Raw genomic sequence first — 47,379 nt, forward strand, 5'->3', positions numbered from 1 at the left:
TGGCGGCCGCGAAGGGCGAACTGGACAAGGCGGAGGAGTTGCGCTGGGCGAAGGAAACCGCCGTCGCCGTCGTCGTGGCCTCGGAACACTATCCGCATGGTTCGGGTGCGGCTTCCGGCCGTCCGTGCCGGGACTTCCCGGCGTGCCAAGGGTTGTCATGACTCCATCAAAGGCCACCCGCCCCGGCCTTGCCTAGATCAGTAGTCCAGGTTGCTGGGGACCACAAGGCCCGTTTCATAGGCGTAGACCACGGCCTGGACCCGGTCCCGGAGGTGCAGCTTGGTGAGGATCCTCCGGACGTGCGTCTTTACGGTGGCCTCGGAGAGGAAGTAGCGGTGGGCAATCTCCGCGTTGGAGAGGCCCTCGGCCATCGCCCCGAGCATCTCCGTTTCCCGAGGAGTCAGCTCGGCCAGCAGGGGATCGGGCGCGGGGGCAGCAGGCGCCGGACGGCCGGCGCCGCGCACATACGTTTCAAGCAGCCGCTGCGTCACGCGGGGAGCCACAACGGCATCGCCGCTGGCCACCACCCGGACGGCGTGGATCAGGTCCTGCGGTGCCGCGTCCTTGAGGAGGAAGGCGGACGCTCCCGCCTGCAGCCCGGCAAATGCGTACTCATCCACGTCGAACGTGGTGAGGATGATGACCCGTGTGCTGGAACCGGCCGCGGTCATCGCCCGGGTCGCCTCGATGCCGTCCAGGACGGGCATCCGCACATCCATGAGCACCACGTCGGGCTGCAGCTCCTTGGCCAGCTCCACGGCCTCCGCGCCATCGGACGCTTCACCGGCGATCCGAAGGTCCTCTTCGCCCTCAAGGATCAGGCGGAATCCCATCCGCAGCAGGGGCTGGTCATCCACCAGCAGGACGGTGATGGGCGCGGTCTCTGTCATGCCTTGCCTTGCAGTTCGTACGGATAGGTTCGTGTGTCGGTGTTGCCGTCCCCCGGCCAGGACAGGACTGCTTGGACCCGCCAGCCGCGTCCGGTCCGGCCGGCCTCCACGGTTCCGGCGTAGATGCGGGCGCGCTCCGCCATGCCCGCCAGGCCCTGGCCGGTGCCGTAGGAGCCGCCGTGCAGGCCGCCGCCCCCGTCATCGGCCGCCTGCCCCGGAACTCCCGCGCCGTCGTCGAGCACCTCGATGGTGACGGTGCCGCCGGATACGGCGATGCTGACATCCACCCGGGCCAGGGACCGTCCGTAGCGGAGCACATTCGTGAGCGATTCCTGCACGATCCGGTACACGGTGAGCTGGAAGGCGGCGTCATCGGGCAATGCAGGGCCGCTGTGCGAATAGTGCAGCGGCAGTCCGGCCGTCCGGAACCCTTCCAGCAGCTTGGCCAGGCTGTCGCCGGCGGCCAGCGGCAGGAGGGGTGCCGCCGCCCCGGCGTCATCGCGGAGGACGCCCAGGACGCGCCGCATGTCCGCCAGGGCGGTCCGGCCCGTCCGGGACAGTTCGCCCAGCACCTCCCCGGCACGCTCGGGGCTTTTCCGGACCACGACGGCGGCACCGTCGGAGAGGCTGACCATGACGGTGAGCGAGTGGGCAACGACGTCGTGCATTTCCCGGGCGATCCGGTTGCGTTCGTTCACGGAGGCCAGCTGCGCCGTGCGGGCGGCCCACGCCGCCACCTCCTGTTCGTGTTCCCGCCGCTGCTTGACGCCGATGCCGATGCCGGTGGCGATGACGTTCGACAGCGCGATGGTGGCTCCGGTGGCAATGCTGGTCAGGAGGTGGAAATCCCCCGGGTTGACCCCGTGGTCCTGGACGAACGAGTTCTCCATGGGCCCGACGGCGGCCAGCAGGTACAGGAGGGCCAGCGGCGCCGTGGCCGCTGCCATGGTGATCAGGGCGAAGCGGCGGGTGTGCACCACAGCCACGGCATAGAGCGAAAACCACAGCCCCGCGGACGCATTGGAGCCCCACGGGTGCAGCAGCGTGACCGCAACCTCCACCACAGCCACGAACGCCACCAGCCCCACCGGATGGGAGCGCCGCAGGAACATGGCCGCCGCCACCGCCACCAGCAGGGCTGCCGCGAGCCATGTGCCGGAGACGATGGCGTCAACCACGGTAGGCGCCACCAGCAGTGCATAGCTGGAAGCCACCACGGCATCCATGATCCTCGGGTGCTGGTGGAGGTAGCGCCGGATGAGCCCCCGGCGCCGGGCCGTGAGCTCGGCGAAGGACGCGTCAGCCTGTCCGGCTGCCGCGTCCTTCGCCGGTCCTTCCTGCTGCATGTTTCCGGGCAGGTCAGACGTCGCGTTTCTTAAGCACGATCAGCGCCGGCACCAGGAACACCAGCACGTAGCCCAGGAAGATCAGGCCGCCCTGCCACGGATCAATGACACCGTCCGTGTGGCCGATGGAGAGGAAGCGGCCGCCGGCCTCACTGGGAATGTACTGCGGAACGTACTTCCAGAACTCACCCGGAATGAGCGTCAGGAAACTGGCCGCGATGGACAGCACGAAGAAGATGCCCACCAGGACGGTGATCCCGCCGGCAGAGTTTCGGAGCAGCGTCCCAAGCGAAAGCCCGATCAGTGCCACCCCGGCAACATAAAGCCCGCCGGTGAAGACGCTGTACAGCACGCCGTCCGTGGACCAGTCGAGGTCGAACCCGATGCCCTGGAAGACCGGCATGGCGATCAGGAAGGTGGCCGCGCCCGCGATGGTGGTGATGACGTAGGAGATCACGGCCAGGATGATGGCCTTGGCCACGAATGCCGGCGTGCGGCGCGGAACAGCGTTCATGGTGGAACGGATCATCCCTGTGGCGTATTCGGAAGCCATGAACAGGACCGCCAGCGAGCCCAGGACCAGGATGCCGATTTGCAGGCCGGCGTTGGGCAGGTTGTAGAGGTCGAACCCGGATCCTGGCGGGAAGGTCTGTTCCATCATTTCCGGTGTCAGGGTCTGGCCCTGGTCCCTGGCGTTGCGGATCATCTCATCCAGGTACGTGTAGCGGATCAGGACGGCCAGTGCGCCCACGCCAACGATTGCCACCAGGGTGAGGAGCAGCAGGATGCGGGTGGACATCAGGGACCAGAGTTTGATCCATTCGGAGCGCAGGACGCCGCCAAAGGTGACCCCGCGGGTCCCCGCGGAGGAACGGGCCGGCCTGGCAGGGGTTGCTGTCTGGGTGCTCATCGTCCTTACTTTCCTGCCGTTGCCGGGGCTGCCACTGCGGGTCCGCCGGCCAGGTGCGAATGGTATTCCACTTCGTCCTTGGTGAGGTCGAAGTAGGCGTCCTCCAGGGAGGACAGTTGCGGGGTGAGCTCGTAGACCAGGACGCCGCTGCTCAACGCGACCTGGGCTATCTGGCGGGGTTCCAGCCCCGTCACCGTCAGGGTTTCCGGCTCGCTCTGGTCCACCGTGACGCCGTTGCCCGCCAGCAGGGACGCCAGCTGCGGAGCCGAGTCCGTGCGGACCAGGGTCCTGGCCTGGCGGGTGCCGGCGATGATCTCCTTGACCGGGGCGTCAGCAATGATGCGGCCGCGGCCGATGACGATCAGGTGGTCGGCGGTTTGCGCCATCTCGCTCATGAGGTGCGAGGAGAGGAAGACGGTCTTGCCCTGGTTGGCGAGGTAGCGCACCAGGTTGCGGACCCAGAGGACGCCCTCCGGGTCCAGGCCGTTGACCGGCTCGTCCAGGATAAGAGTCTGCGGGTCCCCCAGCAGGGCTGCGGCGATGCCGAGGCGCTGTCCCATGCCCAGGGAGAATCCGCCCGCCTTCTTGCGGGCCACAGCTTCCAGGCCCGTCATCTCGATGACTTCGTGGACCCGCTTCTTGGGGATGCTGTGGGTGGCGGCCATGGCCAGCAGGTGGTTGTAGGCGCTGCGTCCGGTGTGCACGGCCTTGGCGTCCAGCAGGGCCCCCACCTCGTGCAGCGGCGCCTTGTGCTCCGCGTACGGCAGGCCGTTGATGGTGACGGCTCCGGACGTCGGCCGGTCGAGTCCCATGATCATGCGCATGGTGGTGGACTTTCCGGCACCGTTCGGCCCCAGGAACCCCGTGACCTGCCCTGCCCTGACGGTAAAACTGACCCCGGCCACGGCGGTCTTCGCGCCATAGACCTTGGCCAGGTCGTGTGCCTCAATCATTCGATGTTCCTCCGGTCGGCAGCGCAGGGCTGCGGATGGGTTCGGTTCGGTGGTGTACCCCTTACGCTACTGAGGCCGCGGCCCCTTTTCGCCTTCCTCAGGGATGATTCAGGGGAGAACCAGGGTAGTCCCCCTGGATGACCGGCAGCGTGGGGATGCAGTGGGTCAGGAGCGGCGCGAGTAGTAGGCCAGTGCCCTGGGGAGCACCCTGTACTCCACGGCGCGCACTCCTGCCAGGGCCTCGCCGTCGACAGCCAGTGTTATGGGCGCCCCGCCCGCCTCGATGCGGACTTCCGTGGCTTCCCTCAGGTGGGTGATTTTGGAGCCGGCCACCGTCCCCGTCAAGACGGACCATAGCAGCCGCAACCTGGCAAACGGTTCATCAGCGGTTATTAGCCGGACGTCCAGCACGCCATCATCCATGACGGGCCGGAGCAACGGAGCATGGTCCCGGGGGTAATACCGGCCCCGGCCCACGTAGGCGATCCAGACCCGGTGCAGCACGCCGTCCACCGTAAGCGTGACGGGGGTTCCCGTGGCGAAGGTCCGGAACATGGCGATCACCCCGGCGAGGGGCTTGCCCAAAGCCGCCTGCAAATGCTCCCGCCGCCGCACAAAGTTGGGGTACAGGCCGACGCTGGATGTGTTCAGCATGAGCATTTCCGTCACCTCCGGCTGTCCCGGGAGCCCCCGTTCCGCCCGGACAATGCCGATGTCCGCCAGGGCAGCTTCGCCCTTCGAGGCGGCGGCAACTGCTTCCTTCAGGCTGCCGGTGCCTGCGTCGCGGGCAAAGTGGTTCAGGGTCCCGCCCGGCAGGACCAGGAGGGGCAGGGAGCGTTCGACGGCGGCCGTGGCTGCTGCTCCTACGGTACCGTCGCCGCCCCACACCCCGAGGGCGAGGGTACCGGGCCAGTCCGCGGCGGCGTTGAGGGACTTGAGAAGATCCTCCTCAGGAGGCACCGTGATGATATGCGCTTCAGGGAATACGTCGCGGAGTGCTGCAGCCGTTTCTTCACGAAAAGAGCCTCCCAGCGTGTTCACCACGATGCTGAGGCCTTTCCCGCCCGGCAGTTCAGGTGCCTCGGTCCAGGTCCTCGAAACCTCAGGAAAGGGCGGTCGCACCGGCCACCAGCGCCGGGTAACAAGGGCCGCCCCCGCGCCGAGGGCCGATCCGAAGAAGACATCGGACGGCCAGTGCGCACCTGTGTGCACGCGGGAATAGGCCACTCCAAGTGCCGCCGGTGCCAACGCGGCACCGATCGCTGGCCGCACCAGCCCGGCTCCCACGGCAAAGGCTATGGCCGATGCAGAATGCCCCGAGGGCATGGAGGAGCTGGTGGGCTGTGGATGCACAAAGCGGAAGACGGGCAGATGCTCCGGCAGGGGCCGGGTCCGGGGGAGCAGGGTCTTGAAGACTCCGTTGGTCACGGCTGACGCTACCGCCTGGGCCAGCAGGCCATGCAGTGCTGCCCGGCGGGTCTTGCCGGGGAAAGCGGCCATCACGGCTGCGGCTGCCATCCAGAGCTTCCCGTGGTTGGCCGAGGCAGAAAGCTTCCGGAAAAAGTCGTCGTGGTTTCCACCCGGCAGGTCGGACACATGCCGCACGAGATATCTATCGAACCGGCCGATGACCCGGTGGCTGTGACGCCATGTGCTCCCCATGCCCCCAGACTACCCCCAGCAGGCGGGCATCCTCCGGCACGCTCCGGCTAGTTGCCTTCCGCTTTGGCCGGCAGCGGTTTTGCAGCTCCCGCCAGCAGGAGTGCCAGCACGATGGGGGCCATGATGGCCAGTAGCGCCAGGTGGATCCCCGTGAGGTCGCCGAGGTAGCCCAGGAGGGGCGGGCCGGCAAGGAACGATATATAACCGAGAGTGGATACTACGGAGACGCGGGCTGCAGCGTGCTTCGGGTCGTCCGCGGCAGCGGACATCCCCATCGGGAAGGCCAGCGCGGCTCCCACGCCCCACAGTGCGGCGCCAACAGCCGCCAGCCACACACTCCCGGCGAGCACGAACAATCCGAGGCCGGCTGCCGCGGCCGCCATGCTGGCCCGCAGGACCACAACCCGCCCGTATTTATCGATCACCCGTCCGCCAAGGAACCGCATGGCCGTCATGGCCAGGACAAAGAGGGCGAACATGAGGGCGCCGGTGGACTCGGAGGTCCCCAGTCCGTCAACGGAGGCCTTGGCAATCCAGTCATTGCCGGCACCCTCCGTGAGGGTAGCCCCGAGGACCACCACGCCAATGAGCAGGGTGCGGCTGTCCCGCCACGCGGAAGGACCCTTCGCCTGCCTTCCGTCCCCCTCGGGAGCGGCCGCGGAGATATGGGGGAGGAAGTAGCGCGGGGCGATCATCGTCACCAGCACCACCACACCCACGATCACCAAGAGGTGTAGGGGCAGTTCGACTCCCAGGCTGGACAGTCCTGCCCCGATCAGCGCACCCACAAAAGCACCGCCGCTAAATGCGGCGTGGAACTGCGGCATGATGGTGCGCCGGAGCTTGTGCTCCACGTCGGCGCCTTCGATGTTCTGCGAAACGTCCCAGAGGCCAATCGCGATTCCGAAGAAGAAGAGCGCGATTGCCGTGCCGGGAATGGATTCAAGGGACAGGGACAGGGCAATCCCCGCTCCGGCCGCCGCTGCCAGCAAGCCGCCAAACCGAACGGTATTTGCCGTTCCAATCCGGCCCACCACCAGGCCGGCAGTGGGCAGGGCCAGCAGGGAACCGACGGCGGTGCACAGGAGCAGCGTGCCCATTTGCCCTGAGGTGATGTTCAGTGTTTCGGTCACCGCCGGGATCCGGGCAGCCCAGCTGGCAAAGACCAAGCCGTTGATGCCGAAGACCAGGAAGGTGGCTGTTGCGGCTGCATTGAGTCCAGCGTCCTGCTTCATGCCCGTATTTGTGCTCATACATTCACTACTTCCACAGAGTATTCATCAAGTTGGGCGCGCTCTCCGGCGCTGAAAACCTTGTCTGTCACCATCACATCCACCCGCTCAAGGCCGGCAACCAGCACCCGCGCGTTGCTGTGCCACTTAGCGGCGGCAGCGGCTAGGACGACCCGCGCGCCCGATTCCAGCCCCGCCCGCTTTACGGCTGAATCTTCGAGGTCATGGGCCAGCAGTCCGTCCCCGGTCCTCACGGCGCAGGGGGTGATGATGGCCGTATCGAACCGCAGGGACCGGATGTTTGCCTCAGCCAGGGGGCCGCGGAAGCACAATTCGCCGGGCACCACGTTTCCGCCGGGGAGCAGGAGCGCGGGCCGGACGCCCGCGGCGGTGTCTTCACCGGCTGCGGCGTTCAGTGCGCGCAAGGACATGGGCATCAACGTCAGGTTCCGGCCGGCCAGAGCACGGGCCACTTCCGTGGCGGTGCTCCCGCTGTCCAGCCAGACATGTTCCCGGTCCCGCAGCAGGCCTGCAACGGCAGCCGCGATACGCCGTTTGACGTCCTGGTCCTCCAGTTCGCGCTGACCGTAACCGGGGTTGTCGCCGGGGCCCAGCAGGCTGCGGGCCCCACCGTGCACCCGCCGGAGTACCCCGTTGGCTGCGAGCACCTCGAGGTCGCGGCGGATGGTTGCTCCTGACGCTTTGCAGGCCAAGATGAGCTCCTCGACGCTGACTTGGGCCCGCTCGCGCAGCAGGTCTGCGATAGCGCGGTGCCGGTCGTCTGTCTTCATGCTCACATGATAGCAACGCTTGACCAAGTGATCATCAGGGTGATCACCCGGGTGGATCAGCGGGCGCGTTCAACCCGCTTTTCGTCCCAGACGGGCTCCGCCGATTCGTACACTTTGCCGTCAGAGCCGAACACGAGGAAGCGGTCAAAGGTCCGGGCGAACCAGCGGTCGTGGGTCACCGCCAGGACGGTCCCTTCGAAGTGGTCGATAGCCCGTTCCAGTGCTTCGGCCGAGTGCAGGTCAAGGTTGTCCGTGGGCTCGTCGAGCAGCAGCAGGGTGGCACCGCTGAGCTGGAGCAGCAGGATCTGGAACCGTGCCTGCTGCCCGCCCGAGAGGGACTCGTACTTCTGCTCCGACTGTCCGGCCAGGCCGTAGCCGTCCAAAGCGCCGGCTGCGGCTTCACGGCCCAGCCCCGAGCGGTGTTCGTCCCCCCGGTGCAGGATGTCCAGCAGTGTCTTGCCCAGAAGGTCAGGCCGCACATGGGTCTGCGCGAAGAAGCCGGGGCGGATGCGGGCCCCCAGTTTGACGGTTCCATCGTGCGGCACCTCCGCGATCTCCACGTCGGATACGGGCAGGTGCTCCCGCTCCGGGTCGGTGCCGCCGGTGGCCAGCAGCCGCAGGAAGTGCGACTTGCCGGACCCGTTGGAGCCCAGGACGCCCACCCGGTCACCGAACCAGACCTCCGTGGAGAACGGCTTCATCAGGCCGGTCAGTTCCAGCCGCTCCGCAACAATGGCGCGCTTGGCCGTGCGGCCGCCCTTGAGCCGCATCTGCACGTTCTGCTCGATGGGCAGTGCCTCCGGCGGCCCGGCCTCGAGGAACTTGGCCAGCCGGGTCTGTGCTGCGTGGTAGCGGTTGGCCATGTCGGAGCGGAAGGCTGCCTTGTTTTTGTACATGTTGACGAGTTCCTTGAGCTTGATGTGCTCCTCGTCCCAGCGTTTGCGGAGTTCCTCGAACCGGGCGTTCCGGTCTGCCCGCGCTTCCACGTAGGAACCGAATCCACCGCCGTGGATCCACGCCGCAGCCCCGTTTATGCCGGGCTCCAGCGTTACGATGCGTCCCGCGGCATTGTTCAGCAGCTCACGGTCATGGCTGATGAAGAAGACAGTCTTTTTGGATTCGTTGAGCCTCTCCTCGAGCCAGCGTTTGCCGGGCACATCGAGGTAGTTGTCAGGTTCGTCCAGCAGCAGCAGCTCATCTGGACCGGCGAACAGCGCCTCGAGGACAAGCCGCTTTTGCTCACCGCCGGAAAGGCTCGACGCCGGGCGGTGCTGGGCACGGTCGTAGGGGAGTCCCAGCGCGGCCATGCAAACCTCATCCCAGACGGTCTCCACGTCATATCCGCCGGCGTCCCCCCAATCGACGATGGCCTGGGCGTACCGCATCTGGGTGGGCTCGTCGTCGTGCTCCATCATGGCCAGTTCCGCCTCGTCCACCTCGCGGGCGGCGGCAGCCAGCGCCGGCGGGGCAGCGGAAACCAGCAGGTCCCGCACGGTGGATTCGTCCCTGACCTGGCCCACGAACTGGCGCATGATGCCCATGCTTCCGGACCGACCGATGACGCCCTCATCCGCGGTGAGGTCTCCGGCGATGATCCGGAACAGCGTCGTCTTGCCCGTCCCGTTGGGTCCGATCAGCGCAGTCTTGGTGCCGTCCGGAACCTTGAAGGTAACCCCATTCAGCAGCTGCGTGCCGTCGGAGAGGAAGTAATCGATACCGGAAACGTCAATATGGGCCACGCAGTCCATCTTCCCACGCCCCACCCCAGGAGTTTCTGTCCGGATATGGCGGCTTGACGGGCTTGGAAGTCGCCATTCTGGACAGAAACTCTAGCCGGCGGCGGTCAGGAATTCCTTGAGCAGCGGACCGGAAGTGGTTGCCCCCAGCCCGCCGTCCTCCACGAAGACGGCCACGGCAAGGTCGCCGTGCACAGCCACGATCCATGCGTGGGTCTTCGGCGGTACTTCATTGCCGAATTCAGCGGTACCGGTCTTGGCGCCAACCGGAGCTCCCGGAACCGAGGACAGGAAACCGGCATGGCCGCTGGTGACGACGGCACGCATCATGTCCGCCAGGGAAGCCGCCTCCTCCGCGTTGATCGGCTGCCCGGAAGCTGGTGAAGGAGCTTCAGCAGTTGCCGTGGCCGAGGGCTGCGCGGCGGGAGCAGTGGATCCGCTGGTGGTCCCGGCAGGCGCTTCGCCGCCGTCGGGATTCAAAACGAGCTGCGGCGCAACGGGCGCGCCCTTCGCCACGGATCCCGCCATCATGGCGGCAGCCAGCGGTGACAGCAGGATCTTGCCCTGGCCGATCATGGAAGCTGCATGTTCAGTGCCCGAAGCCTCGCCGGGGACAGAGCCCAGGAAGGCTTCCGCTCCAAGGGTGGGCGCCTCCACGGCCAGTCCCATGGCCATGGCGGCAGACTCGAGCTGGGCCTGCGTGACTTTGTCCCGGGCGGCAATGAACGCTGTATTGCAGGAGTGGGCAAACGCGTCCCGTAGGGTAACCGAGCCCAGGGAACCTTCGGGATACCCCTCCGCATTCTTGAATGTCCGGCCGTCCACCGTGAGCGTGGGAGTGCACTCAACCTTGGATTCGGGCGTGAGGCCGTAACGGAACATCGCCAGGGAATCAACCATTTTGAAGATCGACCCCGGTGCATACTGGCCCAGCATGGCAGTGTTGTAGCCGTTGCTGCCCGGACCGGATGCGACAGCCTGCACGGCACCTGTCGAGGGCCGGAGGGCGACGATGGCGGAGGCAGGACCCACCTCCGCCAGGGTGTCTTCGGCAAGCGCCTGCAGCCGGGGATCCAGCGTGGTCTTCAGCGCTGTGCCGGGTTTCGGCTCCACCTCGAACAGCACCCGGCGGGGGTCGGTTGCCGAGGACTGGATCTGTTCACGGGTCAGGTCGGCGCGCTGGGCACGGATGACGACGGCGTCAGACCCGCGAAGCTGTTCGTCGTACTGCTGCTGGAGCCCGCCGATGCCGGTCAGGTCGCCGGGAGCCAGGGCCCCTTCGGATGCTTCGATCTGCTCGGCCGTGGCCTCTCCCACGGAGCCAAGTACGGCGCGGGCAAAATTCCGGGAGGGTGCCAAGGGCATCGTGGCCGGAATGGCGCGGGCGCCGGGAATGGCGGCGATCTGCTCGTTGGTAATGGTGCGGCCTTCTTCCCGCAGCGTGATCGCCGGAACGAAGGCTTCTGCGCCGGAGGCCTTCACCTGCTCCGTATACGCCGCGGGATCGGCGCCCACCAGGGCGGCGAGCTTGCCGGCCGAGTCAGCAGGATCGGCGGAACCGAGCTGGGGCTTGTCGATGCCGACGTTGACTACGGGGCGATAGGTGACCAGGGGGACGTCCCCGGCACCGAGGATGTCAGCGCGGGGCGGCGAATGGGCACCCTTGCTCAGGACCTCTGAATCAGCCAGGCCGGGCACCAGCGTGGCGGGGTCCCATACCGTCAGCCATTTATCGCCGGACTTCCTGAACTTGGCTGAGACGGAGTATTTCCATTTCGCTTCGCCGAAGGTCCAGGTGTAGTTCAGCGGTGCGGAGGCGTTGTCCCCGTCGAGGGTGAGCTCACCGGCTGCCACAGAAGGCTTTTGGGGATCGAGGGCCGCGAAGACGGACTTGAGCTGGTCGTCGGCGGCAGCAGCGTCCTTGCCGTCAAAGGCCACGGAGCTGATGTCCAGACCGGAAACGGCGATGGCGAGCTCAGCAGCTGCGGCTTCCGCGCCACTGCGGCCGTCATCACAGGCAACGAGTGACGTTCCCAGGATGAGCGCGGCAACAGCAATAGAAAATCTCGAATTTTTCCCCATCGCGCCATTATCCCCTGCTTTTGCCGCCGGTTTGGCCTGCACTACGTCAGCGGCAGATGCTTAGCTTCCGCCACCTGTATTCAGCCCCAGCGCGGGGACCGGCAGACGGAAGATGTCCCGCAAGGCGTGTGTTGCGGAGTGCAGGCCGGGCATTCCCGTGACCCCGGGGCCTGGCGGCGTGGCGGATGAACACAGGTAGACACCGGGCAGGGGAGTGCGCCACGGGACGCGTGACACGACCGGCCGCCGTAACAGGCCCCGCAGGTCCATCGTTCCCACGCTGAAGTCGCCGCCAATGTAGTTGCGGTTGTACTCGGCCAGCCCGGCAGCGGTAACTGCATTCGACTGCACCACGAGGTCGCGGAACCCGGGTGCAAACCGCTCCAGCTGGGCGGTGACCGTTTCCGTCATGTCCCTCGTTGAATTAGCGGGGACATGGCAGTAGGTCCATAGTGTGTGGTGTCCCGACGGCGCCCTGCCCGGGTCGAACCGGGACGGCTGGGCCACCAGGACATAGGGTCTCTCCGGATGCCGGCCCGCGTCGACGTCGTTTTCAGACTGCGCAAGCTCCTCCCGCGTGCCGCCCAGGTGCACGGTGCCGGCGTCCGCCAGCTCAGGGGCCTGCCAGGGAACGGGTCCGGACAGGATGAAGTCGACCTTGCAGGAACCGTTGCCGTAGCGGAATGACTCCAGGGAGGAGCGGTAGCGGGCCGGCAGGGAATCCCCGGCCATCTCCAGCAGGCCCCTCGGGGACACATTCAGCAGGACGGCGCGTGCCTCAGGCAGGTCCACCAGCCTCTCCACTGGTGTGCCCGTGCGGATGACACCCCCGTGGGCGGTGAGGTCCTCCGCAAGTGCCGCTGAAATGGCGGCGGAACCGCCGATCGGGATGGGCCATCCCTGGGCATGCCCCAGGGCGCTGAGCATGAGCCCCGCCCCGGCCCCGGCCAGGGATGGCTGATGCGTTATGGCATGAGAGGTCACCCCGCTGAGGAGGGCAGGTGCGTACTCCTCACGGAACCTCGCGTTCCATGCCCGTGTCCCCTGTTCCAGGGTGCGCAGGCCAAACATCGCCGCCGTGAAGGGGTCCCCGGGAATCCGGTACAGCTGGTTTTGCGTGAAGTCCATGACGCCGTCGACGTTCCTGACCAAGGGCGCCATCAGCCGGCGGTACGCTGCACCGTCCCTGCCGAGCTCCGCTGCTGTCCGGTCCAGTGACCGGTAGGCGAGGGCTGCGCGTCCACCATCCAGCGGGGAACCATAGGAAATTTCCGGGCTGACCAGCTTCACCCGGCGTGCCAGCTCAAAAGCACGGAAGAACGGGGAGGCCAGCGCCATGGGATGCACTGCGGAGCACACATCATGGAAATGTCCGGGCTGCATCAGTTCCGAGGTCCGCGTCCCGCCGCCAATAGAGGAAGCGGCCTCGAAGACTTCCACGGACAGACCGGCACGGGCCATGACAGCTGCCGCGGCCAGGCCGTTGGGGCCGGCGCCCACTACTACTACGTCAGGCATGCGTGGAGTCCTTTCCGGGAAGAACAGGATGTTTGGCGCGGCGCAGGCTGAAGCTGAAGCGGTCCGGAGCACCGGAGAACGGCCCGCCATGCGGGTCATCAAGATGGTGGCGCCGGATGGGGTCATAGGTGGGGTCGTAGATATCCCAGGTGACCCTCGCCATCAGATACGCCACGGCCACCAGGTGGGCGGCCACCGCCAGAACGTAATACGGCATGTCCAGGTTGTGCTGGGAGGAGCCTGCGCTGGTCACCTGACCAAGGTACATCCACACCGCGGCCCAGTGGAGGCCTTCGATGCCCTGCCACACCAGGAAGTCCCGCCAGCGTGGCCGGGCAAGGGCAAGGAGCGGGATCAGCCACACCACGTATTGCGGGGAGTAGGCCTTGTTGGTGAGGATGAAGGCCGCCACCAGGAGGAAGGCCAGCTGGGCAAAGCGGGGACGGCGGGGTGCCGTCAGCGCCACGTAGGCGATCCCGACACAAAGCAGCACAAGGAATGCCGGTGCGAGCAGGTCGACCGCCACCGGACTTAGACCCGGCCAGCGGAGCCTGCCGGCCAGCAGATTGTAGGCAAACCATGGCGACCCGTACCCCGCATCGCGGTCAGCGGTGAACTGGAAATAGTAGGCCCAGCCGCTGAAGTTGGCCACCGCGAACGGCAGGTTGACCGCGGTCCAGGTCCCAGCTGCGGCCGCGCCGGTCACCAGCAGGGGACGGAACCGGTTTGTCCGCAGGCTCAGCAGCAGGATGGCAACCAGGACCAGCAGGGGATAGAGGTTGGTGGCGGTGGCGAGTCCGAGCAGGATGCCGGCGGGCACCAGCCGCTGAGACGCGAAAAAATACATTCCCACCGCCACCAGGCACGCCGTCCACAGGTCCCAGTTCACGGTTCCTGCGAGGATGATCCCCGGTGCGAGGGCCACCATCGCGGCATCCCAGGGCCGGCGAACCGAGGTCCTCGCCGTCGCCAGCACTGTGACCACAGCCGCCGCGGCCAGTAGTGCTGCGTTGACGTCGAAGTACGCCAGGATGCGTCCTTCGGAGGCGCCCGTGCCTGGCACCAGCCAGGCGCCAAGCCCTGCAATCAGGGCTATCAGTACCGGGTACTCGAACTGGCTGCCCAGGATGGGGAAGGCACCGTCCGCCAGGCCGCGGTTCCGGAACAGCTCCGGGAAGTCCGAATAGCAAGTGGCGTAGAACTGGGTGGGCGGCTCCCAGCCGTTGGCGCGGCAGTATCCCTTGAGCAGGACGCCGATCAAGGCCGCGAGAACGGCCAGGAGCACCAGGACCCGCTCCACGGTGAAAGGAGCCGGGGAAATCACGCCCGGCTCCGCCCTGCGTCCCATGGGTCCACCGGCTACCTCGGTGAAGTTCCGCAGCAGGACATCGCTGCGGCTGGGAACCACCAGCCGGGACCGTGCCCGGCTCCCCGCAGGCTGGCTTTCCTCCATGCAGTCGAGCTTACCGGGATGCCTCAAGGATGCTGTCCCAATTCCTGAGGGCCTGTATCGTCGCAAGGGGTGCCGGGAAAGGCTGTACGCTGCGCCGCGAAGCTTCGTCCCCTCATCCGTCCTTATGACATGCAAGACATGGCTTCGGTTCAACCGGCAGTTTCCAGGAGGTAACAGGTGGAAGGCCAGAGGGTCCGCGGCCAAACAGCCTGGCAGGGGTCCGGGCTCGGCTCTGCACCAGATGGCGCCATCCCAATGTGGCGGATGCCGGTCTTTATTGGGCTGCTGGGATTCTGTGCTGCGTTCCTGGGCTCGTGGATCCCGTCCTTTTGGGATGACGAGATCGCCACCATTTCTGCCGCCGGACGGTCTCCCGGCGACCTGCTGCTGCTGCTGCAGTCAGTGGATGCCGTCCATGGGCTCTATTACCTGATCATGCATTTCTGGACGTCCGTCTTCGGTTTCTCCGAGGTGTCCATGAGGCTGCCATCAGCTATGGCAGTGGGTCTTGCCTGTGCTGGAACGGCAGTCATTGGACGAAAGCTGGGATCGGAAGCGGTGGGGTTAGCGGCCGGCCTGGTTCTGGCAGTCCTTCCGCGCATGGTCTGGGCGGGAACGGAGGCGCGCCAGTCAGCCTTCACCGCCCTGATCGCCGTCGCCCTCACCCTGCTGCTGCTCCGGGCCTGGAAGTCCAACCGGGTTCTTGACTGGGTGCTATACACACTCACCGCGGTGGTGGGTGTCTGGATGTTCATGTTCTTTGCCCTTGCCGTTGCTGCCCACGCGGCAGCCGCCATCATCCTGCGGCGGCGTATTGTGGCCACGTTGGTGGCTGCATCGGCGGCGGGCGTGAGCGTGCTGCCGTTCCTTGTCTATGCCTTGGGGCAGAAGGCCCAGGTGGACTGGATCCAGGACCGCTCCCTGACCCAAAACCTGATGACCGCCGCAGTTAAGCAGTACTTCTACGGGGATGACCGGCCCACGGGAAACATGCCTCCCACGTGGATCCTGGCATTCGTGGTGCTGCTGGGTGTGGTGGAGGTTGCGCTGGTGGCATGGGGCCTGTGGAGGGCGCGCGGAGACGCAGCACTTCGTCCCCTGGTTTGGCTGGGCCTGGCCGGCGTGGGCGTGCCCGTCGCGGGGCTCCTGCTGGTCAGCGTCATAGCTCAGCCCGTCTACGTTGCACGGTACCTGACGTTCACAGCGCCGGCATTTGCCCTGCTGGTGGGACTGGGTATCACGCGCCTTCCGGCTGCCCGAAGATGGCTGAGGCCCCTTGCGGTGGCCGCGGTGGTTGGGTGCAGCCTGGTCCCGCAACTCACGGTCAAGAGCCTGGTCGACGAACCCGCGGACACGGAACGGCGGATCGCTGCCCTGCTGGACCAGCAGGAACCGCAACCCGCCGCCCTGGTGTTCGACGAGCCCTACCTCCGGGACATGGTCCTCGCCTATCCGGATGGGTTTGAAGGCATGGAGGACCTGTCCCTTGAGGAAAATCCGGCAGAGTCGGGGACCCTGTGGGGTGTGGATGCTCCCGTCACAGCCGCCGAACTGAAAGGCCGCGGCAACGTCTTGTTCGTCGGGCTGGGTGCAGGCACTCCCCATGATCTTTCCGCCTTCGCCGCGGCAGAATGCCGGGAAACCCGCAGCCAGCCCTTCCAGCGCCTGGTCCTCATCTCCTTCGCCTGCTCCTGAGAACCGAAGGCCGGTAAGCAAGCCTCAGCGGAGGCCACCCATTTGCTGGTGCATCAGGACGAAGACGTCTTCCCGCTGCTGTTCCAGCAGGTTCCTGTTGAACTGCTTCCTGGCGGGCCGCCGTACAGCGGACAGGAGTTTCCGGATCTTCCGGACCATGGTTTTCACCTCCTATTACAGGTGTGCCGGCCAAAAGGCAGCCCGAAGAAGGGCGCAGCAAATTGACTGGTGATAATGCGGAAATTGCGGCAACAATTGATGCCGGAATTACCAGGAAAGCAATTAGGGATTTCCGGGCGTCAAAAAAGTGCCGGACAGGCTGCGCACCACACGCAGAGCGCAAGCCCACGGTGGGTGCTGGCAGGCAAGGGCTGCGGGGGCAGAAAACGGGATACCGAAAGCCACCGAAGAAAGCGGGAGCCGCGGATGCCGCTGCTTATCCCCGCGGGCTTCGCCGCCCTCGGAAATCAGCAGGCCGCGGAACGGCTAGCCGCTAGCAGTCTGCAAAGCCCCCGGACAGGTGCGCATTATGCGCCGAGGCCGGGGCGGCATTGATGGTGGTCTTCCGTCCGCCAGTCAAAGTCATCATTTCTCCCAACCTCCTTTTCTCCTGTTTGCCGCAATTAAAGCGTGCAGCCGGGGCGCTGACCCACGGCTAATTGCCTCGGGGACAGGAATAAACGTACACCACTAATCCGCAGTTGACTACCTAATTCCCGAAAACCGGCAAAAGAAATTCGGCAAAGAGGAATGCTAGAGGCCCCAGCGCACAATTGCCGGAGTCTTCTTGTCCCACCCAAGGGTGCAGACTTTCGCCGTCCCAAGAATGAAATGCCGGCCCTCGGTGGGCGGCAATTCGAGCCAGCGGGCTGTCAGTATCCGGGAAAAATGTCCGTGCGCCACGATGAGCACGTTGTCCATCCCCGATTCCAGGATCCGGCCAATGATCTTGTCTGCCCTTGCCGCCACCTCGTCGAGCGTCTCGCCGTTAGGGACGCCGTGCGTCCAGATGAGGTAGTCGGGATTGTCCTTGCGGATCAGGTCGGAGCTGATGCCCTCGTAGTCGCCGTAGTTCCATTCCACGGCCAGCGGTTCGTGCTGCGCGTCCGGAAAGCCCGCAAGTTCGGCAGTGCGCCGGGCCCGCCGCAGGGGCGAGGTGAGCACCAGGTCGAAGTCCACGGCGTCGAGCACCTTCCGGGCCTCTACGGCCTGCTGTTCGCCTTCAACCGTGAGCGGGAGGTCCGTCAGTCCGGTGTACTGGCCGCTTTTGGACCATTCGGTCTCGCCGTGGCGCAGGATCCAGAGCTGGGGGCGGGGGGCAAGGGCAGGATATGTCACTTGGTCTCCTCAGAGGGGGAAGGTTCGACGACGGCGGGAGACCCTGCGGGATCCGCTGCAGCAGGTGCCGATTCGGGCTGCCCGGCCCACCAGCGCAGCAACCGGGCCTCCGCTTCCTCTGTTGGAAGGGGTCCGTGTTCCATCCGCTCGTTAAGGAGGAACTTGTAGGCCCTGCCCACGACGGGCCCGGGCTTGATGCCGAGCACCGCCATGATCCGGGCCCCGTCCAGGTCCGGCCGCACGGCATCCAGGGATTCCTGTTCCTTCAGGGCAACAATGCGTGCTTCGAGGTCGTCATAGGCGAAGGCGAGCCGCTCGGCCTTGCGCTGGTTCCGGGTAGTGACGTCGGACCGCGTCAGCCGGTGCAGGCGCTCCAGCAGCGGTCCGGCGTCAGTGACATACCGGCGGACGGCTGAATCGGTCCAGCCGGCGTCACCGTAACCGTAGAAGCGCATGTGCAGCTCCACCAGCCGGGCAACCGCCTTGGTGGTGTCCTTGTCGAACCGGAGGGTCTTCATGCGCTTGGAGGTGAGCTTGGCACCCACCATGTCGTGATGGCGGAAGCTGACCGCGCCGCCCGGTTCGAAGCGCCGCGTGGCCGGCTTGCCGACGTCGTGCATCAATGCGGCGAAGCGCAGCACAAAGTCGGGGCCGGGGACAGGGCCGTCCGCATCCGTTTCCAGCTCGGCCGCCTGCTCCAGCACCTGGAGGGAGTGCTGGTACACGTCCTTGTGCCGGTGGTGCTCGTCGGATTCAAGGCGCAGGGCCGAGACTTCCGGGAGCACGTACTCGGCCAAGCCGGTATCCACCAGCAGGTCTACCCCCACGCGGGGGCGGGGGCCGCAGATGAGCTTTACCAGCTCGTCGCGGACCCGTTCGGCCGAAATGATGGTGATGCGCTCGGCCATCCGGGTCATGGCCTCGCGGACGTCGTCGTGCACCGCCACGCCCAGCTGCGCGGCGAACCTGGCGGCCCGCATCATCCGCAGCGGGTCGTCGGAAAAGGACAGCTCGGGCGCACCGGGGGTGGCAAGAACCGACGCGTGCAGGTCCCGGACGCCCCCGAACGGATCCACCAGCTCCATGGAGGGCAGTTTCAGCGCCATGGCGTTAATGGTGAAATCCCGGCGGAGCAGGTCATCGGTCAGCGACGACCCGAACGCCACCACGGGCTTGCGGGACTGCGGATCGTAGGCTTCGGCCCGGTAGGTGGTGATTTCGATCTGGAACCCGTCCTTGCGCATGCCGATGGTTCCGAAGGCGCGGCCGATGTCCCAGAAGTTGTCCGCCCACTTCTTGATCAGGGCAACCGTCTGGTCCGGAGTGGCGTCCGTGGTGAAATCAAGGTCGGGGGATTTCCGCCCCAGGAACAGGTCCCGCACCGGGCCGCCCACCAGCGACAGTTCATGCCCGGCGTCCACAAAGCGCTGGCCCAGCTCCAGGACCACCGGGTCCACCTTGAAGTCGACGGTGTGGGATTCAGTCTTGTGATGTGCGTGCGCCATAGTTACTTAAGCTTGGCAGAAACCGGCGGCCCGGCAGGCCAAAATACTGTCAAGATCCGGAGGATTCCACCTGCTGGCAGGAAACTGCGTCATATGCCGTCCATGTTGTTGTCATGTTCCGGTCATCACGAACGGGCAACAGTCGTTAGAGTGGACTCCATGGCCCATCCAGTACCGAGCGCTCCAGGCAGGAGGACAAACGCACCGTTGCCGTCAGCGATCGGTGCGCACGTTGCCCCTGCCCAGCATTCGGCACCGGCCTCGCTGCCCACGGTGGAGGAAGTTTCGGCCGGCGGCGTGGTGGTGGATACGTCCGACGCCGAGTTGAGGGTTGCGATCATCGCCCGCCTTAACAGGGGCGGACGCCTCGAGTGGTGCCTGCCCAAGGGCCACCCGGAGGGCAAGGAAAACAATGAAGAGGCAGCGGTCCGGGAGATCGCCGAAGAAACCGGCATTGAGGGCAGCATCCTGGCCCCGCTGGGAAGCATCGACTACTGGTTCACCGTCAGCGGCCACCGCGTCCACAAGACCGTGCACCACTACCTCCTGCGCGCCACGGGCGGCGAACTCACCATCGAAAACGATCCCGACCAGGAAGCCGTGGACGTGGCATGGGTGCCCATCCAGGAACTGGCCCGGAAACTCTCCTTCCCCAACGAGCGGCGCATCGCCGACCTCGCCCGAGAGGTCCTGCCCGGACACCTATAGGAGGGCCCGCGTGGCCGTCACCGCAACGTGCCTGCCGCGCTGGCGCCCGGGGCGTTGCGGCGATAAGCCCCCGCGGGTGAGACGATGAACTCGATGTCAGCTACCAACTCTCCTTCCGATAACGGCGGCCGCCCGGGCGATGCGGTTCCCGAAGGCGTGCCCCCGGAAGCGGGCGGGCCGGACCTTGCCGGGCCGGATACCCCGCAGGTCGCGGCGGGTGCCAGCGAAACCCGGTCCAGCGCCATCATGGCCGCCGGGACTCTGGTTTCGCGTTTCCTGGGATTCGGCAAGACCTGGATGCTCGGTACGGCCCTGGGCCTTGGCTCAACGGTCAATGACACGTTCATCAATGCCAACAATCTTCCCAACCTGATCTTCCTGCTGGTGGCCGGTGGCGTGTTCAACGCCGTCCTGGTACCGCAGATCATCAAGGCCAGCAAAGCGCCGGACAGGGGAGCCGACTACATCAGCCGGCTGCTCACGCTGGCTGTCCTGCTCCTGCTGGGCCTGACGGCCATGGTCACCCTGGCCGCCCCGTGGGTCATCGACCTGACCACCCAGGGCTATTCACCTCAGCAAAAGGCACTGGCGGTCACCTTCGCTTTCTGGTGCCTGCCGCAGATTTTCTTTTATGGCCTCTATGCCCTCCTCACCCAGGTCCTCAACGCCAACGGCGCGTTCGGGCCGGCCATGTGGGCGCCCATCCTCAACAACATCGTGGCTATCGCCGGCCTGGGGATGTTTATCTGGATCTTCGGCACCAATGAGTTCAGTCCCCACACCCTGGCCAACTGGGGGGACACGCAAACCTTCTTCGTGGCGGGCTTCTCAACCATCGGCGTCGTCTCCCAGACCGCCATCCTGCTGATTCCCGTCTTCCGGCTGCGGCTGGGCCTGCGGCCGCGATTCGGCTGGCGCGGCGTGGGACTGGGCCAGGCAGCCAAGCTGAGCGTTTGGACGCTGCTGACGGCCGTCGTCGGACAGCTCGCTTTCCTGTACGTCATGCGCATTGCCACCATCCCGGGCGCGGAGCGGCTCCGGCTGCAGCAGGCCGGCGACCCCGCCGCGGAGCTGCTGCCCGGCAACGCCGTCCTGGAGGTGGCCAGCCAGCTATACCTGCTGCCGCACTCCATCATCGCCTTGTCCCTCGCCACCGTGCTGTTCAACCGGATGACCCGGGCATCGCAGGACGGCAACCGGGACGAGCTGCGCGACGCCCTCTCGCACGGACTGCGGACCATGGCCGTCGCCACCGTCTTCGGCGCCCTGGCACTGTTCGCACTGGCCGGCCCGCTGGGCATGTTCTTCTCCGGCGGCTCCCGGCAAGACGGCGTGATGCTGGCCCAGACGCTCACTATCCTTGCCCTCAGCACGCCGTTCATGAGCGCCAACTTCATGATGTCGCGCGTGTTTTACGCCAACGAGGACGCCCGGACCCCGTTCTACATCCAGCTGCTGCTGGCGGTGGTCTATGTGGCGGGCGCGTTCGCCATCCAGTTCCTGCCGGTGAACCAGATCATCTATGCCATCGCCATCCTCTACACGGTGGGAAACATCCTCTCCGTGGTCATCAGCGCCTACTTCCTGCGCCGGCTTTTGGGCCATTTGGACGGGCCACGGATTGCCAATTCGTACATCCGGATGGGTTACGCGGCGCTGGGCTCGGCGATCGCCGGCGCCGGGGCACTCTGGCTCATGGGCAGCTACAGTCCCGATGGCTTCGCCTGGCAAAACCGCCTGACCGCACTGATCACGGTGGTGGTGGTGGGCCCCGTCATGCTGGTGGCATACTTCTTCCTGCTCAAGCTGTTCCGGGTTGCGGAGCTGCGCGACCTGCTCCGCCCGCTGCTGGGCCGTCTGGGCCGCGGCACCCCCACTGCACCTGCCGCGGAAGGCGGGGCCCCGCCGTCGTCCGCTCCGGAGGGGACTCCGTCCGTGGAAGGCGCGTCCGCCGAGGCAGCCATGCACCGCCCCGAGCGCGCCACCACGTCCGTGGACACCGGCCTGATCCCGAGGATCTCGGGCGAATTTGATGCGGTCTCCTTCCGGGCAGGACCGGAGCCGGAGCGGACGACCGGCGGCGCGGGAACTTACGACGGCGGCCGTCACGGCGGCGGCCAGGATAAGTCCGACGACGGGTACCTGACCGGCGAGGACCAACCCGGCACCGCAAGGGGAGGGCTGCTCCGCGAGCAGATTCCGCTGCCCGGGCGCCGCACCTTCCAGGGAAAGGCCGGCGAGAACCCCTATTTCAAGCAGCGGCGGCGGCGTAAAAAGTGAGTTTCCGGCCGCTCGCGAAGGCCGTCGTCCACGGCGTGCCGGACGCAATCCGCTAGGATCGGAAAGGTACAGGGGGAGTTGCATTCAGGGGCAAGCCACTCGGCGGGTCCCTGAACGGGGGTTGCATCATCTATGCCGGCGACCCCGGACAGTCTAGGAGGAACACGTGTCCAACCCGATCGATGTCGGATCAGTACTGGGCGGCCGCTACAAGGTCACAGCCACTGTATTGGCCTCCCACGACCACGATCTGGTGCTGGACGGTGTGGACCAGGTCCTGAACCGGCCGGTCAGCATCCTGGTTGCCGGTCCGCAGAACACGGAGCAGGTTGCGCAGAGCGCCCGCGAGGTAGCAACGGGTGAACGGCCGGGCACAGTCCAGGTGCTGGACCTCGGCGTGAGTGATGCTGCCACGTACCTTATTACCAACCACACATCCGCGGCGGACCTGCTGGACCTTGTTGTCGCCTCGAACCCGCCCTACGTGGAGCCCTTCTTCACGGACACGCTGGGCAGCGAGATCTTCGGCCAGCCCCGCTCCCGCGAGCCTGAGCCCTACGACGAGGAAGACCACGTCGACGCCGGGTACATCAACTACGGCGACAGGCACCAGAGCCAGGTGGACCCTTACCGGACCGCACCTGTTGTGCCGCCCAAGCCTCCCGCACGTCCCGCCGCTGCACCCGGAAGCGGCCGAAGCGGAGCTTCGGTTATGGGCGGGGCTGCTGCGGGCGGGGCAGCTGCGGTCGCAGGTTCCGCTGCCGGCAAAGCAGCAGCGGGCCACGCGGATCCGGATGCCACCGCCGCCCAGCCGGTGCAGGCAGCATCGAGCGGTTCGGCTCCAACTCCCACCACAGCCCCGGGCAAGGATGCCACGGATGCCGGTAACGGCAAGCCCAAGGTGTCGCTCTGGTCCGACGACGATTACGCCCAGGCGGACCAGCAGGGGCAATACCACGACGACCCGGAGCCGGAAGATGAACCCCAGCCGGTCAACAAAAAGCCGGCCCTGTTCGCCCGTGCTGCAGCGCCTGCGGCTGCAGGCGTCTCCTTCGCGGACCCGGGCGATTATGACGGTGACCGGGACGAGCCTGACCGGGAACCCCGGTCCATGCGTTGGCTTGTGGGCGGGCTGCTTGCCGTAGTCCTCATTGCCGGCCTCGTTTGGGCGCTGACCGGCCTCGGTAGCCTCTTCTCCCAGCCGCAGGCAAACAACCCCGCACCCCTGGCCACCACCAGTGCTCCTGAAGCATCAGCCGAGGCAACCCAGGCACCCAACTCTGCTCCACCTGCCGAACCGCCCGCAATCGAAAGTGTTTCGCGTCAGGGCAATTTCGACTTTGCCGCGACCTTCGACGGCGACCTGGTGAAGGCCTACGACGGGAATGCCGCCAGCTACTGGTCAGACATGGAATTCGCCACCGAAAACTGGGGCGGCCTGGCACCCCAGGGCGTGCCGCTCGTGGTCAAACTCGAGAAGCCCGCTACCGTATCCGCCATCACCCTGTCCCAGCTGGGTGGCTCCGGCGGCAACATCACCGTCTACACCAATGACCGCCCATCCCTGGACGGGGCAAAGGCTGTAGGGACTAGCAGCTTCACGTCGACTGACCTCAACATGCCGCTGGCAGAACCTGCCCAGGCACAGTACGTCATCGTGTCGATTAACTCCGTTCCCAAGCTGGCGGCGCCAAAGACCCGTTATGGGTACGGTATCCGCCTGGCGGAGATCAAGATCCAGTAGCGGTTCCATGAGCGTCCGGTAGTCTTCAGGTACACGGCCCTTTCCTTCGGGGGAGGGCCGTTCCTTTTGTCCGCACCGCCGGTGTTCCCGGCCGAGGTGTCGCATCGCGTCATCTTGGGCCCGGCGGCGTAGCATCCCGTCGTCCCGCGCTCTGGGGGGACGGTAATCTGGAAAGAACGCCTGGAGGGGCTGTACTTTGCCGTTCACCGGCTGTCGTCCCATTTCCAGCGTCGGAATATTCAGCATCCAGTAGCAGTTGTGCCATGTGGCCGGCCTCCACCGCGAGGCGCGTCAAGTAAGGAAGAGGTTCACCGTTCAGTGACCATCGCAGAAAACACCGCGTCCGAAGTGCGTGATGTCATCATTGTCGGCTCCGGACCGGCTGGCTACACAGCCGCCGTCTACACGGCCCGCGCCAACCTGAAGCCGCTGCTGCTGGCAGGATCGGTGACCGCAGGCGGTGAACTGATGAACACCACCGACGTCGAGAACTACCCGGGTTTCCCCGACGGCATCATGGGTCCGGACCTCATGGAGAACTTCGAGAAGCAGGCCGCACGCTTCGGCACTGAAATCCAGTTTGAGGATGTCACGTCACTGGACCTCCAAAGCCCCGTTAAGAGGGTGACCATTGCTACGGGGGAGACCTTCCAGGCGAAGGCAGTCATCCTTTCCACCGGGTCCGCATACCGCGAGTTGGGGCTGCCCAACGAGAAGCGGCTTTCCGGCCATGGTGTGAGCTGGTGTGCAACCTGCGATGGTTTCTTTTTCAAAGACCAGGATATTGCCGTCATTGGTGGCGGTGACTCCGCGATGGAAGAGGCCCTGTTCCTCACCAAGTTCGCGAAGTCAGTCACGGTAGTGCACCGCCGTGACTCGCTGAAGGCATCCAAGATCATGGCAGACCGCGCGCTGGCCCACGAGAAGATCAACTTCATCTGGAACAGCACCGTGGAGGATGTGCTCGGTGAAGACAAAGTCACCGGCCTCAAGTTGAAGAACGCCCTTGATGGTACGGAGTCGCATCTTGCTGTCACCGGTGTGTTCGTCGCCATCGGCAACGATCCCCGAACTGATCTGATCAAGGACGTCCTGGACCTGACGCCCGAAGGGACCATCGCCGTACAGGGCCGGAGCTCCAAAACCAGCATTCCCGGCGTTTTTGCTGCCGGAGACGTCATCGACCCCACCTACCGCCAGGCCATCACGGCTTCCGGCTCGGGATGTGTGGCGGCTATCGACGTGGAACACTACCTGGCTAACCTGCCTGTATAAGTCTGCAACTTTGAACCGAGGAGAAAGAGAACGAAATGAGCAACGCAAAAGACGTAACTGACGCAAGTTTTGGAACGGACGTCCTGTCCTCTGAAAAACCGGTAATTGTCGATTTCTGGGCTGAATGGTGCGGCCCCTGCCGTAAGCTCGGTCCAATCCTGGACGAAATCTCCGTTGAATACAGCGAGAAGGTTGATGTCGTAAAGGTGAACGTGGACGACAACCCCTCCATTGCTGCGGAGTACGGCATTACCTCGATTCCCGCCGTCTACCTGTTCCAGGGCGGAGAAGTGAAGAGCACGGTCATCGGTGCAAAGCCGAAGCAGTTCTTTGAGAAGGAATTCTCGGACGTCCTATCCTAGTCCGCTCCTCCGCTGCGAAGCATAGAAGTGGTCATCGCCTCCAGGTGATGACCACTTTTTTGTGTTCCTCGACTTGGCGTATACGTGCTTGCAGACGTCGGCGGTCAGCAGCACGGGGGGCGGTTTCACGTGAAACGTTCGATTAAGGGGCGCGCATTTCGTTGCAGGCCATGGTCACCACTAGAAGACTTCTGGAACCCTGACTGCCCAATCCGCGCTGATCCGCGCGACCTGCTCGGTGGCTGGCCGCTCCTATCTTGGCCGGCCTGCTGTTTCACGTGAAACGCACTCCTGCTGACAGCCTCAGATCTAATGCCTCCTCGACTTTCGCTCTGCCGCCAAATCATGGTTAACAGCCCTGTTGCTTCGCTGTCCCTGCAATCACAGCAATGAACAGCTGCCGGTGTAAACCCAACGTCAACAGCAACACGGCGCCCCGTTCCAAAGGTCGAGCCCCTTGGTGTTCGCTGCAAGACCCGTCCCACTCTTGAGAGCTACTGCTGCACAAGAGCGCGCAATGATCAGTGTCCGACGTTTCACGTCAAACAGGGATCATCCGGTCCACCATGGGGCGAACCGCCTAGGCAACTTTCCGCTTTTATCCACGCAGCAACGGCGAGGGTGGGGCAGCTGCGCGCCGCCCTGATGTCTCCCGTGCTTTCCTAATACAAAATGGATTGTTATCGCAGCGCCGAAAGACCAGTGTGCTGCAACAACAACTAGGGAGCCGTTCGTCCTGGTCAAAAGATGCGTCTTGGTACGGGTGCACGCTGCGGGCGTACGGTTTTACCGATTAGCCGCCTTAAAGGGCCAGAGAAGCCCGAAGTCGGCGCGTTGTAGACCAGTTGCAGAAGGTGCTAGCGCATTGCTAGCGACAGTTCCGTGTGCCGGGCACTTTGGGATCAGCTCTGCAGCTCGGCAGTCTGCGTTCCATCTCAACAAAGCCTGCAGGATCGCCTTCAGCGCAGGGGGCCAATGTGGGTGCGCGCACGACGTTGGCAATGGCCCCAAATACTTATCGAGGCTGTCCATTAGCCCTATGTAGTCTGCCCGGTCAGCACGAACCCTCCACCGCTCGGGAGGCAAAAGGGGCGTCAATTGTGAAATGACGGTCCGCGCCGACCATAGAGCCTGCTTCGTAGACGAAACGTCACATCGGGCAAGCAGCTAAAAGTGGAGAGCAGCGTTGGCTGAGACCGCGAGGGCTGCCTGGGGCAGGAGTCTACTGGCGTGCGTTTGTGTGCAACTAGCTGGCACCGCTCCGCCCCGCCAAGGTCGCTGCACATGGCTGGATCATGAGGAGGGTCCGCCCATCTTCAATGGCATGCTTAACAGCATGTCCGCCCAGCGTTTGGCCATGGATCCTACCGCCGGGCGATACCTCCTCGTGTGGCAAGTGGTCGGTAGTGGCTCTTGGGCTGCGACCGTTCTGTTTCACGTGAAACAGGCTGCATTCCCGGTGCTGCGAGTTAGCCGGCAAGGCAATCAGTAGTGCTCATCAATAAACACTGTAATTAGAGGCAGGAGCATGAGGATGGCAGCACCAGGAAGTCACACGCACTTCGTGCAGAGTCCTCATAGCCTGCCGCGGACCTATTCACTGGGCCCCCGTTACCAGCGAACCTACTGCGTTCTTGGTCCAAGCGCTTGCAGCCGCAGCCGCAGCCGCCGCGCAGCCTCGTGCTGCCGGTGAAGTTACCAATTCAGGGCATCGGGCGATCCAATCAACGGTGGAGGCGTAGGTCATCGATGCTGCCTTTGCTTCCCCTCGCTGGAACAGTTGACGTGTGCCGCGTGAACATGGGGCTCACCGCGACTATGCTCACATGCGCTGCGCTAATCCGGTCTGCGCTTACCAGCATGCACAAAGGAAAGCAGGGATTCATCCTTCTGGCACGATCCCATAAAGCATTGGGGATTCCGGTCCAAACAACCAGTGCCTTCGTCTTGCTGCGAGCATGGGTACAGTGGGATGTCGCCTTGCTCATCAATTGCAGCCTCGGCGTGTGAGAGATCGGCATCTTGGGGCAGACCGAGTGGCTGCAGGTTTCCACTGCGTCGCACCTATCGTGTTCTCCTTAGGTGCTCCGCGTAAGGCGCAGAGCCTGTTTTTGTGCGGCTCTTACGCATCAGTTCTCCCTACGGTCCACAACTTATCCACAGACGCTTAGTGATGTTATACACACTGTTATCCACAGGCCCAGGGGATGTGCTGTGGGTGGCTTGGAAGCCGCAGTAGCGGGCGTACTTGTGGCGCTCCCCGTGCTGGACTCGCCCTCACCTCGACCAAGAGTAGCTATTGCTCCATGCGCGCGCCCTTGGTGCCGGTAGAGCCGCTCGAAGTAGCCACGAAATCAACCAGAAAAGCTGGTACTGCTCACTTCACGCTCTTCCAGCGGGGCCTCCAGAAGGCGCCTCCTGTTTCACGTGAAACACATCGCAACAGCGAAACAGCTCGAAGGAGCAAGTCGACCGGCGAGGCTCGCACAGGCCGACCGCCACGGACTGCGTTTCCCTCCGGAAACGAACAAAGAGGGGACGGGTTATCCACCAGGTTATCCACACCGATATCCACCGGTGAAATCTATCCTTGTATCGCTGCGCACGGCCGGCACCGGTTGCTGCCTGACACACGAAGGGTTCATCACTGGGCCTAGTCGGGCGACCGCGCGAGACGTGCTTGTCACATTCTTCACGCCATCAGGCTGTTCGCCTAGGAGCCGGGCAGGCCGACATTCTAGACACCAAAGAACAGCACGCAGCACAACGTAGGGGTGCGGGCGCATGGGTGCCAGGGCTCCTCCTGCTTGCAAGGATGAGCCCAAGGCCTACACCCATCATTGTGTCCGGGAAAGGGCCGAACCACATGTAGTCCGTTCCCATAGTCGGCGGCTATTGCAGACATCAATGGTGGACCGATGTCGTGGCTCCGGGCCACAGCGAGCACCCCGCGCGGCGGGAGACAGCAGTCTTCCACTGTGTCCCGTTACTGCGTCCAAATGGATATGCCCGCCTTGGTGCTCCTTCAACGAGCCGAGCTTCTCTGGTGGATTCTCGACCCGAAGTGTTGCGGTGTGACGCCGCGGGCAGCTCGAATAGAGGTTTGGTGCTTTGCTCCACGCGCGCTGGAACGTGGTAGGTCCGTCGGTATGTTGACAATCGAGATTGACCGGACTGTTGGAGTCTGCACACGCATCGCTGGCGAGCCAGGTCTCTGCCCTCCTAGTATGCTCCCGCAGGATATGAACGCTGCTGTTCCAAGTACATATTGCATGAGTGCCCTCATGTTCCGGTGCTGGCCGAGGCAAGGATCTGTTTCACGTGAAACTTGCGTGAAACTGCGGCAGCGGCAACTCCGGCGCCGTGCTGCTAGTTCGTCGCACCTCCGGGTATAGCGACTTGAGCTTGCAGTGATGCCAAGCGGGGGTGATACGAGCTAGCCGGTGCAAGAGCGCGGCAAGCGCCCGTCTACTAGGAAGAGCTATCTAGTAGTAGGAGTTCGATACATCCCGTAACCACTTGGGGCGCGCTGTTTGTTTTCTCGCACCGCTCGCCGTTTTGGTCCCAAAAGACTTCGCGCGCCCTCCTGATCCTTCAGGAGGAAAACCTGCCTTGTTGTAGACGTTCATTGAAGGGTCGATTCTCCCGGACTAGCTCGACAGTTTCACGTGAAACGCGCCCGACGGTCCGCGTTGCGGCCCATACTTAGATGTACAAGTGCCGCCAAGGAAGGTGTTCGGACCCGCTGCATGAGCGGCGGCACTTCACCGGACGCGCGTCTAGAGACGTACATGTCCCTAGTTCAACAACTGTCAGGGCCGCGGGAGAACCGGGATCACAGATTGAATTCTCGCCAAGCCTTCCTTCACCGCACCAAGCGGCACCGTTATGTTCATGACTGATTGAGTTTCTTGTAGCCGAGCGGTTATCCACGTGAATGGGGCTGCTGGGGGGCCTCCCTAGCGCTAGCCAATGCCATCGAGATCAGCTCACAGAATCATCAAGTCCCGCTCCGAACTGCCCGAGAATCGCTGGTATTCCATCGCTCGTCCGGCGCTGGCAGCCAGCCGAATCTCCTGGTGTACTGCTGAACAACAAAAGCCAAGGTGCATTAGGGCATTGCTTTTGGCCTTCGTTTCTGCGCTGTCTGCGGTGATAGCCGGGGTGTTTCACGTGAAACAGTTCCTCCAACGGAAGAAGGGGACATCCGCCTGAAGGCAAGAAAGTCGGTGAAGGCCGACCTGCACATGGTCAGGGCAAAGGCGTGTCAAAGCCGAATTGGCCTTTCTAACGCGAGAAGAGTAGAAAAGCATCAGGGTCGACGAAAACAGGTGATGCCGTGGACCGAATTCAGGCCTGGTTTGTGACACAGATTTTGCCGAAACCGGAGATACGCCCGACACGCGCTGTAGAAGACGCAAAAAGGCCCAATTCGCAGTGAACCGGGCCTTTTAGAGCACGTACTAATTCGTCGAACCAGGAGCCAAAACATCCATGATGCGGTTCAGGTCCTCAACGCTCGCAAACTCGATGCTGACCTTCCCCTTTCGGACACCCAGGGAGATTTTCACGTTGGTATCCAGACGGTCAGACAGGGAGGACGCGAGGTAATCGAGCCGCTCATGACGCGCACCAGGACGGGGAATATTGTTCTTCACTGGCTTGGCGGGATCCTGGTACAGCGTGACAGCCTCTTCCGTGGCGCGCACGGACATACCTTCAGCCACGATCTTCTGGGCCAGACGTTCCATCGCCGCAGCATCCGGAAGGGAAAGCAGGGCACGGGCATGCCCCGCAGAAAGGACGCCGGCGGCAACGCGGCGCTGGACCAGGGGAGGAAGCTTCAGCAAGCGCAGCGTGTTGGACACCTGCGGGCGTGAACGCCCGATTCGATCTGCCAGCTGCTCGTGTGTCGTGCCGAAATCCTCAAGAAGCTGCTGGTAGGCCGCCGCCTCTTCCAAAGGGTTGAGCTGGCTCCGGTGGAGGTTCTCGAGCAAAGCATCGCGAAGGAGGTCATCATCGGTGGTATCCCGGACGATGGCGGGAATGGTGTCCAGCCCGGCCGCTTGGACTGCCCGCCACCGGCGTTCGCCCATGACGAGCTCGAAGGGCTCGCTACCGGATTCCGTTGATTTTCGGACAACAATTGGCTGCAGGACGCCAATCTCACGTACAGAGTGGACCAGCTCCGCCATGTCGTCTTCATCGAAGACGTTTCGCGGCTGTTTCCGGTTGGGATGGATATCCGTGACCGGTATTTCGGCGAACCGGACGCCCGGGACCTCAATGAGCTCTACACCGTCGTCGATCACCGCAGGGGAAGCTACCGGCTCAGCTGCCGACTCCTCCGGGGATGCGTCGTCGCGGGCTTCGGCTTGGGCCGGTTCCTGGACATCTGCCTTGGCAGGCGAACCCTTGGGCGCCGTACTCTTGGATGCAGCAGCAGCGGCGGGGGAACCGGCCGGTTTCCTGGTCCCGGCAGAATCGGAAGCGGAAGAAGAAGTATCTGCATCCCGCGAATCGGCATCCTGCTTCTTGGAAGGCCTCGACGTGGACCTGGGGGCAGGGGAGGCAATCAGCTTGTCTGCAACTGACTGCGCAGAACCCGCAGCATCATCCGGCGAATCAGTTTTCTTCCGTCCCTCGGGAAAGAAGAGGTCAACCGGTCGGGATACTGCTGCACCGTTGCCCTGCCCGTTGGATGCGGCGGAACTTGGAATCAGCGCGCCAAGACCGCGGCCTAGGCCCCGTCGCTTCTCGCTCATGGATAAATCCCTCCAGTGGTAGAACCAGGCAATGCCGGTTCCGGTCGTTGCAGTTTGAAGATTTCTAGCGTTCTGCTATTTCAGCAGCGGCTTCCAGGTAAGACAGAGCGCCACTGGAGGATGGGTCATACGTCATAACGGTCTGCTGGTAGCTCGGTGCCTCCGAAATGCGAACCGAGCGGGGTACTACAGCGGACAGCACCTGTTGCGGAAAATGCGTACGGACTTCGGCAGCAACCTGGGCAGCAAGGTTGGTGCGGCCGTCATACATGGTGAGCAGAATCGTGGAAACTTCCAGTTCGTCATTGAGGTGCTTCTGGATCATCTCAATGTTCTTCAGGAGCTGGCTGAGTCCCTCGAGCGCGTAGTACTCACACTGAATGGGGATGAGGACCTCGTTGGCAGCACAGAACGCGTTAACCGTAAGGAGGCCAAGGCTTGGTGGGCAATCGATGAAGATGTAGTCGAGCCGCTCCTCACCGTTCTTTTCACGCGTCTTGGCATAAACATCAATGGCCCGGCGCAACCGCTGCTCGCGCGCCACCAGCGACACCAGTTCGATCTCTGCGCCTGCAAGGTGAATGGTGGCCGGCGCGCAAATGAGCTTTTCAATGTCGGGGCACTGGGCCACCACATCTGCCATCGGCACGTCATTGATGAGGACGTCGTAAATGCTGTCGACGTCCGCGTGGTGCTCAATGCCCAAGGCTGTGGACGCGTTGCCCTGCGGGTCGATATCGATCACCAGGACGTTCAGTCCGGCTGCTGCCAGTGCGGCCGCAATGTTTACGGTGGTGGTGGTCTTTCCCACCCCACCCTTCTGGTTGGAAACGGTGAAGATCCGCGTCTTCTCCGGCCGGGGAAGCTTACGGCCCATGAGGCGCTCCCGGCGCTTGGTTTCGTGCGCCAGTTCCCGGGCAATGGGGCTGGAATCATCAATTGCGTCAATGATGTTGGATCTACCCGCGGGAGTTGTTTCACGTGAAACCAGGGAGGCCGATCCCGAATTCGCTACTGATTGGGGATGATTACCGCCCCGGCCTGGGGCAAGGCCCGGCCCAGTGACGGAACGAGCTGACCCCAATGACACAAACGGCGGTATCCGTTGTGCGGAGGCTTCACTACTGGTCACTGGGGCACACTCACTCTCGTTCAGCCATTTTTGCTGCCGTTGACTAGCCTAACTGCTCGACCCGGCAGACTACGGCTACCGGGCCAGGACTAGGACTTCTTTTGGGACTTGTTTACAACGATGCGCACTACCGTGGTGGGTTCCTCAAGCAGGTTGTCACCCACGGTCAGGACTGACGTTTCAACGCCGCCCAGTTTGCGGATCACCTTGGCGGCTTTTTCGATCTCTTCGCCGGCACTCCGTCCCTTGATGGCAACAACTTCGCCCTTGCCGTTCAAGAGGGGAATGGTCAGCCCGGCGAGGTTGCTCAGTGCGGAGACTGCCCTTGCCGTCACCACGTCGGCATCAACATGCCCAACAGCCAGTTCTGCACGCGTTCGCATCACGGTGACATTGTCCAGCCCGAGATCATCCACCACCTCCTGGAGCCAGATGACCCTGCGTTCCAGGGGCTCGATGAGGGTCAGTTCCAGGTCGGGCCGGGCAATGGCGAGGCAGAGACCGGGCAGGCCGGCCCCGCTGCCGACGTCGGCCACAAGGCTGCCCTGCGGAATCGCACTCTCGATGACGGCGCAGTTAAGAACATGCCTGCTCCACAGCCTGGGGATTTCCCGCGGCCCGATAAGGCCACGTTCAGTTCCCGAGGTGGCAAGATGCTCAACGTAGCGCTTGGCCAGATCAAGGCGGTCGCCGAAGATTTTTTCGGCGGCCAAAAGCTCAGTTGCCGTGATGTCAACCATGTTCAGCGGGCCAGCAATTCTCTAGTCTGCGGATACAACAATGTGGCGTCCGCTGCCCTCGCCCTCGGACTCACTGACAAGCCCCAGATCTGCAACGGCGTCGTGGACGATCTTCCGTTCGTAGGCGCTCATCGGCTCCAATGCCACCGGCTTGCCGCTTTCCTTCACGGCAGCAGCTGCGTCCTCGGCAATCTTCTGCAGGTAGCCGGTGCGCTCCTGGCGGTACCCGTTGATGTCAAGGACCAGCCGCGAGCGGTTCTCCGTTGCGGACAGCACCGCAAGGCGTGTGAGCTCCTGGAGTGCTTCAAGAACCTCCCCGTCCTCGCCCACCAGGCTCTCCAGGCCTTCGGCTTCTTCCTCTGCAACGATCGAAATGTAGGTGCGGCCATTGCGTACCTCGATGTCGATATCACCGTCGATGTCGGCGATGTCCAACAGTTCCTCAAGGTAGTCCGCCGCGACGTCGCCCTCTTCTTCGAGACGGCTGACAGCGGACACCTTCGGGGAGGAAGTCTCTTCGTTCACAGACTCGTCCTGGTCTTCGATCATGTCTTCAGAAAGGGCGTGTTCGGTGCTCTCGGCTGACATTACTTCTTCTTCCTGTTCTTGCGCTGTGGCTGGACACGCTGGCCCTTGGGTTCGGCGATGGCTGCCGTCGCGGCGGAATCGGCCTCGTCATCCTTCTTGCCGCTGAGGATGGACAGGGCCGGCAGGCCCTTGGCGGCCCTGCGCTCGGCGAGGGCCTTGGCGGCGGGGGATCCCGGCGTCGGCATGCGGCGGATGACGAAGAACTGCTGGCCCATGGTCCACAGGTTGGTGGTGGTCCAGTAGATCAGGACACCGATGGGGAAGTTGATGCCGCCCACACCGAAGACAATGGGCAGGATGTACAGCATCATCTTCTGCTGGCGCATGAACGGGCTGGCCATGGCTTCTTCAGACATGTTCTTGGCCATGATCTGTTTCTGCGTGATGAACTGCGAGGCAGTCATGGCGAGAATCATGATGATGGAGAGGATCCAGACCGCGGTCAGGTTGCCTTGACCGCCGTGCAGGAGTGACGCGGAAAGTGTGGCACCGAAGATAGTTGAGTCATCGAACTGCACTACCTGGTCGTAGCTCATCGCGCCGATGCCCTGGTTCCGGTCCCTCGCCGTCGAAATGCCGGACAGGACGGTGAACAGCGCGAAGAAGAACGGCATCTGGATCAGCATGGGCAGGCAGGCCGAGAACGGGTTGGTGCCGTGCTTCTTGTACATGGCCATCTGTTCCTGCGCCATGGCCTGGCGGGACAGCTGGTCGGTCTTGCCCTTGTACTTGTCCTGGAGCTTCTTCAGGTCCGGCTGCAGGAGCTGCATGCCGCGCTGCGCCTTGATCTGCTTCACGAACACGGGAATCAGGGCGGCGCGGATCACGAGCACCAGCCCGATGATGGAAAGAGTCCACGTCCAGCCCGATGCCTCGGGCAGGCCGATGGCAGTCAGGCCCTCGTGGAAGCCCACCATGATGATGGACACAAGCCACTTGAACGGAAACATGATTGTTTCAAAGAAGTCCATACTTATCCCTATTCGTCAGGCCGCACTGCGGCCTTCTCCATCAGTCCGAGCAGCCAGGTACTTGTCCGGGTTGTTCAGCACAACAATTGTGGGGGCCTGGCTCTCCGGCCAGTCCCGCTTCCCGGCGGGGACGTGGTCCACACCGCCGGCGTTCCATGGATGGCAGCGGCCGAGGCGCCGGACTGCGAGCCAGCTTCCCCTGACGGCACCATGGACAGTGACCGCTTCAAGGGCATAGGCCGAGCATGAAGGGAAAAAACGGCAGACCTGCCCGTACAAGGGTGAAACCACCTTGCGGTAAGCCTTGAGCAACACAATGAGGACGTTCCGGGGCAGGTTCCACAGGAACATTCCGACGGCGGCGGCTACAGGTCGGATACGGGCGACGACGGCGGTGGCGTTACGCACGCGATGTCCCCTCCTGTGTTGTACCAGCCGAACCGTTCGCGGCCGCCTTCGCAGGGCGGCCGGCCAGCCGGGTCAGCGTCGATTCCAGTGCAGCGTTGTAGTCCTTCAGCAGCTGGTCCCAGCTGGCAGAGGCGGACGCGGGAAGCGCCCGGACCACTATGGCGAAACCGGTGCCATGCTCGCGCAGCGAGGCGGCACCCGCTTCCCTCAGTCTCCGCTTAACGAGGTTCCTGACCACAGCGTTCCCTACACTCTTGGAAACGATGAACCCGATCCGGCTGGGTTCGTCGGCAGCGATGGCTGCCGCATATAACACTACGTTCCGGCGCCCATTGCGGACACCGGAACGTACAGTTGTTGAAAAATCGGTAGCAGTCCTCAGGCGGTTGCGGGCGGCCAGCACCTTAAACTCGCAAAGGAATGTCTACCGACAAGTCAGGTTATTTAGGCCGACAGCTCGGTGCGGCCCTTGCCACGGCGGGCTGCCAGGATGGCACGGCCGGCACGGGTACGCATACGAAGGCGGAAGCCGTGCTTCTTGGCTCGACGGCGGTTATTCGGCTGAAAAGTCCGCTTGCTCACGTTAGTTACTCCAGTGGATCAAAGGTGCGCCCACCCGATCAGTATGGGGAAGAACTGGCCGACGCTAAGTTTTGTATATGCACGCTTCCCCCGGCTGCCCAAACGCGGAGCGTCTGGGAGATTCAGATGGGGCCAAAAAGCGGACACAAAGGACTTCACAACGTTAGGGCAATTCAAGCCCTGGCGTCAAACCGGGACGGCTCCCGGGCGCTATCCCCAGCTGTTCCTAACCACCCCTCAAAGCCTGTGGATGAAGTGGCTCACAGCCCCCGTTTGGGAACCACACCCGTGTAATTATCCACAAGCAACTGGCCAGCTATCTTCTAGGCTTTTCATCCCCTAGAGTGGCCCAGTAGCCGATTATCCACGGACTGTGCATAACCCTGTGGATTAAGCTGGGCCAGCATCCTGGTTCCGGACTTTGGGCTGCAGGCATTGCAGGCAAAGCAAGTTTTGAGGGAACCCATTGATGACAGTAGACGAAGCCAACCACGCCAATACTGTCGGAAGTTCCTGGCGCCGCGTTGTCAGCCTGCTGGAGCAGGACCACCGCGTTTCCCCGCGGCAGCGCGGCTTCGTTATCCTCGCCCAGGCCCAGGGCCTGATCGGTTCCACCCTCCTGGTGGCCGTACCCAACGAACTCACCCGCGAAGTGCTCCAGACGCAGGTGAAAGATGCCCTCGACGATGCCCTGCACAGCGTCTTTTCGGAAGATATCCGGTGCGCCATCGACGTCGACACCGATCTGGTGCCCGTCCACGAAGAGCCCGAACCCGTCGTCGAACCGTCCTTCGTCTCGGACCAGCTGGTGGAGCAGAAGCCGCAGCCCATGCTGCCCAGTACGTCACACGAGTTCGGCCGGTTGAATCCCAAGTACGTTTTCGACACGTTCGTGATCGGCTCGTCCAACCGCTTCGCGCATGCTGCCGCAGTAGCAGTTGCCGAAGCGCCGGCCAAGGCCTACAACCCGTTGTTCATCTACGGCGATTCCGGGCTGGGCAAGACGCACCTGCTGCACGCGATCGGCCATTACGCCCGGCGCCTCTACAGCGGAATCCGCGTCCGCTACGTCAACTCGGAAGAATTCACCAACGACTTCATCAACTCCATCCGCGACGACGAAGGCGCCAGCTTCAAGACCACGTACCGCAACGTGGACGTGCTGCTCATCGACGACATCCAGTTCCTGGCCGGCAAGGACCGGACGCTGGAGGAGTTCTTCCACACATTCAACTCGCTGCACAACAACAACAAACAGGTGGTCATCACCTCGGACCAGCCGCCCAAGCTGCTGGCGGGCTTCGAGGACCGGATGAAATCCCGCTTCGAGTGGGGCCTGCTAACGGACATCCAGCCACCGGAACTGGAAACCCGCATCGCCATCCTCCGGAAGAAGGCCCTCAGCGAAGGACTTTCGGCACCGGATGACGCCCTCGAGTACATCGCCTCCAAGATCTCCAGCAACATCCGCGAACTCGAAGGCGCCCTGATCCGCGTCACGGCGTTCGCCAGCCTCAACCGGCAGCCGGTGGACGTGGCCCTGGCGGAAATGGTCCTCAAGGACCTCATCACCGACGACGGCGCCCAGGAAATCACGTCCAGCCAGATCCTGCAGCAGACAGCTGACTACTTCAAGCTCAGCATGGAAGAGCTGTGCAGCAAGTCGCGTACCCGCACGCTGGTGACGGCGCGGCAGATCGCGATGTACCTGTGCCGGGAGCTCACCGACATGTCCCTGCCCAAGATCGGCCAGGAGCTCGGTGGCCGCGACCACACCACGGTCATCCACGCGGACCGCAAGATCCGTGAACTCATGGCCGAGCGCCGTGTGATTTACAACCAGGTGACAGAGCTGACCAACCGGATTAAGCAACAGCAGCGCGATTCCTGACCCGCCACCTATACCTTATTAACAGGCGCATGTGGATAAGCCTGTGGATAGTTAAGGGGACAACCGCGGTTAATGGGCTTAAAACCCTTAAGCCGCCTGTGGATCGCGAAAATGGCGAAAATTTCTATCCCCATCCACACCCTGTTTAAAACCTGCTCCACCCACAGTCCATGAACAGGGCTTAACCGCTCGAACCCGGGCCGAAGCAGGGTTATCCACAGTTTCCACAGCAGTTATTAACACTACTAATCCCTAAAAATCGAAGTCCCTCAAACAACAAGATCGATCCACACACCTCTGCCGGGCGGGCCAGCCGGCCCGGACCCCTTGGGGCCGGACTGGGGGATGGGTTAATCCCGGATGTTCCGGCTAAGCTGTCAGCAGCGCTCCCATCCCTGGGTCCGTGCGTGGTCCGCCCAGTGCAAACCATGCGCCAAACAGGGCGGGGACAACACTTTTCAGGGACTCCTACCGCTGGAGTGCCGGAACCCAAACGCAGCAGCAATGAAAGGCGGCACCCTTCCGTGAAGTTCAGAGTCGATCGGGACGTCCTGGCAGAAGCCGTCACCTGGACAGCCCGGTCCTTGTCTCCGCGGCCGCCCGTACCCGTCCTGTCCGGCCTCCTCCTGAAGGCCGAAGCCGGCACCGTCAGCCTCTCGAGCTTTGACTACGAGACCTCCGCACGGCTGGAAATTGCCGCGGACATCCGCGACGAAGGCACCATTCTGGTATCAGGCCGGCTCTTGGCGGATATCTGCCGCAGCCTTCCCTCCGCTCCGGTCGACGTCGAAACCGACGGCAACAAGGTGACACTCACCTGTCGCCGAAGCAGCTTCCACTTGGCCACCATGCCTGAAGCCGAATACCCGCCCCTGCCCGCACTTCCCGCCATCAGCGGCACGGTCCCCGGCGATGCCTTCGCCCAGGCCGTTTCCCAGGTGATCATCGCCGCGAGCAAGGACGACACCCTCCCCATCCTCACGGGCGTCCGGATGGAGATCGAGGACGACCTCATCACCCTCCTGGCCACGGACCGGTACCGGCTGGCTATGCGCGAAGTGCCGTGGAAGCCTGTCACGCCCGGCATCTCCACCAGCGCCCTGGTCAAGGCAAAGACCCTCAACGAGGTAGCCAAGACACTCGGCAACAGCGGGGACATCAACCTCGCACTCTCTGACGACGACAGCCGCCTGATCGGCTTCGAAAGCGGCGGACGCACCACCACTTCATTGCTGGTGGATGGCGACTACCCGAAGATCCGTTCGCTTTTCCCGGAATCCACTCCCATCCACGCCACCGTGCAAACGCAGGAACTGGTTGAGGCGGTCCGCCGTGTTTCACTCGTGGCCGAGCGGAACACCCCGGTACGGCTTGCCTTCACCGAAGGCCAGTTGAACCTCGATGCCGGCACCGGCGAGGACGCCCAGGCCTCGGAAGAACTGGAAGCGCAGCTTTCCGGGGATGACATCACCGTTGCCTTCAACCCGCACTACCTGGTGGAGGGCCTGAGCGTGATCGAAACCAAGTTCGTCCGCTTCTCTTTCACTTCAGCGCCGAAGCCGGCAATGATCACGGCCCAGGCAGACGCCGATGGCGAGGACCAGGACGACTACCGCTACCTGGTGATGCCGGTCCGCCTCCCCAACTAGTCCCCACCGCCCCCGCTCGCCTCGCAAGTCCCCATCGGCTCCCAGCCTTCGCAAGCTCAGGCAGGGCCCTCGCCGATGGGGCTCCACGGCCAGGGAACCCTGGCGGCGTGGGCCCAGAGTTGTTGTCGTTCTGGGCCGCCCATAATGAAGCCCGCCCCCTCGCACAGAAAAGAGTTCCTGATGCACATTGGACTGATTGGCCTTGGCAAAATGGGATTCAACATGCGCGAGCGGCTGCGCAAGGGCGGGATCGACGTCACCGGCTACGACCGCAACCCGGACGTCACCGATGTTGCCTCCGTGGATGAGCTGCTCGCCGCAGTTCCTGCTCCCAGGCTGATCTGGGTGATGGTTCCCGCCGGCGCGATTACGGATGCGGTCATCACGGAGCTTTCGGACAAGCTGGCCCAGGGTGACCTGGTGATCGACGGCGGGAACTCCCGCTTCACCGAGGACCAGAAGCACGGCGAACTCCTTGCCGCCAAGGGCATCCGCTTCGCCGACTGCGGAGTGTCCGGCGGAGTGTGGGGCCTGCAGAACGGCTACGGCCTGATGGCCGGCGGGGATGCGGCGGACATCGAACGCGCACTGCCGGTATTCGATGCCCTGCGTCCCGAGGGCGAACGCGCGGACAGCTTCGTCCATGTCGGCGGGATCGGCGCCGGGCACTACGCCAAGATGGTGCACAACGGAATCGAGTACGGCCTGATGCAGGCGTACGCCGAGGGTTACCAGCTGCTTGCATCCAAGGACATCATCAACGACCTGCCCGGCACTTTCCGGGCATGGCAAAAAGGCACTGTGGTGAGGTCCTGGCTGCTTGACCTGCTGGTCAAGGCGCTGGAGGAAGACCCGGGCCTGCAGAATATCGATGACTACGTGGAGGATTCCGGGGAAGGGCGCTGGACGGTGGAGGAAGCCATTGCCAACGCAATTCCCGCCCCGGCCATCACCGCGGCGCTGTTCGCCCGCTTTGAGTCCAGGGAGGACAGTTCACCTGCCATGAAGATGGTCTCCGCCCTCCGTCACCAATTCGGCGGCCACGCAACCCGTCCCGCCAAGTAGCACCGACCGAGGACCGCCGTCGTCCCCAGAATTGTCGAAGCCCGCGTGTACCTGGAACACCTCTCACTGACCGATTTCCGCAGTTACGCCCAGGTTGACCTTGCCCTGGAGCCGGGCGTCACCGTCCTGGTGGGATACAACGGCATCGGCAAGACCAACCTGATGGAAGCCATCGGGTACCTCGCCACGCTCAGTTCCCACCGGGTCAGTTCCGACGCCCCCCTCCTGCGATTCGGAACCGACCGGGCGCTGGTCCGTGCACGGCTGGTCCGCGGGGACCAGACCACCATCCTGGAACTTGAGATCAATGCCGGCCGCGCCAACCGCGGGCGGATCAACCGCAGCAATCCCGTCCGGGCCAGGGACCTGCTGGGGATTTGCCAAACGGTCCTGTTTGCCCCCGAAGACCTGGCCCTGGTGAAGGGCGATCCCGCCAACCGCCGGCGGTTTCTGGACGAACTGCTGGCCAGCCTCGTTCCGCACCACGCCGCCACGCGCAGCGACTACGACCGTGTGCTGAAACAGCGCAACGCCCTGCTCAAATCGGCCCGGTCCGGAAAGTTCACGTCCGGGCACGAGGCAACCCTGGATGTCTGGGACCAGCACATGGCCCGGGCCGGTGCCGAGCTCCTCCACGCCCGCCTTGAGCTGGTGGAACGCCTCCGGCCGCACCTTGCCCGCGCCTATGCGGAGCTGACTGACGCATCCAAGCCCGCCGATGCCACGTACCGTTCCACGCTCCAGAACCAGATGGACGACGACGGCGCCCCCCTGCCGGATGCGCCGCGCGACCTGCAGGGGGACGCCGTTGGGACGGAGGACCTGCGCAGGCTTTCCGTCGAACAGCTCACGGAACGGTACGTGCGCGCCTTTGCGGAGTCCCGGAAGAAGGAACTGGAACGGGGCATTTCGCTGGTGGGACCGCACCGCGATGAACTGGAACTCGTCTTGGGGCAGGCCCCGGCCAAGGGCTACGCCTCGCACGGCGAAACCTGGTCCATGTGCCTGTCCCTGCGCCTGGCTTCCTACTACGTGATGCTCGACGACGCCCGCACCGGCGGTTCTGCGCCAATCCTGATCCTTGACGACGTTTTTGCCGAACTGGACGTCCAGCGCAGGCGTAAACTGGCGGCAATAGTCTCCGGCGCGGAACAGGTCCTGGTGACCGCCGCCGTCGACGCCGATATCCCGGAAGAGCTGTCCGGCCGGCGGGTGAAGGTCATCCCGGGAGGTATTGATGAGCAGGGACGCTGACAACGGAGGCGGGCTGCAGCCCGGCCGCGATCCCGACAACATCGATGCGCCGCAGGCTGCACTGAACCGGATGCGGGAGGCCGCCGCTGCCCGGGGCGAAGTCCGCAGGAAGGCCGTTCGGCCGGGCTCCCAGAAAGCCAGGGGCGGAATCCGGGATACCCGTGGCTTCAGCCAGTTCCATTCCACCGGCCGTGATCCCCTGGGCCTGGGCAAGGTGGTGGGACGCCTCGTGGCTGAACGCGGCTGGACCTCACCGGTGGCGGTGGGCTCCGTCATGGCGGAATGGCCTGCCCTGGTGGGGCCGGAGATTTCCGCACACTGCACCCCTGAGAGCTTTGCAGACACAACCCTGCACGTCCGGTGTGACTCCACGGCGTGGGCCACCCAGCTCCGGCTGCTCAGCACCAGCCTGCTGGAGAAATTCCGCGTGGAACTCGGCGACGGGGTGGTCACCAGCATCCAGGTCCTGGGCCCTTCCGCACCCAGCTGGCGCAAGGGCGGCCGGACCGTCAACGGCCGTGGGCCACGGGACACCTACGGATAGCCTCCGGCCGGACTATTGAAAATGCTCCCAACGCCGTGTAGAGCGCTGGAAGGGCCGGTGGGTGTATAGGCCCCCGGGGACGGTCCTTTTGGAGCGCCCTAGGCGCGGCCAGCGGCCGTGCACAGCCATGCAGCTTCCCGTCCACGGCCCCGGAATGCGGGAATATGGACTGTTTCCCGGTAGAATCGTTGTAGATAACTGGGCGCGGGTGAAACGTTGACTGAGTCCGTTCTCCGGGTGCTTTCGGCACGCGGGTGCGGACCCCCACCGTCAGCAAGCCACCCGCGCCATAAGTTTGTGCCTGTTGGCGGGTGCCTTTTCCGGATGGACGAGGAATCAGCCGGCCATCATCGAGAACAGAGGAGTCGACAGCGCCTGTGGCTAACGACAATACAGATCTGGCAGTTGAACCCGCAGTCGAGGATGCCCGTACGCCTGACACTCCTGCGGAATCCGCGAAGCCGCGCGAATACGGGGCCAGCGACATCACTGTCCTTGAGGGTTTGGAAGCCGTCCGGAAACGTCCCGGCATGTACATCGGCTCCACCGGGCCGCGCGGTCTCCACCACCTGGTGTACGAAGTGGTGGACAACTCCGTCGACGAAGCCCTCGCCGGCTACTGCACGCATATTGAGGTTGTCCTGCAGTCCGACGGTGGTGTCAAGGTCGTGGATGACGGCCGCGGCATTCCCGTGGACATGCACCCCACCGAGCACAAGCCCACCGTCGAAGTTGTCATGACCATCCTGCACGCCGGCGGCAAGTTCGGCGGCGGCGGCTACGCCGTGTCCGGCGGCCTTCACGGCGTGGGCATTTCCGTTGTCAACGCGCTGTCCAGCCGGGTGGATACAGAGGTCCGTCGGCAGGGCCACGTCTGGCGCATGTCCTTCGCCAATGGCGGCAAGCCCCAGGGCAGCCTGGTCAAGGGCGAGGAAACGGACGTCACCGGTACCAGCCAGACGTTCTACCCGGACCCGGAAATCTTCGAGTCCACCGAGTTCGACTTTGAGACCCTCCGTGCCCGCTTCCAGCAGATGGCGTTCCTCAACAAGGGCCTGCGCATCACGCTGACGGACGAGCGCACGCCCACCGCCGAAGACGCCGACGCCGACCTGGACCTCGATGCCATCGCCACCGAGGGCGAGGTCAGCGCGGAGCACAGGACCGTGGTGTACCAGTACGACGACGGCCTGCTGGACTACGTCAAGCACCTGAACTCCGGCAAGAAAGTGGACGTGGTCCACGAGGATGTCATCGCCTTCGAAACCGAGGACACCGAGCGCAAGATCGCTGTGGAAATGGCGATGCAGTGGACCAGCGCGTACTCCGAAAGCGTGCACACCTACGCCAACACCATCAACACCCACGAGGGCGGAACCCACGAAGAGGGTTTCCGTGCAGCCTTGACGTCCCTGATCAACCGCTATGCGCGCGAAAAGAGCATCATCAAGGAAAAGGACGACAACCTCACCGGTGACGACATCCGCGAGGGCCTGACGGCCGTCATCTCCGTCAAACTGTCCGAGCCCCAGTTCGAAGGCCAGACCAAGACCAAGCTCGGCAACTCCGAAGTGAAGGGCTTCGTCCAGCGCGTGGTCACCGACGGCCTGGGTGACTGGCTGGAACGCAACCCCGGCCCGGCCCGTGACGTGATCCGGAAGGCCATTTCCGCCGCGCAGGCCCGCATGGCGGCGCGGAAGGCACGTGACAACGCGCGCCGGAAGAGCCCCCTGGAATCATTCGGCATGCCCGGCAAGCTCTCGGACTGCTCCTCCAAGGATCCGGAGAAGTGCGAGGTCTACATCGTGGAGGGTGACTCGGCAGGCGGTTCCGCCAAGCGCGGGCGCAACCCCGAAACCCAGGCGATCCTGCCGCTGCGCGGAAAGATCCTGAATGTGGAGCGTGCACGCCTGGACAAAGCCCTGGGCAACGCCGAAGTCCAGTCCATGATCACAGCCTTCGGCACCGGCATAGGCGAGGACTTCGACCTCTCCAAGCTCCGGTACCACAAGATTGTCCTGATGGCCGATGCCGACGTGGACGGCCAGCACATCACCACCCTCCTGATGACGCTGCTGTTCCGCTACATGCGTCCCCTGATCGAGAACGGCTACGTCTACCTGGCACAGCCGCCGCTGTACCGCATCAAGTGGTCCAACGCTGCGCACGATTACGTGTACAGCGACCGCGAACGCGACGCCAAGCTCGTGGCCGGCCAGGCCGCTGGCCGGAGGATCCCCAAGGACAACGGCATCCAGCGCTACAAGGGCCTCGGCGAGATGGACTACACCGAGCTGTGGGACACCACCATGGACCCGGACAACCGGACGCTGCTGCAGGTCACCATGGACGACGCCCTGGCCGCCGACCAGATCTTCTCCGTCCTTATGGGCGAAGACGTGGAGTCCCGCCGAAACTTCATTCAGCAGAACGCCAAGGACGTCAGGTTCCTGGATATCTAGGGTACCGCCTAAGAATATTCGGACTTCGACATATACCTGAAACGGAAATTAATAGATGAGCGACGAAACACCCGAGAACCCGGCTCCTGACGCCGGAACCCCGGACACCGTTCTTGAGGGCGACGTGCTGATTGACCGTGTGGAGCAGGTGGACCTGCAGACGGAAATGCAGCGGTCCTACCTGGACTACGCCATGGCCGTCATCGTGGGCCGTGCCCTTCCCGATGTCCGTGACGGGCTCAAGCCCGTCCACCGCCGCGTCCTGTACGCAATGTTCGACGGCGGTTACCGCCCCGACCGTTCCTTCAACAAGTGCGCCCGCGTGGTGGGCGAGGTCATGGGCCAGTACCACCCCCATGGCGACACGGCGATCTACGACGCCCTGGTCCGCCTGATCCAGGACTGGACCATGCGGTACCCGCTGGCGCTGGGCCAGGGAAACTTCGGTTCCCCGGGCAATGACGGCGCGGCCGCTCCGCGTTACACCGAAACCAAGATGGCACCGCTGGCCATGGAAATGGTTCGCGACATCGACGAGGAAACCGTCGATTTCCAGGACAACTACGACGGCAAGAACCAGGAACCCACCATCCTGCCGGCCCGGTTCCCCAACCTGCTGGTCAACGGTTCGTCGGGCATCGCCGTCGGCATGGCCACCAACATTCCGCCGCACAACCTCCGCGAAGTGGCCGACGGCGTCCAGTGGTACCTGGCCAACCCCGGCGCCAGCCGTGAGGACCTGCTGGAGCAGCTCCTGCTGCGCGTCAAGGGACCCGATTTCCCCACCGGCGCCACCATCCTGGGCCACAAGGGCATCGAAGACGCCTACCGCACGGGCCGCGGCTCCATCACCATGCGCGCGGTGGTGAACGTAGAGGAACTGCAGGGCCGCACCTGCCTGGTGGTCACCGAATTGCCGTACCAGGCCAACCCGGACAACCTGGCCATCAAGATCGCCGAGCTGGTCAAGGACGGCAAGATCCAGGGCATCGCCGACCTCCGCGACGAAACGTCCGGCCGCACCGGCCAGCGCCTGGTAATTGTCCTCAAGCGGGATGCCGTGCCCAAGGTTGTGCTGAATAACCTCTACAAGCACACGGAACTGCAGAGCAACTTCTCCGCCAACATGCTTGCCATCGTTGACGGTGTACCGCGCACTCTCAGCCTGGACGCCTTCATCCGCCACTGGGTGACGCACCAGCTGGACGTCATCGCCCGGCGCACCCGCTACCGGCTTCGGAAGGCGGAGGAGGAGGCACACATCCTCCGCGCCCTGCTCAAGGCACTGGACATGCTCGACGAGGTCATCGCCCTCATCCGTGCCTCCAACACCACCGAAGCAGCGCGCGACGGCCTGATGGAACTGCTGGACATCGACGAGCTCCAGGCACGGGCCATCCTGGACATGCAGCTGCGCCGCCTCGCCGCCCTGGAACGCCAGAAAATCCAGGACCGGCACGCAGAACTCGAAGCACTGATCGCCGAATACAACGAGATCCTCGGCTCCGAACAGCGCCAGCGCGAGATCATCAGCACCGAACTCGGTGAGATCGTGGACAAGCACGGCGATGACCGCCGTACCAAGATCCTCATGGGTTACGACGGCGACATGTCCATGGAGGACCTCATCCCTGAAGAGGAGATGGTGGTCACCATCACCCGCGGCGGGTACGTCAAGCGGACCCGCAGCGACAACTACCGCTCGCAGCAGCGGGGCGGCAAGGGCATCAAGGGTGCCCAGCTCCGCGGCGACGATGTGGTGGAACACTTCTTCGTGACCACCACGCACCACTGGCTGCTGTTCTTCACCAACCTGGGCCGGGTGTACCGCGCCAAGGCCTATGAGCTGATGGAAGCCGGACGCGACGCCAAGGGCCAGCACGTGGCCAACCTGCTGGCCTTCCAGCCGGACGAACACATCGCCCAAGTGCTGGACCTGAAGGACTACCAGCAGTCGCCGTACCTGGTGCTGGCCACAAAGCGGGGCCTGGTGAAAAAGACCAGGCTGGAGGACTACGACACCAACCGCTCCGCCGGCGTCATCGCCATCAACCTGCGCGACGGCGACGAACTGGTGTCCGCACAGCTGGTCTCCGAGACAGACGACCTGCTGCTGGTTTCCCGCAAGGGCCAGTCCATCCGCTTCACCGCCACCGAGGATGCGCTCCGGCCCATGGGCAGGGCCACCTCCGGCGTGACCGGAATGAAGTTCCGTGAAGACGACGAACTTCTGGCCGCCAATGTGGTCACGAACGGTTCCTTCGTCTTCATCGTGACCGAGGGCGGCTATGCCAAGCGCACCGCAGTCGAGGAATACCGGCTCCAGGGCCGCGGCGGCCTGGGCATCAAGGTGGCCAAACTTGCCGAGGAACGCGGCGACCTGGTGGGAGCACTCATCGTCCAGGAGGAAGATGAAGTGCTGGTGGTCATGGAGGGCGGCAAAGTTGTCCGGTCTTCGGTGGCCGGTGTTCCCGCCAAGGGGCGCGACACTATGGGCGTCATCTTTGCCAAGCCGGACAAGAACGACCGGATCATCGAAGTGGCACGCAACAGTGAACGGGGCCTTGAGGGCGAGGAATCGCCTGAGGATGACGTAACGTTGGCTGAAGATGGCGGGGCCCCTGGGGAGTCCGCCGGGTCAGGAATGGCAGACGAATCACCGGCCGTTGAGTCAGAGGACGCCTCGGGCGACGCTGAGCCGAACGAAGACACCACGGAGGTAACGAGTGAGTAATCCCGACTCATTTCCCAAGCCGAGCAGCACTGTTCCCGACGGAAGCCGGCCCTCAGCGGCACCCCGCGTGAACGCCCCGGTTCGTCCGCAGCAGCGGCCGGCAGCGCCTGCCGC

At 64.0% G+C, this 47,379-nt stretch carries 35 protein-coding genes; 13 read left to right on the forward strand and 22 right to left on the reverse strand.

From position 1 onward, the window contains the following. Positions 1 to 197 precede the first annotated feature (197 nt). The 11 genes from AC5RTT_RS08125 to AC5RTT_RS08175 form a co-directional block, all read right to left on the reverse strand. Positions 198 to 890 carry a response regulator gene (locus AC5RTT_RS08125; protein ID WP_494144758.1) on the reverse strand — a complete coding sequence of 231 codons (693 nt, stop codon included), beginning with the start codon at positions 888 to 890 and terminating at the stop codon, positions 198 to 200. Beyond that, positions 887 to 2,236, reverse strand: coding sequence for a sensor histidine kinase (locus AC5RTT_RS08130; protein ID WP_494144759.1), 1,350 nt, complete (start codon positions 2,234 to 2,236; stop codon positions 887 to 889). Before AC5RTT_RS08130 ends, AC5RTT_RS08125 begins: the two co-directional genes overlap by 4 nt. A gap of 13 nt (positions 2,237 to 2,249) precedes the next feature. Next, the gene (locus tag AC5RTT_RS08135; protein ID WP_494144760.1) at positions 2,250 to 3,146 is read right to left on the reverse strand and encodes an ABC transporter permease; all 897 of its coding nucleotides are present in this window, start codon (positions 3,144 to 3,146) and stop codon (positions 2,250 to 2,252) included. A gap of 5 nt (positions 3,147 to 3,151) precedes the next feature. Next, entirely contained in the window at positions 3,152 to 4,099 is a 948-nt protein-coding gene (locus AC5RTT_RS08140; protein ID WP_494144761.1) for an ABC transporter ATP-binding protein, read from the reverse strand. A 165-nt stretch (positions 4,100 to 4,264) separates the two neighbouring features. After that, positions 4,265 to 5,761: a bifunctional phosphatase PAP2/diacylglycerol kinase family protein gene (locus AC5RTT_RS08145; RefSeq protein WP_494144762.1), complete on the reverse strand. Its 1,497-nt coding sequence runs from the start codon at positions 5,759 to 5,761 to the stop codon at positions 4,265 to 4,267. Positions 5,762 to 5,808: 47 nt separating this feature from the next. Further along, complete coding sequence (locus AC5RTT_RS08150; protein ID WP_494144763.1) at positions 5,809 to 7,014, reverse strand: MFS transporter; 1,206 nt, start codon at positions 7,012 to 7,014, stop codon at positions 5,809 to 5,811. Next, positions 7,011 to 7,784 (reverse strand): DeoR/GlpR family DNA-binding transcription regulator, encoded by a 774-nt coding sequence (locus tag AC5RTT_RS08155; protein ID WP_494144764.1) that lies wholly within the window; start codon positions 7,782 to 7,784, stop codon positions 7,011 to 7,013. Before AC5RTT_RS08155 ends, AC5RTT_RS08150 begins: the two co-directional genes overlap by 4 nt. Before the next feature lie 56 nt (positions 7,785 to 7,840). Next, positions 7,841 to 9,523 carry an ABC-F family ATP-binding cassette domain-containing protein gene (locus tag AC5RTT_RS08160; RefSeq protein ID WP_494144765.1) on the reverse strand — a complete coding sequence of 561 codons (1,683 nt, stop codon included), beginning with the start codon at positions 9,521 to 9,523 and terminating at the stop codon, positions 7,841 to 7,843. Between the two features lie 90 nt (positions 9,524 to 9,613). Continuing rightward, positions 9,614 to 11,602, reverse strand: a complete 1,989-nt coding sequence (locus tag AC5RTT_RS08165) for a penicillin-binding transpeptidase domain-containing protein (RefSeq protein ID WP_494144766.1) — start codon at positions 11,600 to 11,602, stop codon at positions 9,614 to 9,616. A gap of 60 nt (positions 11,603 to 11,662) precedes the next feature. Then, complete coding sequence (locus AC5RTT_RS08170) at positions 11,663 to 13,120, reverse strand: phytoene desaturase family protein (protein ID WP_494144767.1); 1,458 nt, start codon at positions 13,118 to 13,120, stop codon at positions 11,663 to 11,665. After that, positions 13,113 to 14,573, reverse strand: a complete 1,461-nt coding sequence (locus AC5RTT_RS08175) for a glycosyltransferase family 87 protein (protein ID WP_494144768.1) — start codon at positions 14,571 to 14,573, stop codon at positions 13,113 to 13,115. The genes AC5RTT_RS08170 and AC5RTT_RS08175 overlap by 8 nt, the downstream gene beginning before the upstream one ends. A 264-nt stretch (positions 14,574 to 14,837) precedes the next feature. Between AC5RTT_RS08175 and AC5RTT_RS08180 the strand changes: the two genes are divergently transcribed. Then, positions 14,838 to 16,268, forward strand: a complete 1,431-nt coding sequence (locus AC5RTT_RS08180) for a glycosyltransferase family 39 protein (protein ID WP_494144769.1) — start codon at positions 14,838 to 14,840, stop codon at positions 16,266 to 16,268. 24 nt (positions 16,269 to 16,292) lie between these two features. On the opposite strand, the gene AC5RTT_RS08185 is transcribed toward AC5RTT_RS08180, so the two are convergent. From AC5RTT_RS08185 to AC5RTT_RS08195, 3 genes are all read right to left on the reverse strand, one after another. Continuing rightward, entirely contained in the window at positions 16,293 to 16,427 is a 135-nt protein-coding gene (locus AC5RTT_RS08185) for a hypothetical protein (RefSeq protein WP_494144770.1), read from the reverse strand. A 594-nt stretch (positions 16,428 to 17,021) separates the two neighbouring features. After that, on the reverse strand, positions 17,022 to 17,606 hold the full coding sequence (locus AC5RTT_RS08190; protein ID WP_009357099.1) for a histidine phosphatase family protein: 585 nt from the start codon (positions 17,604 to 17,606) through the stop codon (positions 17,022 to 17,024). Beyond that, positions 17,603 to 19,111, reverse strand: a complete 1,509-nt coding sequence (locus AC5RTT_RS08195; RefSeq protein ID WP_494144771.1) for a CCA tRNA nucleotidyltransferase — start codon at positions 19,109 to 19,111, stop codon at positions 17,603 to 17,605. Before AC5RTT_RS08195 ends, AC5RTT_RS08190 begins: the two co-directional genes overlap by 4 nt. Positions 19,112 to 19,318: 207 nt before the next feature. Here AC5RTT_RS08195 and AC5RTT_RS08200 point away from each other — a divergent pair, with 207 nt between their 5' ends. The 5 genes from AC5RTT_RS08200 to trxA all read left to right on the forward strand — a co-directional run bounded on the left by AC5RTT_RS08200 (position 19,319) and on the right by trxA (position 25,480). After that, the gene (locus AC5RTT_RS08200; protein ID WP_058269716.1) at positions 19,319 to 19,819 is read left to right on the forward strand and encodes an NUDIX hydrolase; all 501 of its coding nucleotides are present in this window, start codon (positions 19,319 to 19,321) and stop codon (positions 19,817 to 19,819) included. A 93-nt stretch (positions 19,820 to 19,912) separates the two neighbouring features. After that, positions 19,913 to 22,099 (forward strand): murein biosynthesis integral membrane protein MurJ, encoded by a 2,187-nt coding sequence (gene murJ / locus AC5RTT_RS08205; RefSeq protein ID WP_494144772.1) that lies wholly within the window; start codon positions 19,913 to 19,915, stop codon positions 22,097 to 22,099. 166 nt (positions 22,100 to 22,265) lie between these two features. Continuing rightward, positions 22,266 to 23,843, forward strand: a complete 1,578-nt coding sequence (locus tag AC5RTT_RS08210; protein WP_494144773.1) for an ABC transporter substrate-binding protein — start codon at positions 22,266 to 22,268, stop codon at positions 23,841 to 23,843. Positions 23,844 to 24,161: 318 nt separating this feature from the next. Continuing rightward, positions 24,162 to 25,118, forward strand: coding sequence for a thioredoxin-disulfide reductase (gene trxB, locus AC5RTT_RS08215; RefSeq protein ID WP_494144774.1), 957 nt, complete (start codon positions 24,162 to 24,164; stop codon positions 25,116 to 25,118). A 35-nt stretch (positions 25,119 to 25,153) separates the two neighbouring features. Then, positions 25,154 to 25,480 carry a thioredoxin gene (gene trxA, locus AC5RTT_RS08220; RefSeq protein WP_138137210.1) on the forward strand — a complete coding sequence of 109 codons (327 nt, stop codon included), beginning with the start codon at positions 25,154 to 25,156 and terminating at the stop codon, positions 25,478 to 25,480. Positions 25,481 to 29,943: 4,463 nt separating this feature from the next. On the opposite strand, the gene AC5RTT_RS08225 is transcribed toward trxA, so the two are convergent. The 8 genes from AC5RTT_RS08225 to rpmH all read right to left on the reverse strand — a co-directional run bounded on the left by AC5RTT_RS08225 (position 29,944) and on the right by rpmH (position 35,666). Continuing rightward, positions 29,944 to 31,245 (reverse strand): ParB/RepB/Spo0J family partition protein, encoded by a 1,302-nt coding sequence (locus tag AC5RTT_RS08225; RefSeq protein ID WP_494144775.1) that lies wholly within the window; start codon positions 31,243 to 31,245, stop codon positions 29,944 to 29,946. A 64-nt stretch (positions 31,246 to 31,309) separates the two neighbouring features. Continuing rightward, complete coding sequence (locus tag AC5RTT_RS08230) at positions 31,310 to 32,377, reverse strand: ParA family protein (protein ID WP_494144776.1); 1,068 nt, start codon at positions 32,375 to 32,377, stop codon at positions 31,310 to 31,312. Positions 32,378 to 32,466: 89 nt separating this feature from the next. Further along, complete coding sequence (gene rsmG, locus AC5RTT_RS08235) at positions 32,467 to 33,117, reverse strand: 16S rRNA (guanine(527)-N(7))-methyltransferase RsmG (protein WP_494144777.1); 651 nt, start codon at positions 33,115 to 33,117, stop codon at positions 32,467 to 32,469. Between the two features lie 21 nt (positions 33,118 to 33,138). Further along, positions 33,139 to 33,705 carry a Jag family protein gene (locus tag AC5RTT_RS08240; protein ID WP_494144778.1) on the reverse strand — a complete coding sequence of 189 codons (567 nt, stop codon included), beginning with the start codon at positions 33,703 to 33,705 and terminating at the stop codon, positions 33,139 to 33,141. Continuing rightward, positions 33,705 to 34,676, reverse strand: a complete 972-nt coding sequence (gene yidC / locus AC5RTT_RS08245) for a membrane protein insertase YidC (RefSeq protein WP_494144779.1) — start codon at positions 34,674 to 34,676, stop codon at positions 33,705 to 33,707. Before yidC ends, AC5RTT_RS08240 begins: the two co-directional genes overlap by 1 nt. 15 nt (positions 34,677 to 34,691) lie before the next feature. Then, entirely contained in the window at positions 34,692 to 35,084 is a 393-nt protein-coding gene (yidD, locus tag AC5RTT_RS08250; RefSeq protein WP_494144780.1) for a membrane protein insertion efficiency factor YidD, read from the reverse strand. Further along, complete coding sequence (gene rnpA / locus AC5RTT_RS08255; RefSeq protein ID WP_494011400.1) at positions 35,077 to 35,487, reverse strand: ribonuclease P protein component; 411 nt, start codon at positions 35,485 to 35,487, stop codon at positions 35,077 to 35,079. The genes yidD and rnpA overlap by 8 nt, the downstream gene beginning before the upstream one ends. Positions 35,488 to 35,528: 41 nt before the next feature. Continuing rightward, complete coding sequence (gene rpmH, locus AC5RTT_RS08260) at positions 35,529 to 35,666, reverse strand: 50S ribosomal protein L34 (protein ID WP_003800212.1); 138 nt, start codon at positions 35,664 to 35,666, stop codon at positions 35,529 to 35,531. 469 nt (positions 35,667 to 36,135) lie between these two features. Here rpmH and dnaA point away from each other — a divergent pair, with 469 nt between their 5' ends. The 7 genes from dnaA (at position 36,136) to gyrA (ending at position 47,265) form a co-directional block, all read left to right on the forward strand. Then, positions 36,136 to 37,557: a chromosomal replication initiator protein DnaA gene (gene dnaA / locus AC5RTT_RS08265; protein WP_009357110.1), complete on the forward strand. Its 1,422-nt coding sequence runs from the start codon at positions 36,136 to 36,138 to the stop codon at positions 37,555 to 37,557. Between the two features lie 524 nt (positions 37,558 to 38,081). Next, positions 38,082 to 39,206: a DNA polymerase III subunit beta gene (gene dnaN, locus AC5RTT_RS08270; RefSeq protein ID WP_009357111.1), complete on the forward strand. Its 1,125-nt coding sequence runs from the start codon at positions 38,082 to 38,084 to the stop codon at positions 39,204 to 39,206. 180 nt (positions 39,207 to 39,386) lie between these two features. Continuing rightward, a complete protein-coding gene (gene gnd / locus AC5RTT_RS08275) occupies positions 39,387 to 40,271 on the forward strand; it encodes a phosphogluconate dehydrogenase (NAD(+)-dependent, decarboxylating) (protein ID WP_494144781.1) in 885 nt (294 codons plus the stop codon). A gap of 45 nt (positions 40,272 to 40,316) precedes the next feature. Further along, entirely contained in the window at positions 40,317 to 41,525 is a 1,209-nt protein-coding gene (gene recF / locus AC5RTT_RS08280) for a DNA replication/repair protein RecF (RefSeq protein WP_494051985.1), read from the forward strand. Beyond that, positions 41,509 to 42,069 (forward strand): DciA family protein, encoded by a 561-nt coding sequence (locus AC5RTT_RS08285; protein ID WP_494144782.1) that lies wholly within the window; start codon positions 41,509 to 41,511, stop codon positions 42,067 to 42,069. The genes recF and AC5RTT_RS08285 overlap by 17 nt, the downstream gene beginning before the upstream one ends. Positions 42,070 to 42,446: 377 nt before the next feature. Next, on the forward strand, positions 42,447 to 44,531 hold the full coding sequence (gene gyrB, locus AC5RTT_RS08290; protein WP_494144783.1) for a DNA topoisomerase (ATP-hydrolyzing) subunit B: 2,085 nt from the start codon (positions 42,447 to 42,449) through the stop codon (positions 44,529 to 44,531). Positions 44,532 to 44,586: 55 nt separating this feature from the next. Beyond that, the gene (gyrA, locus tag AC5RTT_RS08295; RefSeq protein ID WP_494144784.1) at positions 44,587 to 47,265 is read left to right on the forward strand and encodes a DNA gyrase subunit A; all 2,679 of its coding nucleotides are present in this window, start codon (positions 44,587 to 44,589) and stop codon (positions 47,263 to 47,265) included. Positions 47,266 to 47,379 lie beyond the last annotated feature (114 nt).

This window comes from Arthrobacter sp. Y3221157, assembly GCF_059089865.1.

What these genes read in the sequence shown, in the direction of transcription:
- AC5RTT_RS08130 (WP_494144759.1), bottom strand. Translation starts at nt 2,236, where the DNA reads ATGCAGCAGGAAGGACCGGCGAAGGACGCGGCAGCCGGACAGGCTGAC.
- yidC (WP_494144779.1), bottom strand. Translation starts at nt 34,676, where the DNA reads ATGGACTTCTTTGAAACAATCATGTTTCCGTTCAAGTGGCTTGTGTCC.
- AC5RTT_RS08225 (WP_494144775.1), bottom strand. Translation starts at nt 31,245, where the DNA reads ATGAGCGAGAAGCGACGGGGCCTAGGCCGCGGTCTTGGCGCGCTGATT.
- AC5RTT_RS08145 (WP_494144762.1), bottom strand. Translation starts at nt 5,761, where the DNA reads ATGGGGAGCACATGGCGTCACAGCCACCGGGTCATCGGCCGGTTCGAT.
- AC5RTT_RS08150 (WP_494144763.1), bottom strand. Translation starts at nt 7,014, where the DNA reads ATGAGCACAAATACGGGCATGAAGCAGGACGCTGGACTCAATGCAGCC.
- AC5RTT_RS08240 (WP_494144778.1), bottom strand. Translation starts at nt 33,705, where the DNA reads ATGTCAGCCGAGAGCACCGAACACGCCCTTTCTGAAGACATGATCGAA.
- AC5RTT_RS08165 (WP_494144766.1), bottom strand. Translation starts at nt 11,602, where the DNA reads ATGGGGAAAAATTCGAGATTTTCTATTGCTGTTGCCGCGCTCATCCTG.
- dnaA (WP_009357110.1), top strand. Translation starts at nt 36,136, where the DNA reads ATGACAGTAGACGAAGCCAACCACGCCAATACTGTCGGAAGTTCCTGG.
- AC5RTT_RS08170 (WP_494144767.1), bottom strand. Translation starts at nt 13,120, where the DNA reads ATGCCTGACGTAGTAGTAGTGGGCGCCGGCCCCAACGGCCTGGCCGCG.
- gnd (WP_494144781.1), top strand. Translation starts at nt 39,387, where the DNA reads ATGCACATTGGACTGATTGGCCTTGGCAAAATGGGATTCAACATGCGC.
- AC5RTT_RS08180 (WP_494144769.1), top strand. Translation starts at nt 14,838, where the DNA reads ATGCCGGTCTTTATTGGGCTGCTGGGATTCTGTGCTGCGTTCCTGGGC.
- AC5RTT_RS08195 (WP_494144771.1), bottom strand. Translation starts at nt 19,111, where the DNA reads ATGGCGCACGCACATCACAAGACTGAATCCCACACCGTCGACTTCAAG.
- AC5RTT_RS08125 (WP_494144758.1), bottom strand. Translation starts at nt 890, where the DNA reads ATGACAGAGACCGCGCCCATCACCGTCCTGCTGGTGGATGACCAGCCC.
- gyrA (WP_494144784.1), top strand. Translation starts at nt 44,587, where the DNA reads ATGAGCGACGAAACACCCGAGAACCCGGCTCCTGACGCCGGAACCCCG.
- AC5RTT_RS08155 (WP_494144764.1), bottom strand. Translation starts at nt 7,784, where the DNA reads ATGAAGACAGACGACCGGCACCGCGCTATCGCAGACCTGCTGCGCGAG.
- AC5RTT_RS08185 (WP_494144770.1), bottom strand. Translation starts at nt 16,427, where the DNA reads ATGGTCCGGAAGATCCGGAAACTCCTGTCCGCTGTACGGCGGCCCGCC.
- AC5RTT_RS08140 (WP_494144761.1), bottom strand. Translation starts at nt 4,099, where the DNA reads ATGATTGAGGCACACGACCTGGCCAAGGTCTATGGCGCGAAGACCGCC.
- rsmG (WP_494144777.1), bottom strand. Translation starts at nt 33,117, where the DNA reads ATGGTTGACATCACGGCAACTGAGCTTTTGGCCGCCGAAAAAATCTTC.
- AC5RTT_RS08135 (WP_494144760.1), bottom strand. Translation starts at nt 3,146, where the DNA reads ATGAGCACCCAGACAGCAACCCCTGCCAGGCCGGCCCGTTCCTCCGCG.
- AC5RTT_RS08285 (WP_494144782.1), top strand. Translation starts at nt 41,509, where the DNA reads ATGAGCAGGGACGCTGACAACGGAGGCGGGCTGCAGCCCGGCCGCGAT.
- murJ (WP_494144772.1), top strand. Translation starts at nt 19,913, where the DNA reads ATGTCAGCTACCAACTCTCCTTCCGATAACGGCGGCCGCCCGGGCGAT.
- trxA (WP_138137210.1), top strand. Translation starts at nt 25,154, where the DNA reads ATGAGCAACGCAAAAGACGTAACTGACGCAAGTTTTGGAACGGACGTC.
- AC5RTT_RS08175 (WP_494144768.1), bottom strand. Translation starts at nt 14,573, where the DNA reads ATGGAGGAAAGCCAGCCTGCGGGGAGCCGGGCACGGTCCCGGCTGGTG.